The organism is Phaeobacter sp. CAU 1743 (genome assembly GCF_039839315.1).
Classification (GTDB): domain Bacteria; phylum Pseudomonadota; class Alphaproteobacteria; order Rhodobacterales; family Rhodobacteraceae; genus Phycobacter; species Phycobacter gallaeciensis_A.
In genome coordinates this window covers 1-49,233 of sequence record NZ_JBDOQR010000036.1, presented here as the reverse complement: position 1 = coordinate 49,233, position 49,233 = coordinate 1, and the positions used below count along the sequence as shown (strand labels likewise).

The window sequence follows — 49,233 nt, the reverse complement described above, 5'->3', positions numbered from 1 at the left end:
GCGGCAGGCGCTTGAGCTATTTGAGGGCTCCGCGCCTGCCGCGCTTGCCAAACCCGAAACCGACGACTACCAAAATCAAACCCGCAGACTCTCGTCATGAGCGAGGGACCAGCGGGGGGCAGGTCAAACGCGATTTCTGGTTGCATAGACGACCTCCAACGCTTTTGCGACGTCGGCGCGCTCGATATCTTTGTTGGGGAAGACCTTCTTTAAAGATTTCTTCCATAGCGTACCAGCGTAATCGCCGGAGTATAAACGCTTCCAAAAGGAAAAGGTGGTCTGCGAAATCACTTGGCCATGTGACACAACAAAGAGCCTCTGCCTTTCTCTAGCTTTTTCATCATGTGTAGCACCAGCAGGCACACCACCTGGATATGCAAAAGCATCGAGATATGTCTTCTCTTTGTAACTAAGCTTAGAGTACGCGGCCTTTCTGGCATGACGAACCGCTGTTTTTTGTGCTTTCACTTCGAATGGCTTCAGCGGAATCTTGGTACTTCCTGGTAGCAGCCATTGATCGTCACCGAAATCCGTTACCAACTGATGATTTGTACTGTTCCTCAAAGCCAGTTCGAACAACGCAATCATTGACATCAGGGACGAACCAAGTTGCAAAGTATGGTTGTGGAGCACAATCGCCCTATCCTGAGTGTCCGTAAAGCTCTCGAACGTGGCCAATCTCTCTTGGGAAATATAGTCAAGAATTTTCAAATCAAAATCTCCCCTAACAACACCTTGAATATCTGTGCGGCCAATGCTATGTCTAGTCTTGAAAGGCAGGGGAATTGGTCGGCAGCGCTGCTCCGGCAGTGACGGACCCCCCGCCTAATTGAGAGAAGGCTCACCCTTTGGGTGAGCCTTTTTATTTTGTAACCTCGTAACGGGACAGCGCACCTTAGCCACTCGTGGTCAATCCCTGCCCTTTTCGTGGTCAATCCCTGCCCTTTGTGTGAGCTTAACAACGAAAAAGGCCCCCGCTTTCGCGAGGGCCTTCGATCTTTTTCAAAGGTAACAGATCTCAGAGTCCGGTGGACACGTCGATGGTATTGCCTTCTTCCAGGGTCACATAGGCTTTTTTCACGTCCTTGCGGCGGCCGATCTGGCCGCGGAAACGCTTGACCTTACCCTTGGTGATGGTGGTGTTGACCGCTTTGACCTTCACACCAAAGAGGGTTTCAACCGCCTCTTTGATCTGGGGTTTGTTGCTGTCGATCGCCACTTCGAACACCACTGCGCCGTTTTCGGACGCCATGGTGGATTTCTCGGTGATGATCGGCTTGCGGATCACGTCGTAGTGTTCTGCCTTCGCGCTCATTTCAGTCGAGCCTCCAGTGCTTCGACACCCGCCTTGGTGATCACCAGGGTGTCACGCTTCAGGATGTCATAGACGTTTGCACCCATCGTCGGCAGGATATCCAGACCGTCGATGTTACGCGATGCTTTGAGGAACCCTTCGTTCACGGCTGCACCGTCGATGACCAGCGCGCGTTTCCAGCCCAGGTTTTTCACCTGCTTGGCCAGAGCAGCGGTCTTGCCCTCTGCGGTTGCGTCCTCGATCACGACCAGTTCACCGGCTTTCGCCTTGGCGGACAGCGCGTGGCGCAGGCCCAGCTTGCGGAACTTCTTGGTCAGCTCGTGGCCGTGGCTACGCGGGGTCGGACCCTTGTAGATACCACCCTTGCGGAAGATCGGCGCGTTACGGTCACCGTGGCGTGCGCCGCCGGTGCCCTTCTGGCGATAGATCTTCTTGGTCGAGTAGGAGGTTTCCGAGCGGGTCTTGACCTTGTGGGTACCGGCCTGCGCGTTGTTGCGCTGCCAGCGGACCACACGGTGCAGGATGTCCGCACGCGGCTCCAGACCGAACAGGTCTTCGGACAGTTCGATGTCGCCTGCCTTGCCGCCGTCGAGTTTGATCACATCAAGTTTCATGCTTCACCACCTTCCGCGGGAGCTTCCGCCGGTGCTTCGGTTGCTGCTGTCTTCAGAGCCGCCGGGAAGGGCAGACCTTCGGGCGCTTTCTTCTTGACGGCATCCTTGACGGTTACCCAACCGGATTTCGGACCAGGTACGGCACCTTTGATGAACACCAGGCCACGGTCGGCGTCGGTCTTGACGACTTCCAGGTTCTGGGTGGTCACGCGGGCAGCGCCCATGTGGCCGGCCATCTTCTTGCCTTTGAAAACCTTGCCGGGATCCTGACACTGACCGGTCGAACCGTGCGAACGGTGCGAGATCGACACACCGTGCGAGGCACGCAGACCGCCAAAGTTCCAGCGCTTCATGGCGCCTGCGAAACCTTTACCGATCGAGGTGCCGGTCACGTCCACTTTCTGACCTGTCAGGAAGTGTTCGGCCGAGATTTCGGCGCCAACTTCGATCAGGGCATCGGCGGGCACGCGGAATTCAACCAGCTTACGCTTGGGTTCAACCTTTGCAGCGGCAAAGTGGCCACGCATCGCCTTGGAGACGCGCTTCACTTTGGCCGAGCCTGCGCCCAGCTGAACGGCGGTGTAGCCGTCTTTGTCTTCGGTGCGTTGCGACACGACCTGCAGACCATCCAGGTGAAGAACGGTCACAGGAATCTGCTTGCCGTCTTCCATGAACAGCCGGGTCATGCCGACTTTCTTTGCGATAATACCAGAGCGCATATTCATTACCCTCCGATCTTACGACTGCAGCTTGATCTCGACGTCCACGCCAGCGGCGAGGTCGAGCTTCATCAGCGCGTCCACGGTCTGGGGAGTCGGATCAACGATGTCGAGCATGCGCTTGTGGGTGCGGATCTCGAACTGGTCACGGGATTTCTTGTCGACGTGGGGACCACGCAGAACGGTGAATTTCTCGATCTTGTTCGGAAGCGGGATCGGGCCACGAACCTGCGCGCCGGTGCGCTTTGCAGTGTTCACGATTTCCTGGGTGCTGGCGTCCAGCACGCGGTAATCGAAAGCCTTCAGCCGAATGCGAATGTTTTGACTTTGCATTTCGTCAGCCTTTTATAGGCGTTGGAGTTGAGAGGAGGGCCCACGACCACCGCGCACCCTCATCGAACCCAAAAGGCGGGAATCACCCCGCCTTGATATTCTCATTGAGAACTCGCGCGTCTTAAGCCTGCAGCGGCGGTATTGCAAGGGTAAATGAGGCCCGTGCGAATGCTCCCACTCTTTGGGTCCACCTCAGGAGCCGTTACGGCGATCGGGCAAGGTCACCCCCAGAAAACCTGGCCGTCCCGTGTTAAAAACTGACGCAGGGCGGCCAGTGGCCCTAGTGGCGCCCTCCAAGTCCGGTTAATCTTGCGCAAAACCTCACAACGGACAACCCAATAGTGCCGCCTCACAGCCCCGAAACCGAGCAAGTTCTGCTGATTGCGCGCAGTATCGCTGGTGAAACCGGTCATGCGCTCCTGGCGCGCCTGGTTGAGGCCCTGAGCGAGCATCTAGATGCAGCCTTCGTCGCAGTCACCTATGGCGAAGGGGTGCCCCCCACCCACGCGCGGGCGCTCTACGCCCTGCAGGACCACAAGGTTGCTCGCGGGATACGCTACGAATTGCAGGGCACCCCCTGCGCCCGGGTATATGCCGGGGAGGTGGTGATCATCCCCTGCGGGATTGCCGACCTTTATCCCCGCGAAGCGAGGTTTGAAGGCTACATAGGTATTCCACTTCGCGACACCTCTGGCGAGGTCACCGGTCATCTGGCTGTATTTTCCAACCAGGAGATCAAGGAATCCGAGATCGCCACTGCGATATCAACGATTTTTGCCCTGCGCGCCGAAGCCGAATTGCGCCGCCTCTCCGTTGAAAGGGACCGAAAGAAGCTAATCGCGGATCTTGCGCGGATGAACCGGCGGCTGCAGCAGGGCTATTCCGAAGTGCGGCGTGAAAACGCGGAAAAGATCGCACTTATGGGGCTGATTGCCCACGACCTACGCAGCCCGCTGGCCGCCGTGCTGTCCCAGGCCGAACTGGGACTGATCAGAGCCCGCACAGAAACACCGGACACAGCCCGGATTGAAACCGCGTTTCAGAAGGTCATCGACAATGCGGACCGGATCGCGCAGTTGATCGACGCGACGCTGGACCGGGCCAGGGTCGAAGGCGAAGCGCTGCGCCTGGACCGCAAGCCGGTCGACCTGACCGGGTTGCTGCACATTGCAGCCGAAGCCAACCGGGAAGAGGCTGCACGCAAATCGATTTCCCTGTCCGTCGACCCACCGCAGCGGACCATCGCAGAGGTTGATGAAACACTGGTCATCTCTGCCATCGACAATCTGATTAGCAACGCCGTGAAATATACCTATCCCGGAGGCGAGGTCCGGATTTCGGTCGCGCAGGAAGGTGAAAGCGTCACCGTTGCCGTCTCCGATACCGGTCAGGGCCTGACGCCAGACGACCTGACGCGCGCCTTCGGCCGTTTTCAAAGGCTTTCCGCGCAGCCAACGGATGGTGAAAAGTCCACTGGCCTGGGACTCGCGAATGTACGCGAAATTGCCTGTGCGCATGGCGGCAGCGCTCATGCCGAAAGCGAAGGCCCGGGAAAGGGAAGTCGTTTCGTTCTGACGCTGCCCTGCAATCCGGACATTCAGCCCGCGCCCTGAGCCTAAGGCATCCTGTCGTCTCAACCAAGAATACACCGGCCCGCAAAACCGCCCGGACGCCCCGCGTTTGTGCTGCGTCTGGGCCGCGCCCGACCAGGTCTCCGGGCGCGCGCCTGATCCGATCAAATCCGCCGAAGGCCAAACGGTTTCATTGGCGAAGCGGCCCCTGCCCTGCTCAGCTTTGTACACATAGGAAAAGGGCCTCCCGAAGGAGGCCCTTTCCATCCGCAATCAGGAAACCTGATTACTCGATGATCTTCGACACAGTCTTTCTGGTGCGTCTCGGGATCATCGCGTTCAAACAAAAAGGGCGCCACTGGGGCGCCCTTTCCGTTTGATCATTCGCGAGTGCGAATTACTCGATGATCTTCGACACAACGCCAGCGCCGACGGTGCGGCCGCCTTCGCGGATGGCGAAACGCAGACCGTCTTCCATCGCGATCGGGGCGATCAGTTCAACTTCGAACTTCAGGTTGTCGCCCGGCATCACCATCTCGGTGCCTTCCGGCAGGGTCACGGTGCCGGTCACGTCGGTGGTCCGGAAGTAGAACTGCGGACGGTAGTTCGCAAAGAACGGGGTGTGACGGCCACCTTCTTCTTTGGTCAGAATATATGCTTCTGCCTCGAATTTGGTGTGCGGGGTCACGGAGCCCGGCTTACACAGAACCTGACCACGCTCAACGCCGTCACGGTCAACGCCGCGCAGCAGCGCGCCGATGTTGTCGCCGGCTTCGCCGCGGTCCAGCAGCTTGCGGAACATTTCAACACCGGTGCAGGTGGTTTTCTTGGTGTCGTGGATGCCGACGATTTCGATTTCGTCGCCAACGTTGATCACGCCACGCTCAACACGGCCGGTCACAACGGTACCACGACCGGAGATCGAGAACACGTCTTCGATCGGCATCAGGAACGGCAGGTCAACGGCACGCTCGGGGGTCGGGATGTACTCATCCACAGCCGCCATCAGTTCCTTGATTTTGTTTTCGCCGATTTCCGGGTCACGGCCTTCCATCGCCGCCAGAGCGGAACCTGCGATGATCGGGATATCGTCGCCCGGGAAGTCGTAGGAAGACAGCAGTTCGCGGATTTCCATCTCGACGAGCTCGAGCAGTTCTTCGTCGTCGACCTGGTCAACTTTGTTCATGAACACGACCAGCGCCGGAACGCCAACCTGACGCGCCAGCAGGATGTGCTCGCGGGTCTGCGGCATCGGGCCGTCAGCTGCGTTCACAACCAGGATCGCGCCGTCCATCTGCGCCGCACCGGTGATCATGTTTTTCACATAGTCAGCGTGGCCGGGGCAGTCGACGTGGGCGTAGTGGCGGTTCTCGGTCTCGTATTCCACGTGGGCGGTCGAGATGGTGATGCCGCGGGCTTTTTCTTCCGGTGCGCCGTCGATCTGGTCGTAGGCTTTGAAGTCACCGAAGTATTTGGTGATCGCTGCGGTCAGCGTGGTTTTGCCGTGGTCAACGTGGCCAACGGTGCCGATGTTGACGTGCGGTTTATTACGCTCAAACTTTTCCTTAGCCATGGTGGCCTCCTTTTGATTGGAAGAAGGTCCGCGCGGGCCGCGAACCTCCCAATGTCATGACGCTTACGCGTATTTCGCCTGGATCTCGTCCGAGATGTTCTGCGGAACCGGATCGTAGTGACCGAACTGCATGGTGAACTGGGCGCGGCCCGAGCTCATCGAACGCAGGGTGTTGATGTAGCCGAACATGTTCGCCAGCGGCACGTTTGCGTCGATCGCAATCGCGTTGCCGCGGGGCTCCTGGCCGGACACCTGACCACGACGGGAGGTCAGGTCGCCGATGATACCGCCGGTGTATTCTTCCGGGGTGATCACTTCGACCTTCATGATCGGTTCCAGCAGCTTGGCGCCAGCTTTGCGCATGCCTTCACGCATGCACATACGTGCTGCGATTTCAAAGGCCAGAACGCTGGAGTCAACGTCGTGGAACTTACCGTCGATCAGGGCAACCTTGAAGTCGATCACGGGGAAGCCAGCCAACGGGCCGCTATCCATGACCGAGTTGATGCCTTTTTCAACACCGGGGATGTATTCCTTCGGAACAGCACCACCAACGATGCGGGATTCGAACGAGTAGCCTTCGCCGGCTTCTGTCGGCGAGATGATCATCTTCACCTCGGCGAACTGACCCGAACCACCCGACTGTTTCTTGTGGGTGTAGGTGTGCTCGACCTCGTGACCGATGGTCTCGCGGTAGGCAACCTGCGGGGCACCGATGTTGGCTTCAACCTTGAATTCGCGCTTCAGGCGGTCAACCAGGATGTCCAGGTGAAGTTCGCCCATGCCCTTCATGATGGTCTGACCGGATTCCAGATCAGTTTCCACGCGGAAGGACGGGTCTTCGGCGGCCAGACGGGCCAGACCCTGGGACATTTTTTCCTGGTCAGCCTTGGTTTTCGGCTCAACCGCGATCTCGATCACCGGATCGGGGAAGGTCATGGTTTCCAGAACCACCGGATCGTTGACGGCGCAGAGCGTGTCACCAGTGGTGGTGTCTTTCAGACCAGCCAGCGCGATGATGTCGCCCGCGAACGCTTCCGTGATTTCCTCACGGTCGTTCGAGTGCATCATCATCATCCGGCCAACGCGCTCTTTCTTACCCTTGGTGGAGTTCAGAAGGGTATCACCCTTGTTCAGAACACCGGAGTAGATGCGGGTAAAGGTCAGCGAACCGACGAAGGGGTCGTTCATGATTTTGAACGCCAGGCCCGAGAACGCCATATCATCATCCGCGCGGCGCGGGATGTTACGGGTTTCAGTTTCGTCACCGGGTTTGAAGCCCATGTAATCGACAACGTCCAGCGGGCTGGGCAGATAATCGATCACAGCGTTGAGCAGCGGCTGAACGCCTTTGTTCTTGAACGCGGAACCGCCCAGAACCGGAACGAAGTCCAGCGCCAGAGTGCCCTTGCGCAGCAGAGCGCGCAGTGTTGCGACGTCGGGCTCTTCACCTTCCAGGTAGGCTTCCATGGCGTCGTCGTCTTGCTCGACGGCCGCTTCGACCATCTTGCCACGCCATTCGTCGGCCATGTCCTTCAGGCTGTCACGGATCTCGACCTGCACCCAGGAGGCGCCAAGGTCTTCACCCTGCCACAGCCATTCCTTCATGGTGACCAGATCGATCAGGCCTTCCAGCTCGTTCTCGGCGCCGATCGGAATACCAACCGGAACCGCGCGGGCGCCGGTACGGTCTTCGATCATGTTGACGCAGTTGAAGAAGTCAGCGCCGATCTTGTCCATCTTGTTGACGAAGACGATGCGCGGAACCTTGTAGCGGTCAGCCTGACGCCAAACGGTTTCGGTCTGGGGTTCAACGCCGGCGTTGGCGTCCAGAACACAGACAGCACCGTCGAGAACCGCCAGCGAACGCTCAACTTCAATGGTGAAGTCAACGTGGCCGGGGGTGTCGATGATGTTCAGGCGGTGCTTCGGCGTGTCAGCAGTTTCGCCATCTTCGGTGCGTTCCCAGAAAGTGGTGGTCGCAGCCGAGGTGATGGTGATGCCGCGTTCCTGCTCCTGCTCCATCCAGTCCATGGTGGCTGCACCATCGTGCACCTCACCGATGTTGTGGGATTTGCCGGTGTAGTACAGGATACGCTCCGAGCAGGTGGTCTTACCTGCATCGATGTGCGCCATGATACCGAAGTTACGGTAATGGTTGAGTGTATAGTCGCGTGCCATAGGTCTAAGCCCCTTGGGTTACCAGCGGTAATGCGAGAAGGCCTTGTTGGCCTCTGCCATCTTGTGGGTGTCTTCGCGCTTTTTCACCGCGGTACCACGGGACTGGACAGCGTCCAGCAGCTCGCCTGCAAGGCGCTCTTCCATGGTGTTTTCGTTGCGGCTACGGGCGGCTTTGATCAACCAGCGGATTGCGAGTGCTTCGCGGCGCTCCGGGCGAACTTCGACCGGCACCTGGTAGGTTGCACCACCCACGCGGCGCGAACGAACTTCGACGGCGGGTTTCACATTGTCCAGAGCTTCGTGGAAGACTTCCACGGGAGCGCGTTTGATCTTGGCTTCAACGCGATCAAACGCGTTGTAGACGATTTTTTCTGCGACGGATTTCTTACCATCGATCATCAGGTTGTTCATGAATTTGGTCAGAACGCGGTCGCCATATTTGGCGTCGGGCAGAACTTCGCGTTTTTCAGCAGCGTGACGGCGTGACATCTGTGCTTATCCTTCTTCTTACTTAGGACGCTTCGCGCCGTACTTGGAGCGACGCTGCTTACGGTCTTTGACGCCCTGGGTATCCAGAACACCGCGAAGGATGTGGTAACGCACACCGGGAAGGTCTTTTACACGACCGCCGCGGATCAGAACCACAGAGTGTTCCTGAAGGTTGTGGCTTTCACCCGGGATGTAGGAGATGACCTCGAAACCGTTGGTCAGGCGGACCTTCGCAACTTTCCGCATAGCGGAGTTCGGTTTCTTCGGCGTGGTGGTGTAAACGCGCGTGCAAACGCCACGCTTCTGGGGGCACTGCTCCAGATGCATGGATTTGGAGCGTTTAACTTTCGGCTGCCGCGGCTTGCGGATCAGCTGTTGGATCGTTGGCATTCCGGTCTATTCCCCGTTTCGCAACTTTCATGTCATGCACGCGCAAGGGCGTGCGGCTCATATTTCCGGCACTTACGCGTCCGCAAGCGCAAAAACCGCAATCGTTCCCATTCCGAGGTGAACGACGCGGTGGGTCTACAGAGGATCCGGACGATAAAACTGTCCGAACCTTGATCCACTACAATAGTGATATCGGCTTTAGGGGCGGCCCCCGGATGCCGGATAGGCGCGCGTATATGGGGAGTCGCGGGGCTTGTCAACTGTCAGGCGCCCAGTGACGCCCAGGGTCGGCGGATGGCGGCACGGGAACACGCCGCTGGCAATACTTCCCCTGCCACACCCACTGTCTTGTCGCATCGGTACCGGCGATGCATAGTTCAACAGGCCGCAGTAAGATTGGGCCATACGCATACTCAGGACGCCCCATTCATGCAAGTCATCGGTCTTTGTCGTTTTTCTTATCCCGCAATTGGCGGCTTTCAGGTTGAACATGCCAGCCTGGAGGAGCGCATTGCCTACCTTTATGCCGAAGACCGTCTGGAGGAGCGGTTCCAACTGATGGAGACCGTCGCCCTGCCCTGTCTGCGCGAACAGACAGATCAGGATTTCGAGCTGATCATCGTCATTGGCGACAGCCTGCCGAAACAGCACCGGGAGCGGCTTCAGGACATCACCGCCGACATGCCGCAGGTCCGTATTCACAGCGAACCGCCGCGCAAACAGCGCCAGGTGATGAAAGAGATCCTCAACAAAGCCCGCCGGGATCCAGACGCGCCCTGTCTGCAGTTCCGGCATGACGACGACGACGCAGTGTCGGTGGATTTCGTCGAACGTCTCCGGCAGACGGTTGAGGATTGTTCTGGCCTGGTCGAAAAGAGCAAAACGGTCGCCGTTGATTTCAACCGTGGTTATGTGGCCGAGGTTGGGGCGTCCGGGATCGCCGCAACCGAGATACACCGGCCCTACTATGTGGCTTCGCTTGGCATGTATGTGCGCGGCGGCTGTAACCTGACGATCATGAACTTCGCGCATGAGAAAATCCTGCGCTTCATGCCGACGGTCACCATCAGCGATCAGCCGATGTTCGTTCGCACCCACAATGGCTATAACGACTCGCGCCAGAAACGGGTCAAACCGGTGCCCGTCACCCCGCTGACCCCGGATCAGGTGGGTGAGTTTGAAGCGCGATTTGCCATCCGGCAGGATGATCTCAAACGGGTCTTCGCGGCTGACTAGCCCCACGCTTTTGTTTTTAACAGGGATCGCATGTTATGCAGGTTATCGGATTGTGCCGCTTCTCTTATGTAGGGCACGGCGGCTACAAGCAGGAGCACGCCAGCCTAGAGGAACGCCGTGCCTATCTTTATGCGCCCGAACGGCTTGAGGAGCGGTTCCGCCTGTTCGAAACTGTCTGCCTGCCCTCGGTCATCGGTCAGACCGACGCGGATTTCCAGCTGCTGGTCGTGGTCGGTGAGTGCTTTCCCCTCCCCTATCTCGACCGGCTGCTGACCCTCACCGAACCTTTGCCGAATGTGGTCGTTTCCGTGCAGCCGCCGGGCCGTCACCGGCGGGTGATGATCCAGATGCTAAACGACGCGCGCGAAAACCCGGATGCGCCCTGCCTGCAGTTTCGTCTAGACGATGACGATGCGATGGCGGTGTCATTCGTGGAACGGCTGAAACAGGCGGCGCAGGACCTAGAACCGGTCTGGCCGCGCTATCCGATGACCACCATCGATTTCAACCGCGGCTATGTCTATCGCGCCAGTGCCGATGGGCTGGCGATCAAACCGGACCGCTACCCCTACACTGCGCTTTCTATGGGAGTCGTAGTGGCGGGCGGGTCCAACCAGACGATCATGCATCACGGCCATCATACCCTTTGGCGGGTCACACCAACGCTGACCATTCCGGATGGCGACATGTATCTGCGTGGTTACAACAGCTTCAACGATTCCCGCTCCAAGGGGCGCGGCAAGGAGATCAGCGTCACCCCTGTCACACCAGAGGAAGCGCACCATCTGAAACAGACCTTCAACGTCGATAGCACCGCAGTCGCGCGGGCGTTCTCATCCCCCGGTCTGCTGCCGCTCCCGGTAGAAGGTGAATAGGCCCGCCGCCACAACGACGGCCGCGCCGGTCAGAGTAAGCACACCCGGCCAATCACCAAACACTGCCCAGCCGAGGAACAGCGCCCACAACAACCCGCTGTATCGGAAGGGCGAGACCACGGCGACGTCTCCGACCCGCATGGTCATGACCGAAAACAGATAGCCGGCAAAGATGAAGCAGGCCGCCCCCATGAGCAGACCCAGATGCCAGCCCTGCATCGGCTGCCAGTCCTGCTGGGTGCTGTAGATCAGGCCAAAACTCAGCACTGTCAAAGAGGCCATCAACGTCACCGTCATCGACGGAACCGCCGCCGACATCCGCCGGGTAAACAGATCCCGGGCCGTGACGCAGCCAACCGCACCCAGTGCATACAAAGAGGCGCCATCGAACCCCTCTGGCCCCGGCTGCACGATCAGCAGCATACCGCAGAACCCCGCAAGGATCGCCGCCATGCGCCGCCAGCCGATGCTTTCGCCAAAGAACAGCGCCGCCCCCAGCGTCACGGTCAGCGGCAGCATTTGCAGTACGGCAGTCACATTGGCGAGCGGCATCAGCATCAGCGCGCTGAGGAAGAGGTAAGTCGCCCCCGCTTCGGACAGGCAGCGGCCCAGAACCAGCATCCAGTCGCCCCGTGGCAGGTTCATCCGCAAGCTGCCCAGATAGCGCGCCAGCAGGAAAATCAGCAGTGACGCAACCCCGCCGCGGACCACAAGAATCTGCGACAGCGGCAGATCCGCCCCCACGGATTTCACCAGCGTATCATTGAAGGTAAAGGCCGCCATGCTGCCCATCATCAACAGGGCACCGGTCTGATTGGGTTTCATGCGCTATACCGCCTTCAGCTGCGACAGCGTCAGACCGAAATGGCGTTGCAGCGCGCTGTCGAGCTCTTCCTCGGTCATCTGATGAGTGATCCCTTTTTGGGTGGGATCGGATTTATTGTCACCATGGATAGTGCGCAGGAAGGATGGCACCGAAATATCCGAATAAAGGCTATAGTGCCGCGCCAGTTTGCGGTGGTTGAACTTGTAGGGATTCGCGGCGCTTCCAACCGGGGCCACCAGCGCGGTGCCTGCCGACAGGGGCGCCTGTTCGACCGCGTCGAAGACCTCCGGCCCATCCAGCGTCGCCCGCACGTAAAAGCCCCGGTTATAGGCAATGACAAAAGCACCGCCTTCGGGTTGCAGCGGCAGGATCCCAGCCGCCAGACGTTTTGTGCGTGCCACAAAATCAATATCAACCGCGTCATCATCATCCAGACGGAACAGGATGCGGTGACTGCCCTCCCCTGCCGGAATGGAATCATACCCCCGGCGTAACAGCCGGTAATGATTTCGGGTTCCGACCGGACGGCAATGCAGATTGCGATGCGGCGCGAGCAGCGCCTTCAGCCTTTGCATATAGCGATCAGGCATCGACGCCGCAGTCAGCACCACGACGTCAAATTCGGGATCGCTTTGCCGAAGCAGCGAAGGCAGGCACAGCTCTTCGAAAACGCGAAAGCGGAGCTCCATCCGGTCCTCGGAAAACAGATGTGCCGCCGTTTCCTCCAGTGTGCTGAAGCGTTCGGAATAATAGGTAGGCGTAAGAACCGAGAACCGGACCAGTCCAACCATCTTCAACTGCTCTGACATTTCCCCTCCCCCGGTTGCGCGCACAGAAAACACCGGGGCGCAGCACTTGGGAAGAGGCATTCGCCGGTTGGGGGACGTCAGACAAAAGAAAACCCCCGCGCCATCGGCGCGGGGGCATTCATTTTCAAAAAGTCAGTCGACGGATCAGTCGCGGCTTTCCGGTGTTTCCACCAGATTGTCGAAGTCGCCACCGGACACGTCGTCCTCCATCACCGGAGCGGCCAGAGCAGCTGCGGCCTCGGCTTCTTCGCGGCGCGCTTCCAGAACCACATTGTCGCGGGACTGAGCGATATGGCGCATCTGCTGGGTTGCACCACCGGTACCGGCCGGGATCAGGCGACCAACGATGACGTTTTCCTTCAGGCCAACCAGCTTGTCCTTCTTGCCCTGAACCGAAGCCTCGGTCAGCACGCGGGTGGTCTCCTGGAAGGAGGCCGCCGAGATGAACGAACGGGTCTGCAGCGACGCCTTGGTGATACCAAGCAGGATCGGTGCGCCCTGTGCCGGACGTTTGCCGCGCGACAGTGCCTTCTCGTTGGCAGCGTCGAACTCCTGCTTGTCCACGTGTTCGCCTTTTAGCAGCGTGGTTTCGCCGGAGTCGGAGATCTCCCACTTCTGCAGCATCTGGCGAACGATCACCTCGATGTGCTTGTCGTTGATCTTCACGCCCTGCAGACGATAGACGTCCTGAACTTCGTCGATCATGTAGTTCGCCAGAGCCTCGACACCCATAATTGCAAGGATGTCGTGCGGCGCCGGGTTGCCGTCCATGATGTAGTCGCCCTTCTGCACGAAGTCACCTTCCTGCACCGGGATGTGCTTGCCCTTGGGCACCATGTATTCGACGGTTTCCAGGCTCTCATCCGCGGGTTCGATCGAGATGCGGCGCTTGTTCTTGTAGTCGCGGCCAAAGCGCACGTAACCATCGATTTCGGCGATGATTGCGTGGTCTTTCGGACGACGGGCTTCGAACAGTTCGGCCACACGCGGCAGACCACCGGTAATGTCCTTGGTCTTGGCGCCTTCACGCGGGATACGCGCAACAACGTCACCGGCCTCGATCTGTTGACCGTCTTCACAGGACAGGATCGCATCAACGGACATCGGGTAGGTAACCGGGTTGCCCAGATCGTTGCGGACCGGCTCGCCGTCAGCATCCACAAGGATGATTTCCGGCTTCAGGTCGTTGCCTTTCGGTGCCGCACGCCAGTCGACCACGATCTTCTGGGTCATGCCGGTGGCTTCGTCGGTCTCGTCGCGGACGGCAAGGCCCGAAACCAGATCGACGTATTTGGCAGTACCCGGCTTTTCCGCGATGATCGGCAGGGTGTAGGGGTCCCATTCGAACAGCTTGTCGCCACGGGCAACGGATTGACCGTCGGTGACGAACAGCTTGGAGCCATAGCCCAGCTTGTGGCTGGCGCGCTCTTCGCCGTGCTCGTCCTGAATGATCAGCTTCATGTTACGGCCAACCACCAGCGTTTCGCCGTTGGCGTTCTGCAGGATCTGAGCGTTCTCGAAGACGATCTTGCCTTCCTGGCTCGCCTCGAGGAACGACTGCTGACCACCCTGGGCAACACCGCCGATGTGGAAGGTCCGCATCGTCAGCTGTGTACCAGGTTCACCGATCGACTGCGCGGCGATGATGCCGACAGCCTCGCCCGAGTTGACCATGGTACCGCGCGCAAGGTCACGGCCATAGCACATGGCGCAGACGCCCTCTTCGCTTTCGCAGGTCAGAGGCGAACGGATCCGCGTGGAGGCAACACCGGCTTCCTGCACGGCATCCGCCATGCGTTCGTCGATGAGCTGCCCCTGTGCGACGATCACCTCTTCAGTGCCCGGACGTTTGATGTCCTCGGCCGCAACACGGCCCAGCAGACGTTCACCGATGCTGGCAACCACTTCACCGTCGTTGACCGCAGCCTCTGCTGTGATCGCACGCTCGGTGCCGCAGTCGCGCTCCCGCACGATGCAGTCCTGCGCCACGTCCACCAGACGACGGGTCAGGTAACCCGAGTTCGCCGTTTTCAGAGCGGTATCCGACAGACCCTTACGGGCACCGTGGGTGGAGTTGAAGTACTCCAGAACCGTAAGGCCTTCTTTAAAGTTCGAGATGATCGGGGTCTCGATGATGTCGCCGTTCGGCTTGGCCATCAGGCCGCGCATACCGCCCAGCTGCTTCATCTGCGTAACCGAGCCACGCGCACCGGAGTGGGCCATCATGTAAACCGAGTTCGGCTCCATCACGGCACCGTTCTCGTCCCGCTTGTCGGCGGAGATGGTGCTCATCATCGCCTCGGTGACCTTGTCGTTACACTTCGACCAGGCATCAACAACTTTGTTGTACTTTTCGCCCTGAGTGATCAGGCCGTCCATGTACTGCTGTTCGAAGTCCTTCACCTGCTCGCGTGTCTCGTCGACGATGGTCCACTTGCCGTCCGGGATCACCATGTCGTCCTTGCCGAACGAAATGCCTGCCTTGAACGCTTCGCGGAAACCCATGGTCATGATCTGGTCACAGAAGATCACGGACTCTTTCTGACCGCAGTAACGGTAGACGGTGTCGATGACCTGCTGCACCTCTTTCTTCCGCAGAAGACGGTTGACCAGTTCAAACGGCGCCTTGGCGTTCTTCGGCAGCAGCGCGCCCAGACGAACACGGCCCGGGGTGGTCTCAAAACGCTTGAGAACCTCGTTGCCTTCTTCGTCGATCTGAGTGATCCGCGCGGTGATCTTGGTGTGCAGGTGCACTTCGCCGGCGTCCAGAGCGTGCTGAACTTCGTCGATGGTCCCAAAGACCTTGCCTTCGCCCACCATGCCTTCGCGTTCCAGGGTCACATAGTAGAGACCCAAGATCATATCCTGCGAGGGAACGATGATCGGCGCGCCGTTTGCGGGCGACAGAACGTTGTTGGTGGACATCATCAGGACGCGCGCTTCCAGCTGGGCCTCAAGGCTCAGCGGCACGTGCACGGCCATCTGGTCACCGTCGAAGTCCGCGTTGAACGCCGAGCAGACCAGCGGGTGCAGCTGGATAGCCTTACCTTCGATCAGCGTGGGTTCGAAGGCTTGAATACCAAGACGGTGCAGCGTCGGTGCGCGGTTCAGCATCACCGGGTGCTCACGGATAACCTCGTCGAGGATATCCCAGACTTCGGGGCGCTCTTTTTCCACCAGCTTCTTCGCCTGCTTCACGGTGGAGGACAGACCTTTGGCCTCCAGACGTGAATAGATGAAGGGCTTGAACAGTTCGAGCGCCATCTTCTTGGGTAGACCACACTGATGCAGCTTCAGCTCGGGACCTGTCACAATGACCGAACGGCCGGAGAAGTCGACGCGCTTACCCAGAAGGTTCTGACGGAAGCGACCCTGCTTACCTTTCAGCATGTCGGACAGCGACTTCAGCGGGCGCTTGTTGGCGCCTGTGATAACGCGGCCACGGCGGCCGTTGTCAAACAGGGCGTCAACGGATTCCTGCAGCATCCGCTTTTCGTTGCGGACGATGATGTCAGGCGCGCGCAGTTCGATCAGACGCTTCAGACGGTTATTCCGGTTGATCACACGACGGTAAAGGTCGTTGAGGTCGGAGGTCGCGAAACGACCGCCATCCAGCGGAACCAGCGGACGCAGTTCCGGCGGGATGACCGGGATCACGGTCATGATCATCCACTCGGGACGGTTACCCGACTCGAGGAAGGACTCGACCACTTTCAGACGCTTGATGATCTTCTTGGGCTTCAGTTCGCCGGTGGCTTCGGCCAGTTCGGCGCGCAGCTGCTCGGCTTCGGCTTCCAGATCGATCGCGGCCAGCATTTCACGGATCGCTTCGGCACCGATATTGGCGGTGAAGGCGTCCATGCCGTACTGGTCCTGGGCGTCCATGTACTCTTCTTCTGTCATCATCTGGCCGTAGGTGAGGTCGGTCAGACCCGGCTCGATGACAACGTAGTTTTCAAAGTACAGCACGCGTTCCAGATCGCGCAGGGTCATGTCCAGCATCAGGCCGATGCGCGACGGCAGCGACTTCAGGAACCAGATATGCGCAACCGGCGAGGCCAGTTCGATGTGGCCCATGCGCTCGCGGCGGACCTTTTGCAGGGTGACTTCCACACCGCATTTTTCGCAGACAACGCCGCGATATTTCATGCGCTTATATTTGCCGCAAAGGCATTCGTAATCTTTGATCGGGCCAAAGATACGGGCGCAGAACAGACCATCACGCTCGGGCTTGAAGGTCCGGTAGTTGATGGTCTCGGGCTTTTTGATTTCGCCATAAGACCACGACAGGATCCGCTCGGGCGACGCCAGCGATACCTTGATCTCATCGAAAACCTTCGGCGGGGTCAGCGGGTTGAACGGGTTATTGGTGATTTCCTGGTTCATTTTGATACCTCAAATCTTGCGGAAGGGGGGACGGGAGAAGGGCAAGCGCCCTTACTCCTCAACCTCCGCATCCAGGAGTTCCATATTCAGGCCAAGGCCACGGACTTCTTTGACCAGAACGTTGAATGATTCCGGTACGCCCGCCTCGAAGTTGTCTTCGCCCTTGACGATGCTTTCATAGACCTTGGTCCGGCCTGCGACGTCATCCGATTTCACGGTGAGCATCTCCTGCAGGGTGTAGGCGGCGCCGTAAGCTTCCAGAGCCCAGACCTCCATCTCCCCGAAGCGCTGACCACCGAACTGCGCCTTACCACCCAGCGGCTGCTGTGTGACGAGCGAGTATGGACCGGTCGAACGTGCGTGGATCTTGTCGTCGACCAGGTGGTGCAGTTTCAGAAGATACTTGATGCCGACGGTGACCGGGCGGGCAAACTGCTCACCAGTGCGGCCGTCAAACAGGATCGACTGACCGGACTTGTCAAAGCCAGCACGTACCAGCGCGTCGTTGACGTCATCCTCTTTCGCACCGTCGAAGACCGGCGTCGCGATCGGCACACCACGGGCAACATTGTTGGCCGCATCGATCAGGTCGGCTTCGGACATATCCGCAATGCCTTCGTCATAGACGTCCTGACCATATGCGTGATGCATCGCATCGCGCACCGGAGTCAGATCGCCGGAACGACGGTATTCCTGCAGCGCCTCGTCCACCTTGATGCCGAGACCGCGTGCGGCCCAACCCATGTGGGTTTCAAGGATCTGACCGACGTTCATACGCGACGGAACACCCAGCGGGTTCAGACAGAAATCGACCGGGGTGCCATCCGCGAGGAACGGCATGTCCTCCATCGGAACCACTTTCGAAATCACACCTTTGTTGCCGTGACGGCCGGCCATCTTGTCGCCCGGCTGCAGCTTACGCTTCACAGCGATGAAGACCTTGACCATCTTCATCACACCCGGCGGCAGGTCGTCGCCGCGGCGGACCTTCTCGACCTTGTCTTCGAAACGGGCATCCAGAGCGCGTTTTTGCACTTCGTACTGCTCGTTCAGGGCCTCGACAATCTGAGCGTCTTTCTCGTCCTCAAGGGCGAGCATCCACCACTGACCGCGGCTGAGGGAGGCCAACAGATCCTCGGTGATTTCCGAGCCTGCCTTGATGCCTTTCGGGCCTTTGACAGCGGTTTTGCCGACCAGCATGTCCTTTAGACGGGCATAGATGTTGCGATCCAGGATCGCCATCTCGTCGTCGCGGTCACGGGCCAGACGTTCGACTTCCTCACGCTCGATCTGCAGCGCACGTTCGTCTTTTTCGACACCGTGACGGTTGAAGACGCGGACTTCGACCACGGTACCGTAGTCACCCGGCTTCACACGCAGCGAGGTATCGCGGACGTCCGAGGCTTTCTCACCGAAGATGGCGCGCAGAAGCTTTTCTTCCGGCGTCATCGGGCTTTCGCCCTTCGGCGTGATCTTACCGACCAGAATGTCGCCCGGCTCAACATCCGCACCGATGTAAACGATGCCAGCCTCGTCGAGGTTGCGCAGCGCTTCTTCACCGACGTTCGGGATGTCGCGGGTGATCTCTTCCGGACCCAGCTTGGTGTCACGGGCGGCGACTTCGAATTCCTCGATGTGGATCGAGGTGAAGACGTCGTCACGCGCAATACGCTCCGAGATCAGAATGGAGTCTTCGTAGTTGTAGCCGTTCCAGGGCATGAAGGCGACGACGACGTTCTTACCGAGAGCCAGTTCGCCCATATCGGTCGACGGACCATCGGCGATAACTTCGCCCTTGCGCACTTCCTGACCCACTTTCACCAGAGGACGCTGGTTGATGCAGGTGTTCTGGTTGGAACGCTGGAACTTGCGCATACGGTAGATGTCAACGCCCGCATCGCCCAGCTCCAGATCGGAAGTGGCGCGGATCACGATACGCTGGGCATCGATCTGGTCGATGATACCGCCACGTTTCGCCATGATCGCAGCGCCCGAGTCGCGGGCCACGATTTCCTCGATACCGGTACCGACCAGCGGCGCCTCGGCGCGCAGCAGCGGAACCGCCTGACGTTGCATGTTCGAGCCCATCAGAGCGCGGTTGGCGTCGTCGTTTTCAAGGAACGGGATCAGCGAGGCCGCAACCGAGACCAGCTGCTTGGGCGAAACGTCGATCAGGTCAACGTTTTCGCGCGGCGCCAGCGTGTAGTCGCCGGACTGACGGGTCGAAACCAGATCGTTCTGGAATTTGCCTTCATCATCCAGGGTCGCGTTGGCCTGCGCCACGGTGTGACGCATTTCCTCGGTCGCGGACATGTAGTGCACTTCGTCGGTGACCTTTGCGTCCTTGACGACGCGGTAAGGTGTTTCGATGAAGCCATACTTGTTCACGCGGGCAAAGGTCGCCAGCGAGTTGATCAGACCGATGTTCGGGCCTTCCGGCGTTTCAATCGGGCACATCCGGCCATAGTGGGTCGGGTGAACGTCGCGCACCTCAAAGCCTGCGCGCTCGCGGGTCAGACCGCCCGGGCCAAGCGCCGAGAGGCGACGTTTGTGGGTGACTTCCGACAGCGGGTTGGTCTGGTCCATGAACTGCGACAACTGCGAGGAGCCGAAGAATTCGCGGACAGCCGCAGCCGCCGGTTTCGCGTTGATCAGATCCTGCGGCATTACCGTGTCGATCTCGACCGAGGACATACGTTCCTTGATCGCGCGCTCCATGCGCAGCAGGCCGACGCGGTACTGGTTTTCCATCAGTTCGCCAACGGAACGGACACGACGGTTGCCAAGGTGGTCGATGTCGTCGATGTCGCCCTTGCCGTCGCGCAGCTCCACCAGAGCCTTGATGCAGGAGACGATGTCTTCCTTGCGCAGGGTCCGCTGGGTGTCTTCGGCGTCCAGTGCCAGGCGCATGTTCATCTTCACACGGCCAACCGCGGAGAGATCGTAACGCTCGGAGTCAAAGAACAGGGTGTCGAACAGAGCCGAAGCCGCTTCGACGGTGGGCGGCTCGCCCGGACGCATCACGCGATAGATATCCATGAGCGCCGTGTCGCGGCCCATGTTCTTGTCCATCGCCATGGTGTTGCGCATGTAGGGACCGACGTTGACGTTATCGATGTCCAGAACCGGAATCTCGGTGACGCCCGCGTCCAACAGTTCCTTGACGGTGCCGCCGATGATCTCGCCGTCCTTGTCGTATTCCAGCGTCAGCTCGTCACCGGCTTCCACATAGATGGCGCCGTTTTCTTCGTTGATCAGATCCTTGGCAACGAATTTTCCGACGATCTGCTCGAAGGGCACCAGAAGTTCGGTGATCGAACCCTCGTCGATCATCTTCTTCACGGCGCGCGGTGTGACTTTCTTGCCCGCTTCGCAGATGATTTCGCCGGTTGCAGCGTCGACCAGGTCATAGGTCGGACGGGTACCACGGACGCGCTCAGGGAAGAACGGCGTGACCCAGCCGCGGCTTTTGTCCAGCTTGAAGGTGACGGTATCGTAATAGGCATCCATGATGCCTTCCTGGTCCAGCCCCAGAGCGTACAGCAGGGTGGTCACAGGCAGCTTGCGGCGACGGTCGATCCGGGCAAAGACGATGTCTTTGGCGTCGAATTCGAAATCGAGCCAGGAGCCGCGATACGGGATGATGCGGCAGGCGAACAGCAGTTTACCCGACGAGTGCGTCTTGCCCTTGTCGTGGTCAAAGAACACACCCGGCGAACGGTGCATCTGGCTGACGATCACACGTTCGGTGCCGTTGACGACAAAGGTACCGTTCGGGGTCATCAGGGGCATATCGCCCATGAAGACGTCCTGTTCCTTGATGTCCTTGACCGAGCGGGCGCCGGTGTCTTCGTCGACATCGAACACGATCAGACGCAGGGTGACCTTCAGCGGCGCCGAGTAGGTCATGTCGCGTTGCATGCACTCTTCGACGTCATATTTCGGTTTTTCCAGCGCGTATTTCACGAACTCGAGAACGGAGTTTTCATTGAAATCCTTGATCGGGAAGACAGATTGAAAAACACCGTTGATACCTTCGCCGTCCAGCGGTGCTTCGGCGTCACCCGAGCGAAGGAACAGGTCGTAGGAAGATTTTTGAACCTCAATGAGGTTCGGCATATCCAGCACTTCGCGGATCTTGCCATAATATTTGCGAAGACGTTTCTGGCCAAGGAACGTTTGAGCCATGTCAGATGTCACCTTTCGAATTTCTCACCGGACAAGGATGCCGCCGGGCTTCGGCATCTTGCCCATACGAGATAGAGCGTTCGGATCAATTCATGGCCGCCGTCCCGAATGGCTGCCTCCCGATCCTGTGAACCGCGCCTAAGAAAGAGACCCAATCAAAAGGTCCCTTTCTGAGACAGGTTCGGCTGGACCCGGGTTTCCCCGGATCCAGCCAAATTCTAAGGGAGCGCAGAGCAAGATTTCGCAGGGAAACCGCTGCCCTTATGTCCCGCCAAAGGTGGCTTAGGCCACTTCGACTTCGGCGCCAGCTGCTTCCAGCTTGCCTTTGATGTCTTCGGCTTCGGCTTTGTCGATGCCTTCTTTGATCTTGCCGCCGGCTTCAACCAGTTCCTTGGCTTCTTTCAGGCCCAGGCCGGTGATCGCGCGAACTTCTTTGATCACGTTGATTTTCGAAGCGCCGGCGTTCTTCAGAACGACGTCGAATTCGGTTTTCTCTTCTTCAGCTGCGCCACCGGCGTCGCCACCAGCTGCAACCATCACAGCGCCGCCAGCTGCGGGCTCGATGCCATACTCGTCTTTGAGGATGGTTTTCAGTTCTTGTGCTTCAAGCAGGGTCAGACCAACGATCTCTTCTGCCAGTTTCTTCAGATCAGCCATTTTATCAGCTCTTTCCGTTTGTAAGTATGTGTTTCCAGCGTATGAACATTTGCTCCACGCCAGTCATTCAGTGCCAACCGCTTACGCAGCTTCCGCCTTCTCTTCGATGGTCGAAAGGATGCTTGCGATGTTGCTTGCAGGTGCGCCAACTGCGCCAGCGATGTTGGAAGCGGGTGCGCCAAGCATGCCTGCGATGGTAGCAATAAGCTCCTCGCGGGACGGCATTTTCGACACGGCTTCGACACCGGCACGGTCCAGAGCGTTCTCACCCATTGCGCCGCCGAGGATCTCAAACTTCTTGTTATCCTTGGCGAAGTCCTCGGCCACCTTGGCTGCTGCCACGGGGTCCTCGGAATAGGTCAGTACGGTCATCCCTGTCAGCAGGTCAGACATGCTTTCACACGGCTTACCCTCGAGGGCGATTTTGGCGAGCCTGTTTTTGGCAACACGCACGGCACCGCCCGCGTCACGAGCACGTGCGCGAAGGTCCTGCATCTCGGCAACTGTCAGACCGGTGTAGTGGGCTACGACCACCACGCCAGAGCTTTCGAAGATCTGGCCGAGTTCCTCGACCAATTTCTCTTTCTGGGCTCTATCCACAGTTCTCTCCAGGTTTTGGGGGGCTTGCGCTCCCCGGCTCTTTGATGTGCCGAACCAGATGGCCCGGCGTTCAAGTCCGCAATACGGGGTTAGCCAAAGTCGCCCGAGGGTATAGAAACCCTCGATCTATTGGTCTTTCCCGTCTCAGGAGGGAAATTAAGGCCCGATCGAGAGGCCACCCACCATCTTGGACGAAATGAAATAAAGCGCACGACGAATCGCACGCTTTACCTCATGGCCGTAGTTAAAGCGTTGAGACGTGATTTCCAAGCGGAAATTTGACCCACAGAGCAGTTCGCACTCAGGCCGCCGACCGCCCTGGCAGGGTCAGCACGGAGAGATCCAGCATTCGCGCCAGCGGCGCGGCCGTATCCACCTCTGCTTCTAAACATACACCATGGGCCCGCATGCGCGCCAGCACTTCGGGACGGACCCGGTGCAACCGGTTGCAAAGGGCCAAAAGCGCAGCCTCTCGCGCCGCCTCGGCGTGCCCCGCTGCCTCAATCTCCCGGATGCAATCTCCGACGTATTTGGTGAAGCCGCTGGACGCCAGACGCCAGGCCACCTTGCGGCGCCAGCCCTCATACTCCGGGGCCAGGTAATGCAGCAGGTAAAGCCCGCTAGCGACCCCCAATACGACTTCAGGCAAGCGCTGACCCTCGGCGTCATGCGCCCAATGCTGGCGCAGATAGATACCCTGCAGCCCAGCCCGGATAAAGGATTTCCCCTGCGGGTGGCCGACAAGCCCCATCCGGCGCGGCCCAAACAGCGGCACATCCTCTCCATAGACATCACGCCGGACCGCTCGTGGCATCGGGGTGCGGAACACGGTTTTCTCAGACCGCTCAAGGCCGGAACCACTTCGGCGGTTTCAATCCGTAGCGCCTGTATCTCCACCCCCTGCCCGGCCAGCGCTGCGCGGATATCACCAGCCCCGCCGTTCGCGAATAGAAACTCATACGCATCGACGGACAGCACCCACCCAGAGGCGATCTGGCGATAGGCCCAGGTCAGCGCCCGGATCTGTCGCTTGGGAAAGCGGGCGCGCGCGGCAATGCCGATGCTGCGCCAGAACCCGCTGGTGCAGGGAATGCAGGTGATGGCTGGATGTGGGGAAAGTACAGGGATGGCCGGATCATCGGGATTGTCGAACAGCAGGATCAGACTGCGCGCGCCAAGGTCAAGATACCAGCTGGCAAAACGCAAAGTCTCCTCCAGCGGCTCATTGACCACCGCGATCAGATGCCAGGCATTGCTCCCCTCTGCCATCCGCTGCTCCTCTTCGAAACGGCCCACCAAACAAAAAAAGGGCGGCGCCAACGGCACCGCCCTTCGACATTTATCATGCCAGCTTATTCGCTGACAGCTTTTTCCACGTCGACGGTGACGCCCGGGCCCATGGTCGAAGACAGCGCGATCTTCTTCATGTAAGCGCCCTTGGCACCCGACGGCTTTGCCTTGGCAACAGCCGAAACAAAGGCGCGGACGTTTTCGGCCAGCTTGGCTTCGTCGAAGGAGGCTTTGCCGACACCTGCGTGCACAACGCCGCCTTTTTCCGCCTTGAACTGAACTTCACCGCCTTTGGCTGCTTCCACGGCCGCTTTCACGTCCATGGTCACGGTGCCAACCTTGGGGTTCGGCATCAGGTTGCGCGGGCCGAGGATCTTACCCAGACGGCCAACAACAGGCATCATGTCCGGGGTTGCGATGCAGCGATCAAATTCGATGGTGCCGCCCTGGATGGTTTCCATCAGGTCTTCGGCGCCAACGATGTCCGCACCGGCTTCCTTGGCTTCGTCCGCCTTGGCGCCACGTGCAAAAACAGCAACGCGCATGGATTTGCCGGTGCCGTTGGGCAGACCGATCACACCACGAACCATCTGGTCGGCGTGACGGGTGTCGACACCCAGATTCACGGCGATCTCGATGGTTTCGTCGAATTTCGAAGTGGCGTTGGCCTTCACCAGGGCAACAGCTTCTTCGATGGTCAGGTTCTCTTTGCCAGCGAAGGCTTCGCGCGCTGCGCGGGTACGTTTACCGAGCTTTGCCATCTTACTTCACCTCGATGCCCATGGAGCGGGCGGAGCCCAGGATGATCTGCATCGCCGCTTCGATATCGTTGGCGCTCAGATCTTTCATTTTCGCTTCGGCGATTTCCTTCACCTGAGCAGCGGTCACCGTACCAACGGTTTCGCGGCTCGGGGTCTTGGCACCGGATTTCACCTTGGCAGCCTTCTTCAGGTAGTAAGACGCGGGCGGCGTCTTGATGTCCATGGTGAAGGACTTGTCCTGATAGTAGGTGATCACGGTCGGGCACGGCGCGCCGGGCTCCATGTCTGCGGTCTTGGCGTTGAACGCCTTGCAGAACTCCATGATGTTGATGCCGCGCTGACCCAGAGCCGGACCAACCGGCGGGGAGGGGTTCGCTTGACCTGCAGGAACCTGCAGTTTCATTGTACCAGCAAGCTTCTTGGCCATCTGGTTTCTCCTTTTCCAACACCCTCGGGACGCGTCCTTCGGGCCTTACTGTTGTGTGGTCTGGTCCGGGTGCCGCGGCTCCCTCGCCTCCCACGATGTACGCGCACCGCACAAACGGCGCGCAAAAATCACATCAGGCCTGTTTGGTGACCTGTGTGAAATCCAGTTCGACCGGGGTTTCCCGGCCAAAGATCGATACGGTGACCTTGAGCTTCTGATGCTCGTCGTCGACCCCCTCGACGGTGCCGTCGAAATCCTCGAACGGGCCGTCGTTTACCTTAACCCGCTCACCGATCTCAAAGGAGATCAGGGTACGCGGTGCTTCTTCGCCTTCCTGAACGCGGTTCAGGATGCCGTTCACCTCGGCGTCGCGCATGGGCATCGGACGACCCTGCGGACCAAGGAAACCGGTCACGCGGTTGATCGAGTTGATCAGGTGATAGCCCTGATCGGACATTTCCATGTGCACCAGCACATAGCCCGGCATGAAACGGCGCTCGGTCGAGACTTTTTTGCCTCGACGAACCTCGATCACCTCTTCTGTGGGGACCAGAACTTCGTCGATTTCGTCCTCAAGACCATTTTCGGCAACCGAGGCGCGGATCTGCTCTGCGATTTTCTTTTCGAAGTTCGAAAGAACGCTGACCGAATACCACCGTTTCGCCATGAGCCTGATCGTCCTTGTTTTGCCGGGCGCGCTGCGCCGCCTTCACTTAAATTCGCTACCAGCCTCGGGACTGACCCTTTGGCTGTGCCCTAACAAAAATCGGCGCGCAACACGATTCGCCGCACGCCCATGCCAGAGTTACCGGCTCACCTACCGTCCAATGGGATCAAGATCAAGAGGTAGGGAGGTATTTCCATGCAAGGAAACCCCTGCTCCGGAATCACCCTGCGGCTGTCAGCCGAACATGCCCAGGATGCCGGTCAGACCGGTGCGGATCAGCAGGTCGACCAGAGCAAAGAACACAGCCGTCAAAGCCGCCATGACAAAGACCATCACGGTGGTCAGCAGCACTTCGCGGCGGGTCGGCCATACGACTTTGCCGACTTCAGCGCGAACTTGCTGGATGAACTGAACGGGATTTGTGGTGGCCATGTGGCTTGGTCTCTCTGCTAGCAGGTTCACCGGGATTTAGCCGTTGCGAGCTCTGAATTCAAGCCCCGAAGGAATCCCGGAGCGTTCCCGGCAAAGCATTGCTGCAGACAAGTTGTCAAATGCCGAAACCGGTCGGTAGCACGCATCGTCAATCTTGCAGCGTGGCGCCCCGCACCAAAGAAACCCACTGGGGGTAGCATGCGCGCGGTTGCAGACACGACCAAACCCGGCCGAAGGGATCTCAGAGTTGAATGGCCGAGGGGACTGAACACATTCAATCAGCGCCGCGGCGAGGCGAAAAAGCGCAAAAGGGCAGAGGCGGCAAATCCACATTCCACCGCTGTGAACGAGATAAATCCGATGTTAATTCTCTCATTTCATAGTCAGGCCAACGGCCCGGTAAGTCACCAGAAGGTGCAGAGGTCGACCATAGCGTGCAAATGAGACAGGATGCCATGACCATCGCAACTTCCATGAACAAAGCTCAGCGTCTGGAACGCAACGCCAAACTGGACGAGGCGGCGCTCGTCTACAATGAGATTCTGGAGCGATTTCCCAAGAATGCGCGCGCCCGCGAGGCACTGGCCTCCCTGCAACAGCGGATGCTGCGCGAGCAGAACCCACCGGTCGATGCACAAAAGAAACTGGCTGCCAGTTTTGCCGCTGGAAACTACCGCCAATCGGCCTCCAACTGCGTATCTCTCCTTAACACCTACCGCAAATCTCACTTTCTATGGGACATGCTGGGTCAATGTCACCTCAAGGCCGGAAATCTGGATGAGGCCGCGACATGTTTGAACAAGGCGTGTGAACTCAATCCGCTCGCGCCCGGCACCTATTCGGCGATGGGTGAGGTCTGCGCACAAATGGGCCGCACGAGTGATGCGATTGCTCTATACAAAAAGGCCTTGTCGCTCGACCCTGATCGCATTGCCGCCCTGAACAACCTGGCCAATATCCTGACAGAGCAGAAACAGTACGGTGAAGCCGCCCAGTTGCTTGAACGCGCCTTGTCCCTGTCCCCCAACAACCCGAGCCTGACCTTCAACCTCGCCAACACACTGCGCCTTCTTGGCGACCTGGCTAAGGCCAAAACGCTGTTCGCAAAAGCTTCCAAACTGGCTCCCGAGCTGACCGAAGCGCGTTTCAATCTGGGTCAAATGGAACAGGCCTCAGGCAATCAACAGGAAGCGATCTCTAGCTTCGACGCCGTTCTGCAAGCCAAACCAGGAGACGATCGCGCCCGCGCCCAGAAACTGCACATGATGGCGCAGCTCAATGACTGGACCTGGGTCGAAGAATACAGCGAACACCGACGTCAACTGGGATTGCAGGGAATTTACTGCCCTCCCTTCATTATGATGACGCTCGAAGACAACCCGGACCTGTTGCGACTACGAACCCAGGCCTATGCCAACGCGCATTTTGCGGGCCGCTCCGACACAACACCTGCCCGGCCCGCGAAAAGACCGCAAAAACTGCGCATCGGCTATTTCTCATCTGATTTCCACAGCCACGCAACCATGCACCTTATGGGTGGACTGTTCTCACGACATGACAGCAGTCGCTTTCACATCACTGCCTATTCCTATGGCTCCGCTCCTGCAGACAGTGAACAGGAGCGTGTGGCCCGCAGTGTCGCGCAATTCCGGGATGTTGCAGGTATGCCCGACGATCAGCTGGTTTCAGCAGTCCAGGCAGACGAACTGGACATCGCCGTCGACCTCAAAGGCTATACCGGTGACACCCGAACCGAGTTGTTCGCAAACCGACTGGCACCGCTGCATGTGTCCTACCTCGGCTATCCCGGTACCATGGGCAGCACCGCCTTCGACTACCTGATCGGCGATGCAATGACCTGCCCACCCGGCAGCGAGCGTTTCTACGAAGAGCACCTGATCCGCATGCCACACAGCTATCAGGTGAATGATCAGGATCGGGAAATTTCCAGCAAACAGTTCACCCGGCGCGACTGTGGGCTGCCGGATACGGGCACTGTCTTTTGTTGCTTCAACAACAGCTACAAGATTACACCGCGCGAATACGATATCTGGATGCGGCTCCTCGACCAGACGCCTGACAGCGTTCTTTGGCTGCTGGATACCGGCGCTGTCTCGATGGAAAACCTGCGCCGCGAAGCGCATGCGCGCGGCGTTGATCCGGACCGCCTGATCTTTGCCCCCCGCATGCCACACGCAGAACACCTTGCCCGGCATCGCGCCGCCGATCTGTTCCTCGACACATTCACCGTCAACGCCCACACCACTGCCAGTGATGCGCTTTGGGCAGGGTTGCCAGTCCTGACCATGCCCGGCCGCCAATTCGCCGCCCGCGTCGGGGCCAGCCTCGTCAATGCGGTCGGTCTGCCGGACCTCATTGCCAAGGACGAAGCCGACTACGAAGAAAAGGCATTGACCCTGGCCAATGATGCGGACGCTCTTGCCTCACTTCGCGACAAATTGATGCGCAGGCGTCTGACATCGCCGCTCTTTGACACAGACGGCTTTACCCGTGACCTGGAGCAGGGGTTCGACTTGATCTACGACCGCCACTTGCGGGGCCTGCCCCCGGCGCATGTAAACGTCCCCGGCGAACGGCAGGAAGTCGGTCATTCGAACAAGCGGAACGTCAGTACGGCCGCATAGTCCGGTTCGCTTTTGCCTCACAGCGGGAGGCGTGTGGCATCAATTGTAGAGCTGCGGCTCAGGCTCGCAGCCCCTCCCATCCGCCAATCTGGCCACTTGCTCCCATTTGAGCGGCCAGAATGAAACCGGCATGCCTCATAGGCAACTCGAAAGCTATAGGCCATAGCCTTGAAGGCATGGTCCATTTCTGGATGAACACGCCCTTAGCCGAGATCCGGGAATGGCGCCAGGGCTGCTCTCGATCAGCCAGAGCAGCCCTGGCGCCAGACAATAACTGCCACCAGACGCCAACTACCAAATGGTCGCCAGCGGTTTGGCTTCGTCTATGTTGGCGTTTGATTGGAATGGCAGGGGCAGCAGGGTTCGAACCCGCGACCTACGGTTTTGGAGACCGTCGCTCTACCAACTGAGCTATACCCCTACGGTGCGGCAGTTCCTAAGCCACCACCGCGCAGGAGGCAAGAGGGAAATGGCCGGAAATGCGGGGAAAGTCCCTCTCCTCTTCCTCTCCCTTTGCTGTCACGCCCGCATACAGGCCTTGTCATGCCCTGTGGGGTGGCAGCGGGCCATCCGCTGCTTTATGACAGAGCCAAAAGGACCCTGCCGTGAGCCTGAGAAAACGCATCGCAGACAGCCCGCGCTTCAACCGCACCATTGAGGGGCTGTTCGCCGCCTACGTCCGATTCGCTTATCGCAGCTCACGCTGGCAACGCAGCGGCTTCGAGGAGATGGACGCCTGCGTCAAACGCGGCGAGCCGGTCATATTTGTTCTGTGGCATCAGCGGCTGATCATGGCGCCCTACCTGTTCGATACCTCTCTGGGGCGCATCTGCGCCCTGACCTCGGCGGCGCGGGCCGGACGGCTGGCCGGGCAAATCCTGGTGCGGCTTGGTTTCGAGACCATCCCGATGTCCAGCCACAAGCGCCACGTTGCCCTGTCGCGGGAGGTGCTGCGCCGCACCAAGGAAGGCTGTTCCATCGGGATCGCGGCCGACGGGCCGCGCGGCCCTGCCAGGATTTCCTCGGGCGTGCCGATCACCTGGGCCCGCATGACCGGCTGCCGGGTCTTCACCGTGGCCTTTGCGGAAAAGAAGGTCCTGAAGCTGCCCACCTGGGACAAGCAGATGCTGCCGCTACCGTTTTCCCGCGGTGTGCTGATCTGTCAGGAATGGCAGGAAACCGTTCCTAAGAAACCGACAGACGACGAAGCAGAGGCCCTGAGGCAAAGCCTTGAGCAGGCTCTGGACCAAATTACCGACAAGGCAGACCAGGCCGCCGAGCGCGTGCCTGATCCGATCAAATCCGCCTGAGGCCAAACGATTCCATTGCCGAAGCGGCCCCCGTCCTGCTCAGCTCCGTGCACATAGAAAAAGGGCGCCACTGGGGCGCCCTTTCCGTTTGATCATTCGCGAGTGCGAATTACTCGATGATCTTCGACACAACGCCAGCGCCGACGGTGCGGCCGCCTTCACGGATGGCGAAACGCAGACCGTCTTCCATCGCGATCGGGGCGATCAGTTCAACTTCGAACTTCAGGTTGTCGCCCGGCATCACCATCTCGGTGCCTTCCGGCAGGGTTACGGTGCCGGTCACGTCGGTGGTCCGGAAGTAGAACTGCGGACGGTAGTTCGCAAAGAACGGGGTGTGACGGCCACCTTCTTCTTTGGTCAGAATATATGCTTCTGCCTCGAATTTGGTGTGCGGGGTCACGGAGCCCGGCTTACACAGAACCTGACCACGCTCAACGCCGTCACGGTCAACGCCACGCAGCAGCGCGCCGATGTTGTCGCCGGCTTCGCCGCGGTCCAGCAGCTTGCGGAACATCTCAACACCGGTGCAGGTGGTTTTCTTGGTGTCGTGGATGCCGACGATTTCGATTTCGTCGCCAACGTTGATCACGCCACGCTCAACACGGCCGGTCACAACGGTACCACGACCGGAGATCGAGAACACGTCTTCGATCGGCATCAGGAACGGCAGGTCAACGGCACGCTCGGGGGTCGGGATGTACTCATCCACAGCCGCCATCAGTTCCTTGATTTTGTTTTCGCCGATTTCCGGGTCACGGCCTTCCATCGCCGCCAGAGCGGAACCTGCGATGATCGGGATATCGTCGCCCGGGAAGTCGTAGGAAGACAGCAGTTCGCGGATTTCCATCTCGACGAGCTCGAGCAGCTCTTCGTCGTCGACCTGGTCAACCTTGTTCATGAACACGACCAGCGCCGGAACGCCAACCTGACGCGCCAGCAGGATGTGCTCGCGGGTCTGCGGCATCGGGCCGTCAGCTGCGTTCACAACCAGGATCGCGCCGTCCATCTGCGCCGCACCGGTGATCATGTTTTTCACATAGTCAGCGTGGCCGGGGCAGTCGACGTGGGCGTAGTGGCGGTTCTCGGTCTCGTATTCCACGTGGGCGGTCGAGATGGTGATGCCGCGGGCTTTTTCTTCCGGTGCGCCGTCGATCTGGTCGTAGGCTTTGAAGTCACCGAAGTATTTGGTGATCGCTGCGGTCAGCGTGGTTTTGCCGTGGTCAACGTGGCCAACGGTGCCGATGTTGACGTGCGGTTTATTACGCTCAAACTTTTCCTTAGCCATTCTCTTGGCGCCCTTTTGAAATGTGGGGTCCCTATGCGACCCGGTTTCCTCTGCGCGCGCCGATTATTTGGTTTACGCGCAAAAATCAACCCGTTCCTGCTTGACAGTCGTGGATTTGGCAAACTTCGTCCAGATTGATGTGGTTTCGCACCCCGGAGCGGGGCAATGCCCTACTCAGCGGCCTCGGCCCGCAGATCGAACCAGCCGTTTTCCTTGTGCTGTTCGGCCATCCATTCTTCCACCGCATCGGCGATATTCAGCGACAATCCGGCGATCTGTTCTTCCTTGGTCCGGCTGTGGCCCGAGCCGACAATCGCGCTTTCGCCTGTGGTGTCCTCGAAGATCTCCATCTGATGCTTGTCGGCAAGGAACTCTTCTTTTTCCACGTCGTAGACAAAGACATTCACAACCGCAACGCTTTTGGGATTGAACAGCACCGGCACCCCCGGCGGCGCCAGCATGAAGCCCTCAAGGGTCACGGCAACGTCGTACTCCTGCGGCCCGTCATAGCGGCGCAGGCGGGCTTCCAGCGCTGTTTTCATCGGCTCGATCCACTCCGATTGCTCCGCAGCGCGGGACATCGGCCATTTCAGCGCTTTTTCGGTATAAACATGGGCAACCCGCACCCGGAAGGCACCCAGATCCTCGGGAGGTTCGTCCAGCAGCGTTTCAGTGCAGGCCGAAAGCAGCGCAAGAAGGCCCAGAAAGGCAAGAAGTCGGGTCATTCCATTTCCCTTGTATGAAGCTGGTGTATGAGGCCGGTCGCGCACAGATAGGCAGAGCCGCGCGCGCCGGTAAAGACGCGCGTCAGCAACACCGACGGCAGGTGGCAAAGGGGGCACAGATTTTCCGCGCCCCGCACCATCACTTGAATTTATAGTTCCGCGGGAAGCCATAGGGCGGACGCTTGCCGACACCGGCGCGTTTGCCCAGCCATTGGCTCAGGTCCGTTTCATGGCGGGTCTTGCCGCCGCCCATTTCCCAGCTCAGGCCATCGTCCCAGTTGAAGGTGGTCACATCGCTGAGCCCACCGTCCAGTTCCAGCGAGCCCTGCTTGCCGCGCGCCATATTGTACTTTTGCAGGCGCACGCCCTTGCCGCGGGACAGTTCCGGCATTTCCTCGACCGAGAAGACCAGGAATTTGCCGTTTTCCGACACCACGGCCACGTGATCGCCGGTGACAGGCACACAGATTCGCGCCTGTTCGTCGTCCTTGACGTTCAACACCTGCTTGCCGCCGCGCGTCTGGGCCACGATGTCCTTTTCGGAGCAGATGAACCCGTTGCCCGCAGAAGAGGCGACCAGCAGCCGTCCTTCGGGGTTGTGGATCAGGATATCGACGATCTCAACCTCGTTGGGCAGGTCCACCATCAGGCGCACCGGTTCCCCCATGCCACGGCCACCGGGCAGGGTCGCAGCGCTGACCGTATAGAACCGTCCGTTGCTGCCAAAGACCAAAAGCCGGTCGGTGGTTTCCGCATGGAAGATAAAACGTGGCCCGTCGCCGTCCTTGAACTTCAATTCACGGTTCAGGTCGATATGGCCAGTCATGGCCCGGATCCAGCCCATCTGCGAACAGACAACGGTGATCGGTTCGCGGTCGATCATTGCCTCCAGCGGCACTTCCTCAACTTCTCCCGCCTCAGCGAACCGGGTACGTCGCGCGCCGCCTTCGTAGTTCTTGCCGAACTGCTTCTTGGTTTCCCGCAGCTGTTCGGTAATCCGGGTCCATTGCAGCTCTTCCGACCCCAAAAGTTCCACCAGCCCGGCGCGTTCCTCGCGCAGGACATCGCGTTCCCGGGTCAGCTCGATCTCTTCCAGCTTGCGCAAAGAGCGCAGCCGCATGTTGAGAATCGCCTCGGCCTGAACCTCGGACAGCTCTCCGGTGCCTACACCGGGTGTTTTGTAGTCCGCCTCGTCATAGGCACGAGGGTGATCCTTCGACCAATCCTCCCGCATCAGAGCGGCCTTGGGGTCCTCATCATAGCGGATGATGTCGATCACCCGATCGAGGTTGAGGAAGGCGATGATGAAACCGTCCAGAACCTCCAGCCGGTGGTCGATCTTGGCCATCCGGTGGCGCGAGCGGCGCTGCAGCACGTCGCGGCGGTGATCAAGAAAGGCGCGCAGTACCTCTTTCATCGAGCAGACCTTGGGCGTGACCCCGTCGATCAGCACGTTCATGTTAAGCGAGAAGCGCAGCTCCAGATCGGAGTTGCGATAGAGCATGCCCATCAGCACATCGGGGTCGACGTTCTTGGAGCGCGGCTCCAGCACGATGCGAATGTCATCGGCACTCTCGTCCCGCACATCGCCGAGAATCGGCACCTTCTTGGTCTGGATCAGCTCGGCGATTTTTTCGATCAGCTTGGATTTCTGAACCTGATAGGGGATTTCCGTGACCACGATCTGCCACTGACCCCGGCCAAGGTCCTCGACCTCATGGGTAGCGCGCAGCCGGAAGGAGCCACGCCCGGTGCGATAGGCCTTAGCGATGTTTTCCTGTGGCTCGACGATCACGCCGCCAGTCGGGAAGTCCGGCCCCGGCACATATTTCAGCAGAGTATCATCATCGGCGCCCGGCGCCTTGATCAGGTGGATACAGGCGTCGATCAGCTCGGCAATGTTATGCGGCGGAATATTGGTCGCCATACCCACGGCAATGCCGCTGGCGCCATTGGCCAGAATGTTCGGGAAGGTCGCAGGCAAAACCGCCGGTTCGGTCAGGCGGCCATCGTAGTTGTCGCGAAAATCGACGGCATCCTCGTTCAGACCGTCCAGCATCGCCTCGGCGACAAAAGTCATGCGCGCCTCGGTGTAGCGCGAGGCCGCCGGGTTATCGCCATCGATATTGCCGAAGTTGCCCTGACCGTCGACAAGCGGGTAGCGAACGTTGAAATCCTGCGCCAGACGCGCCATCGCATCATAGATCGCCGCGTCGCCGTGGGGGTGGAAATCCCCCATGGTGTCGCCGGAAATCTTCGCTGATTTCAGAAAGCCTCCGGTCGAATTCAACCGCAACCGGTTCATCGCATAAAGAATGCGCCGATGCACCGGCTTCAGCCCGTCACGCGCATCGGGCAGCGCCCGGTGCATGATCGTGCTCAGCGCATAGGTCAGGTAACGCTCGCCAATGGCGCGGCGCAGCGGTTCCAGCACTTCGCCGTTCTGCGGCGCGGAGGGGAGGTCGGGGTCTTCTACCAAGTCACTCATTCCGTGGTAATACTGCCCCCATGTGCCGCGGTAAAGCGGCGCGTTGTCCTCCCCCAGCCCGGATTTTCTCCCATGGCACCACTTGGGGGAGAAGAAATCGGACTCTCCCCTGTGTTTACGATCCTTTTTCACCTAGGCTTAAACCCGCGCAGCCTAATGTTCTGGCGTCAGTGCCACAGGGTCGAACAGCAGGATTCGGCCGCCACCGCCCACGAACGATGCCGCAGGGGCATCTGCCTCGGGCTGTCGTTAAATATTGCTATTCTCCGGGGGACCACGCCATGTCGCGCTTTGTTCTGGCGTCTTTTGCCTTCCTTGGCTGGGGGTTCTATGAGCTCAGCGGCGGGGCGGATTTTACGCCGCCGCAACGGCCTGTGGTGGAAAAGAGCGCGGCCACGGACCCCGCAGACAGCCCGGCCAAACCCGCAACAACCCGCAATGAGATAACCGTCACCGCAAGCTCTCTGGTGACCCGGACCTCTCTTGATCAGCGACACAAGGCCCTGGCGCAGGCACGTGCCGCTGGCCAGCAGGGCCTATCCCCCAATTTATCCCCCAATCAGGGCGCCCAAGAGGCCGCTGCCAAGGATGGCACAGCCGCGTCCAGCGCCACCTCCCCCCGCGAGACCGACAGCTCCCCGGGCACCCCACCGTTCGTTACATCACGGACCTCTGCGGCGCGGGTGATCTCCGCCGGGCTGGACACCGGAGGAATGGAACTTGCCTCGCTTGAAGAGGGCCTTGGCGGCGGGATGCAACTCGGCTTGCAAGGTCTAGGCACAACTCAGACGCCCCTGGCGGCCGCCACCAACCAACCCCCGGCGCCAGGCACGGCTTTGCTTGCCCCCGGGCTGACGGAAGACCCCGCAACGGACAAACGCAGCATCCGGGCCGCGCGGGTCAATATGCGGCAGGGGCCGGGCACCGCCTATCCGATCATCACCCGCCTGCTGGCTGGAGACGAAGTGATCGTGATCGGGGACAGCGGCACCGGCTGGCTGCATCTGCGCACCCCGGACAATGAACATTTTGGCTGGATCGCCGCTTCACTGGTGAGTCAAAAGGCCCCATAACTGCGCTGGCGCGGGTATCCCCCGCGCAGATGCAATGGGGGCAATATGCAAAAAACCATCCTGATTACGGGCTGTTCTTCGGGCATCGGACTGGATGCGGCGCGCGGCATGCGGGATCGTGGCTGGCGGGTCTTTGCCTCCTGCCGCCGGCAGCAAGACTGCGACCGGATGCGCGATGAAGGTTTTGACAGCCCGCTGATCGACTACACCCGGCCAGACACCATCACGGACGGGCTGAAGCAGGTGCTGACCGCAACCGGCGGGGGCCTTGATGTGTTGTTCAACAACGGCGCGCACGGGCTGCCCGGCGCAGTCGAGGATCTGCCGACCGAGGCGCTGCGTGACATCTTCGAAAGCAATTTCTTTGGCTGGCACGAGCTGACACGCCAGGTGCTGCCGGTGATGCGGGCGCAAGGCCATGGGCGCATCGTGCAGAACTCGTCCATTCTGGGTCTGGTGACCTTCCCGTGGCGCGGCGCCTATGTGGCAACCAAATACGCCATCGAAGGGCTGACGGATACGCTCCGGATCGAACTGACGGACACCAACATCCATGTGATCCTGATCGAGCCCGGCCCAGTGACATCGAAGATTCGCGAAAACTCTATCCCGCATTTCGAACGCTACGTGGATTGGCGCGCCTCACCCCTGCGCGCCCGTTATGAGGAGAGCCTGCTGAAACGGCTTTACGAAAGCAAAGGCCCCGACCGGTTCGAACTCCCGGCCTCGGCGGTGACGGCGAAACTGATCCATGCCTGCGAGTCGCCTCGCCCCCGCCCGCGCTATTACGTAACCACGCCGACCCATATCGCGGGCTTCCTGCGCCGGATTTTGCCAACCCGGTCAATTGACCGCATCCTGGCGCGGCTTAGATAGCTGATTCGCGGTCGCCATCCGCCCATGCAGGCGATAGACCGGGGCAACGCAAATGCTAAGGAGCAAGAGCAATGGGTGATCCGCTCTATATTCTGGCCATCCTGGCCATGGCGGCCGTGGTGATCGTTCTGGTGATCGGCCTTGGTGGCTTTGGTAAAGGCGGCGCCTTCAACCACAAGTACGGCAACAAGATGATGCGCCTCCGGCTGCTGTTCCAGTTCATTGCCGTTGTACTGGTGGCCGCCTATGTCTACCTGCGCAATCAGGGAGGATAAGAAATCATGGTTGTTCTGAACAAGATTTACACCCGCACCGGTGACAAGGGCGATACGGCTCTGGGCAATGGTGACCGGGTTGCGAAACATTCGGCCCGGGTCACCGCCTATGGCACCTCGGACGAGTTGAACGCCTTTGTCGGCGTTGCCCGTCTTGAGGCCTCAGGTGAAATGGATGCCGCCCTTGCCCGCATCCAGAACGACCTTTTCGATCTGGGGGCCGACCTTTGCCGCCCGGACATGGATAAGGACGGCGAATCGGAATACCCGCCGCTGCGCATGGTGCCCAGTCAGGTCGACCGGCTCGAGGCCGAGATCGATGTGATGAACAAAGAGCTGGCGCCGCTGCGCAGTTTTGTTTTGCCAGGCGGGTCGAAACTGGCTGCCCATCTGCACGTCTGCCGCACCGTGGCGCGCCGCGCTGAACGCCTGGCCACCGAGCTTGCCACCGAAGAAGACGTGAATCCGGCAGCGGTCAAATATCTCAACCGCCTGTCCGACTGGTTTTTCGTCGCCTCCCGCGCCGCCAATGACAATGGCGATCTGGATGTGCTCTGGGTTCCGGGCGCCAACCGCTGACCCCCGGATCATCGCCTCTGCGAATCGCAGGGGCCCAAGACATGCCCCGGCGACAACGCCGGGGTGGAAATCTGCCGTGGCGGCAGGCAGGGGCGCTTGCGAAACATTCTTGCAAAAATGATGCGCCAAACACGCGGACGCGACGTCCGGGGCCGCTAACATGACGATTTTTCACTGTTGCCCGCACCACTGACCCGGTATCAACGGCGCGAGAGCATGGAGGCCCGCCGTCCCCACGGCAGGCCGTTTGTTAAGGAGAGAACGCAAAATGAAGGTACTCGTGCCTGTCAAACGCGTGATTGACTATAACGTGAAGGTCCGCGTGAAAGCGGACGGAAGCGGTGTCGATCTCGCCAACGTCAAAATGTCGATGAACCCCTTTGACGAAATCGCCGTCGAAGAGGCCATTCGCCTGAAAGAAGCCGGTAAGGCGGATGAGGTCGTTGCGGTCTCGATCGGCGTAAAACAGGCACAGGAAACCCTGCGCACCGCGCTGGCCATGGGCGCAGACCGCGCCATCCTGGTTGTCGCCGCCGATGACGTGCACACCGATATCGAGCCTCTGGCCGTGGCCAAGATCCTCGCCAAGGTCGTCGAGGAAGAGCAGCCCGGTCTGGTGCTCGCAGGCAAACAGGCGATCGACAACGACATGAACGCCACCGGTCAGATGCTGTCCGCACTGCTGGGCTGGTCGCAGGGCACCTTTGCTTCCGAAGTCGACATCGACGGCGACAGCGCCAAGGTTACCCGCGAGGTAGACGGCGGTCTGCAGACCATCTCCGTCAAGATGCCCGCCATCGTCACCGTGGACCTGCGCCTCAACGAGCCGCGCTATGCCTCGCTGCCGAACATCATGAAGGCCAAGAAAAAGCCGCTGGACGAGAAAACCGCTGCCGATTACGGCGTCGACGTCTCCCCGCGTCTCGAGATCGTCTCCACCACCGAACCGCAGGCCCGCTCGGCTGGCATCATGGTCGGTTCGGTTGACGAACTGGTTGCGAAACTCAAAGAAGCGGGGGCTGTGTAATGGCTGTTCTTCTCCTTGCTGAAGTGAATAATGGCGAACTGGCGATGGACGCCACCGCCAAGGCTGTCTCCGCCTCCAAGGCGCTGGGCGATGTGACCGTGCTTTGTGCCGGTGCATCGGCTGCTGCCGCGGGCGACGCTGCTGCCAAGATCGACGGCGTGGCCAAGGTGCTGGTCGCCGAGGACGCCTCGCTGGGTCACCGTCTGGCGGAACCCACTGCCGCACTGATCGTGTCGCTGGCTGGTGATTACAGCCACATCGTGGCGCCTGCGACCACCGATGCCAAGAACGTGCTGCCGCGCGTTGCGGCGCTGCTGGACGTGATGGTGATCTCGGATGTGACCGCTGTTGTCGACGCCGATACCTTCGAGCGTCCGATCTACGCCGGTAACGCGATCCAGACCGTGAAGTCGAAAGACGCCAAGAAGGTCATCTCCTTCCGGACTTCGACCTTTGACGCAGCTGGCGAAGGCGGCTCTGCCGCTGTTGAAACCACCGGCGCATCCGAGAACCCCGGCCTGTCCGAATGGGTCGAAGACAAGGTTGCCGAAAGCGACCGCCCCGAGCTGACCTCGGCTGGCGTTGTTGTCTCCGGTGGTCGCGGTGTCGGCTCCGAAGAGGACTTCAAACTGATCGAAGGTCTGGCGGACAAGCTGGGCGCTGCGGTTGGTGCGTCCCGTGCTGCGGTCGATTCCGGCTATGCGCCGAACGACTGGCAGGTGGGTCAGACCGGTAAGGTCGTCGCCCCCGAGCTTTATGTCGCGGTCGGCATCTCCGGCGCGATCCAGCACCTGGCGGGCATGAAGGATTCGAAGATCATCGTCGCGATCAACAAGGACGAAGAGGCACCGATCTTCCAGGTTGCCGATTATGGCCTCGTGGCAGACCTGTTCCAGGCCGTCCCCGAACTCACCGAAAAACTGGGCTAAAAGCCCTGGCTCCGGCCCGGCACACGCCGGGCCACACAGAGCCACATGTCATCAAAAAAGGCCCGCATCCGATGCGGGCCTTTTGCGTTCTGTATACTTCGAAAACCAGGCAGCAGGTCGGCCACCCTACTGACCGGCAGCTATCACATGCGGGTCAGCCCGCTGCTTTGCGCTGCCCCAGGATACCCTGCAGCTTCTCAGCCGTGGCGCATCCAATCCGGTTGTGTTCCTTCGGCCCCAGCATATGGCGTGCCGTCGGCAGGTCGAGCGGCCCCATGTCCATGCCCATGACGTCATTCGCCAACCCTGCGGTGGCAACGGGGAGCTCTACCACCCCATTGACCAAGGGCCTCAGAGAATCGACCATCGCCTGATCGACCAGGACCGGTTCACGTCCGAACATTCCCACACCACCCAGATTATAGCGCAGCCACAGCAGCACCAACCGTCCGTCCATCGCAGTGATGAGATCACCCATGCGACTGACCCACACAGATTGCAGATGCAGGCAGAGGGTTTCAAACCGCTCCTCAGAGACGTTTTTGAGCTCGGTCAGCAGATGCTTGTTGAAATGAAACTCGGTGAAATCCACTTCCGGATAAAGGGCCTTCAGTTCAGGGCGGGCTTGCAGGAACCGGTCATTCCGGCGCGGATGCACCCGGTAATATTTGTTCGACAGGTTCTGGGCGCCCAGAAGCTGGAAGACGGCGATATCTGATTCCTTAGCCACCTTCATCAGGCTGTCATCGCTCATGAAACTGTCCAGCCCCGCGTTCACACCACCAAGGTTGACGCATGGCACATCCAGCAGGGATTCGGCCACGGCGGGAAACGGCTCAGCCACAAAGCGACCAAACACCTCTGTTCCGCCCAGAAATGCGATATAAGGTTTATTCAAGTCGCGTTCGGGTCCACGTACCTGCAGCCTTGAGCCTGCATAGCAACATGTTCCACCCGAAAGCGTCGAAACGCTTTGGAGTTCGTAACTCATAGTCCCACCAATTTTTCACCCGATACTCACTTTGAGCCTGAAAACTTGCAAATTTCCTAAAGCTCAAATTTGGTTAAAATACCCCTGCGCCAGCCTTGTGCCCCCCCCGAAACGACCGATAAGATCACCCGGCAGGCAGCCAGGGAGCCATCGGCATGGAAGTCAAAAAAATCGGCGTAATCGGAGCGGGACAGATGGGCAACGGCATTGCCCATGTCATGGCCGTTGCGGGTTATGACGTTGTTATCAATGATGTAAATCAGACCGCATTGGATGGCGCCGTGAGTGCGATCCAGAAGAACCTGGCCCGGCAGGCCAGTCGCGGCAAGATCAGCGAAGAGGACATGAATGCCGCCCTTGCGCGCATCACTCCGACGCTGGCTCTGCCCGATATCGGGGCCACCGATCTGGTCATCGAAGCGGCAACAGAGCGTGAAACCATCAAGCAGGCGATCTTTGAAGATCTGCAACCGCATCTGCAGCCGCATACGATTCTCACCTCGAACACCTCGTCTATCTCGATCACCCGTCTGGCGAGTCGCACCGACCGCCCTGAACGTTTCATGGGCTTCCACTTCATGAACCCGGTGCCAGTGATGCAGCTGGTCGAATTGATCCGCGGTATTGCCACCGACGAGGAGACCTTCACGGCATGTCAGACCGTGGTGGAGCGTCTGGGCAAGACCGCCGCCAGCGCCGAAGATTTCCCCGCCTTCATCGTCAATCGGATCCTGATGCCGATGATCAACGAAGCCGTCTACACCCTCTATGAAGGGGTTGGTTCGGTGAAATCCATCGACGAATCGATGAAGCTGGGCGCCAACCATCCGATGGGGCCGCTGGAACTGGCAGACTTCATCGGCCTGGACACCTGTCTTGCCATCATGAACGTGCTGCACGACGGGCTGGCCGACACCAAATACCGCCCCTGCCCGCTGCTGACCAAATATGTCGAGGCTGGCTGGCTGGGCCGCAAGACACAGCGCGGGTTCTATGACTATCGCGGGGAAACGCCAGTTCCGACGCGCTGATCACCGGGCTTTACAGACTGCTGCGGCGACGGCCCTATCCAAGGGCCTGCCCCGCAGCGGTCAAGCCGCTGCAGCGCGTCCTGTAGCGCATCCATCATTGCAGAAAGCGGATTACTTGTCGTCAGTCGGAGTTTCACTGCCCAGCGACAGGGTATGCTCCCGCAGCCATGCCATGAAGCCGCGCGGATCGCTGTGCAACCGCTCCATCTGCGCATCCGTCAGCGGCTCTCCGACCACTGGCGCCTGCGGCTTATTGCAGGAGCGCACGATTTCATGCAGCAGCAGCCCCTGACGCAGGATCGGAGAGATCCGGCAGGCAATCTGATACCAGCGCGAATTCGACCCCGGGAAGAAGATCGGAACCACACGCGCGCCAGAACGGCGGATCAGCTGCGCGGTGAACACGTTCCACTCCTGCTCGATAGCAGGGCCAAACCAGCTGTCCGACGACATCACCACACCCGAGGGGAACAGCGCCACAACGCCGCCTTCCTTTAAATGAGCCATGGTCTTCGCTCGCATTTCCACCATCTTGCGCTGCGCTTCAGGGTCATGGGGGAACGGCACCGGGATCATGAAGGAGGTCGCCGCCTCATCAAGCCCCGTCAGGACCGAGCGCGTCAGAATTCGGTAATCAAGCCGGATGCGACCAATCAGGTCAGCAAAGATCATGCCATCGACCATTCCGTGCGGGTGGTTCGCCACGATCACAACCGGACCTTCGGCGGGAATGTTACGGATCTGCTCTTCGGGCGTAAGCAGATCGATCCCCATCACGTTCAGCGCGCCGCGCCAGAATTTCTGGCCGCGGTACTGGGCATTCTGCTTTTCGAACTTCTTGACCATGCGCAGAATGGTCAGCTTGCCGGTGAACCATTCGATGGCGCGGATGGCAAGCGAGGTCCAGCGGTCGTCAAAGGAATTGGCATAGGTCAGGGTGCGCCGGTCATAGACCTCGCCCGTCTCCGACTCTGCCTTCAGGCCGCCGTCATGGTCATGCGCCGTATCCGCCACTTTGCCCTTCCCGTCTTCCACAGGTGCTTGTGCCCTTCAGTATCCTTCGCCGAATTTGTCGGCGACAAGAGCCTCCAAAGCCTCTGCCAGAGCCTCTGCGTCCGGCCCCGAAGTATCGACGTCAATAGTCGTTCCTTTCGAGGCTGCCAACATCAAAAGCCCCATGATACTGTCGCCGGAAGCTGACAGACCGTCCTTTGAAACCTCAGCCGTGGCATCAAAGCCTTCGACCACTTCGACCAGCTTTGCGGAGGCACGCGCATGCAGGCCTTTTTCATTTATGATCTTCAGCGTTTTAACTGCCATTGAAGTGTCTTACTCCCCTGCGGGGTTAATGTTCTGCGAGTTGATGTATTTGCGACCCGCCTCCATCGCCTGGCGCACGGCATCGGCAACCGGCAGGTGGCGGGATTTTGCCAGCTTGATCAGCATCGGAAGATTGGCGCCGTAAAGGATGCGCCGATCCGTGGGCGCACAGGCCCGTAGGCTGAGATTGGACGGAGAGCCACCAAACAGATCGGTGACGATCACAACGCCATCGCCGGTGTCCACATCGTCGGCGGCAATACAAATTTCGCGCTGTTTGTCGTCACGGTCATCGTCAGGTGCAATGGTAATCGCACGCAGGTTCGGCTGCTCGCCAACCACATGCTCAACGGCGGCCAGATACTCTCTGGCCAGCCCCCCATGCGCGACAATAACAATCCCGATCAACCCGGCCTCTCCGTTCCGCTGTTAGCGCTGCAGCTCGCGATGTCTAATTGACACCTGCTGCCCGTCTTCCGCAAGGGTCTTAGCCAGGGTTTCTGCCAGGGTCACCGAACGATGTTGCCCACCGGTACAGCCAAAGGCGATGGAGAGATGCGATTTCCCTTCGCTGCGAAAGGCGGGCAACAAAAACCGTACCATATCCACCACCCGCGCCATGAACCCGTCATACAGCGGGTCCTGTTTTACATAGTCCTGAACCGCAGCGTCGCGGCCATTCAGCGACCGCAGTGCCTCTTCCCAATAGGGGTTCGCCAGGAACCGGCAATCAAAGACCAGATCGACGCTGCGCGGCACACCGCGTTTGTAGGAAAAACTTTGTACGGACAGGGCCAGCGACCGCCCATCCGGCGCGAACCAATGTTCAATCTCGGCCTTCAGTTGGTGCACATTCATTTCGGAGGTGTCGAGCAGCATATCCGCGCGTTCTCGAATTGGCGCCATCAGGTCCTGCTCCCGCGCCACGCCAACCTCGGGCGTTTCTGCCGGGGCCAGTGGGTGCCTGCGCCGTGTTTCCGAATAACGCCGCAACAGAACATCGGGACGGGCATCCAGATAAAGAACCGTCAGCTCCGCGTCCTGCCGCGCCGCCAGCATTTCAATCATGTCGAGAAGGGCACCCGGAGCGAAATCCCGGTTGCGGCTGTCCAGCCCCAACGCCATTGGCGCGCTCACCCCTGCCGCCTCGATCAGGATCGGCAGCAGCCGCAGCGGCAGGTTGTCAATCGCCTCGAACCCCAGATCCTCCAGCACATTGATCGCCGTGGTGCGCCCGGCGCCGGACGGACCGGTGACCAGAACGATCGGCTGTGCATCGGGATCGACGTCAGGCATCAGGGTTCAGGGCTCCACATTTCAAATACTGCAACAGGGCTGGAGCGAAATGCGTTGCCTCCACGCGGTGTATCACGGGAAGATCCAGCCCCAGAATCGTTTCGGCAGACTGGGCCGGAAGCCGCCCGTCTGCAAGCCGGTCCAAGTCCACAATGGCACAGACAGCCGCCTGAGCGGTGTTTTCCGCGTGCAGGATGCCCAGACCGCGCGCTTCGATCAGGCCTGCGGTTGCCTTGGGCGGCCGCGCCACGACAGATCCACCATTGAGCGTGAGCAAAACCCGGTCGTCCGCGACCAGCTGCGCTCCATAGGCCATCAGTTGCAGGGACAGCGCCGATTTCCCACTGCCGGAAGCCCCCCGGATCAGGAGGCCACGCCCGTCAAGCGCTACACAGGAGGCATGTATACAATGGCTAAGGTCCTGCACCATCACAGGACCATCACAAGAGGATCACACCGGCAGGCCGACCACAAACCGCGCACCCAGCGGTTCAGAGGTGATGTCGGCTTCGGTCGGCCGGATATTCTCGGCCCAGATCACACCGCCATGCGCTTCGACGATCTGCTTTGAAATCGCCAGTCCAAGGCCGGAGTTATTGCCAAAATGCTCTTCCGGGCGCTGTGAGTAGAAGCGTTTAAAAATGTTCGATAGCGCCTGTTCGGGAATGCCCGGGCCGGTGTCCTCGACCACAATCAGCACCCGATTGGCCCGGCGTCGCGCCCAGACACGGATCGCATCGCCGTCCTCGCAAAAGGAAATCGCATTGGTGATCAGGTTGACGAACACCTGCGCCAGACGCGCCTCAAGTCCCTGAAGCATGATCGGTTGCGGCGGCAAGTCGGCGATATAGTCGATCCCCTTGGAGCGGGCATCTTCGCCAAGGAACTGGTTGAGATTGCCCAGCATGGTCAGGAGGTCGAATTCTTCTTCTTCTTCCTTGACCAGTTCGGCATCCAGTCGGGAAGCATTCGAGATATCGCTCACCAGCCGGTCAAGGCGGCGCACGTCGTGTTCGATCACTTCCATAAGCTTCTCCCGTTGGTCTTCGCGCTTTACCATCCGCAAGGTCCCGACTGCAGATTGCAGACTCGCCAAGGGATTCTTGATCTCATGTGCCACATCAGCTGCAAATTGTTCGTTACTATCGATGCGACTGTAGAGCGCTTTTACCATTCCGCGCAGCGCCCGGCTGAGACGACCAATCTCGTCAGGCCGTGCAGACAGGTCCGGGATACGTACCCGGCCGGGGTGACTTTTTCGGGCATCACGGTCGCGCCCGCTTTCGGCAGCCTCTGCCAGATCGGCAAGAGGATTGGCTATGGTCGAGGCAAGAACCAGGCTGAGCCCGACGGAAACCAGCAGCGCCACGACGAACATCTGCAACACGCGCTCGCGCTCGCCACGCACCAGCGCGTCGATTTCTCCGATGGGAGAGGCCAGGGCCACCACCCCGATCGCCTCGCCGCTCTGAAGGATCGGCGCCGCCGCCGAAAAGACCGTACCGCCCTTGGTATCTACGGCAGTATCAACCGTTGCCCCGGCGCCAAGGGCGTGCTCCGCCAACCTGCCCAATTGCGCCTCGAGCGTGAGACCCGAATCGGTGGCCTCCTCCCCGGATTTGAACACACTGCCCGCCGCCGACCACAGCGCCGACAGCCCGTCGGAGATAAGAGTTTTACCCTTTTGATTTTCATTCAGAGCATTCAGCGCATCCGAGCGCGCAACGCCTGTGACGCTGGCGATCAGGGTGCCACTGGCATCGAATACCATAGCTTCGACCCCGCCCCGCAGACTGATGCCGGACAGGGTGCCCTCGGCATCGATGCCGTCACCGGTGGCAAAGCTGACGCCGCCCTCCGCAGGCAGCTTGGCTTCAAACACATTGGCGATCAGGGTCGCTTCGGAAACCAGCGCACCTGCCTTTTGCCGAACCAGGCTCTGGCGCGAGGAGTTGAGGTAGAGAATCCCGGCGACAAGGATAATCAGCGCGATCAGGTTGAAGGTGATGATCTTGCGGGTCAAAGGTGAGCTCTTGAGTGAAAACACCCCGCGGCTGGCCCGGCGCACCTGCATCTCTTCCGTCACGGTTTGCTCTGGAGCGACCCAATCGTCGCCCAGAACCACATCCTCACCGGATGGTGGCAGTGTGCTGCCGGTATCGCGCATATCCCCCTGCCTCCCCAAACCGGATCTGACTCTTACTCTTCGTTGTAGCGGTAACCGATCCCATACAGCGTCTCGATCGCCGCAAAGTCGGAATCCGCGCTGCGCATCTTTTTGCGCAGGCGTTTGATGTGGCTATCGATGGTGCGGTCATCCACATAGACCTGATCGTCATAGGCCACATCCATCAGCTGATCGCGGCTTTTGACGAAACCGGGCCGCTGTGCCAGCGCCTGCAGCAGGAGGAACTCGGTCACGGTGAGCGAGACATCCTTGCCCTTCCAGCTGACCGCATGACGCAGCGGGTCCATACGTAGGTTGCCGCGCTCCATGACCTTGGTCTCTGTAACCGCAGCGCCTTCTACCGCGTCGCCGTTGATCGCTTCCTGGCGCCGCAGCAGGGCACGGATGCGTTCGACCAGCAGGCGTTGCGAAAACGGTTTCTTGACGTAGTCATCCGCCCCCATGCGCAGACCGAGAACCTCGTCGATCTCATCGTCCTTGGAGGTGAGGAAGATCACCGGCATCTGCGATTTCTGCCGCAGACGCTGCAGCAGATCCATGCCGTCCATGCGCGGCATCTTGATGTCCAGCACGGCCATATCCGGAAGCTTCTTGTTAAAAGCATCCAGGGCGGCCTGACCGTCGTTGTAGGTTTCGACCTCGAACCCTTCTGCCTCCAGCGTCATAGCCACCGAAGTCAGGATGTTTCTGTCGTCGTCCACCAAAGCAATCTTTGACATTGAATGCGCCCCTAAATCACTGCTCAGCTTTTCGCTTTTTACATTCCTTAATCGCCCTTCTCAGGCTGCGAATCAATCCCCATTGGCGAATCACGGCACCTTTGGGCCGCAATTAAGGCAAAAATGTCTTAGCACTCACTGAAGAAAGCGCTTCCTTTTGGCGACAAAAAAAATGGTTGCGCTAAACGTTCACTTGATGGCGCTAACTGCGCCAAAGCGTCCTGTTCACCGTGCAAAACGTCATGTTAAGACCCGGCTCACCGGTGTCGCTACCGGTGAATTGCCCCACGGCGCGGCTTTAGATGTATGCGGCTTCAAGCAGCCGCCACAGGAGAAAGAACACATGGCATCAGGACGGGTGAACCCACAATTCCGCCTCGAAGATCAAGGTATCGAGGGTCTGGGCAATGTCCATTACAACCTGATGGAGCCCGCGCTGATCGAAGCGGCGCTGAAACGGGATGAAGGCACACTGGGCAACGGCGGCGCCTTTCTCGTGACCACCGGCAAATTCACCGGTCGCTCCCCCAAGGACAAGCACGTGGTCAAGACCGAAACGGTTGCAGACACTATCTGGTGGGAAAACAACGCCGAGATGAGCCCCGAAGGCTTTGACGCGCTTTATGCCGACATGTTGGAGCACATGAAGGGTCGCGACTATTTCGTGCAAGATCTGGTTGGCGGTGCGGACCCCGCCCACGCGATCAACGTGCGCATGGTGACCGAACTTGCCTGGCACAGCCTGTTCATCCGCCACCTGCTGCGCCGTCCCGACCGCGAGGATCTGGACGAGTTCATGGCCGATTTCACCATCATCAACTGCCCCAGCTTCCAGGCTGACCCGGCCAAGCACAACTGCCGCAGCGAAACCGTGATCGCGCTGAACTTCGACAAGAAGCTGATCCTGATCGGCGGCACCGAATACGCGGGCGAGAACAAGAAATCGGTCTTCACCCTGCTGAACTACCTGCTGCCGGAAAAAGGCATCATGCCGATGCACTGCTCGGCCAACCACGCCAAGGGCAACCCGGTCGACGCCGCCGTGTTCTTTGGCCTGTCCGGCACCGGCAAGACCACCCTGTCCGCCGACCCGGACCGCGTGCTGATCGGTGATGACGAACATGGCTGGGCCGACAACGGCACCTTCAACTTCGAAGGCGGCTGCTATGCCAAGACCATCAACCTGAACCCCGAGGCAGAGCCGGAAATCTACGCCACTACCGAGAAATTCGGCACCGTGATCGAAAACATGGTCTTCGATCCCGAGACCTTTGAGCTCGACTTCGACGATGACAGCCTGACCGCCAACATGCGCTGCGCCTATCCGCTGGAGTATATCTCCAACGCATCCGGCACCGCCCGCGGTGGTCACCCCAAGAACATCATCATGCTGACCTGCGATGCCTTCGGTGTGCTGCCTCCGATTGCACGTCTGACCCCGGCGCAGGCGATGTATCACTTCCTTTCGGGCTTCACCTCCAAGGTGGCCGGCACCGAGCGCGGCGTGACCGAGCCGGAGCCGACCTTCTCCACCTGCTTCGGCGCGCCCTTCATGCCGCGCCGCCCCGAGGTCTACGGCAACCTGCTGCGTGACAAGATCGCCCAGCATGGCGCAACCTGCTGGCTGGTGAACACTGGCTGGACCGGTGGTGCCTATGGCATCGGTTCGCGGATGCCGATCAAGGCGACCCGCGGCCTGCTGACTGCCGCGCTGGACGGCTCGCTGGCAGAGGTCGAGTTCCGCAAGGACAGCAACTTTGGCTTTGACGTGCCGGTCGCCGTGCCCGGCGTTGCCGAAGTTCTGCTGGACCCGCGCCGCACTTGGGACGATCAGGACGCCTACGACAAGCAGGCCGCCAAACTGGTTCAGATGTTCGCAGACAACTTCGAACAGTATCTGCCCTACATCGACGAAGATGTGAAAGCCGCCGCAATCGGCTAAACTCTTTCGTCAGATCAAACGAAAAACCCGGCCATTGGCCGGGTTTTTTTGTATCACTAGAGGTCCGGAGCCTAGGGTCTGTGGACATTCAGGATTCCCAAGCTGGCTGAAATCTGATTCAAGCTTCCAAAATGGAGGTTTGAATGAACGAAGAGCGGTTTGTGTTGACAGATGAGGTCTGGGTCCGCCTTGCGC

44 protein-coding genes, 1 tRNA gene and 1 pseudogene are annotated in these 49,233 nt (G+C 59.6%); 13 read left to right on the top strand and 33 right to left on the bottom strand.

Annotated features, from left to right (window positions below):
- Positions 1–123: 123 nt before the first annotated feature.
- The 5 genes from AAFO90_RS14710 to rpsJ all read right to left on the bottom strand — a co-directional run bounded on the left by AAFO90_RS14710 (position 124) and on the right by rpsJ (position 2,981).
- Positions 124–711: a hypothetical protein gene (locus AAFO90_RS14710; RefSeq protein ID WP_347509847.1), complete on the bottom strand. Its 588-nt coding sequence runs from the start codon at positions 709–711 to the stop codon at positions 124–126.
- Positions 712–1,018: 307 nt separating this feature from the next.
- Positions 1,019–1,315, bottom strand: a complete 297-nt coding sequence (locus AAFO90_RS14705) for a 50S ribosomal protein L23 (RefSeq protein WP_065271474.1) — start codon at positions 1,313–1,315, stop codon at positions 1,019–1,021.
- Entirely contained in the window at positions 1,312–1,929 is a 618-nt protein-coding gene (gene rplD, locus AAFO90_RS14700; protein ID WP_065271475.1) for a 50S ribosomal protein L4, read from the bottom strand. Before rplD ends, AAFO90_RS14705 begins: the two co-directional genes overlap by 4 nt.
- Complete coding sequence (gene rplC / locus AAFO90_RS14695) at positions 1,926–2,648, bottom strand: 50S ribosomal protein L3 (RefSeq protein ID WP_065271476.1); 723 nt, start codon at positions 2,646–2,648, stop codon at positions 1,926–1,928. Before rplC ends, rplD begins: the two co-directional genes overlap by 4 nt.
- Before the next feature lie 18 nt (positions 2,649–2,666).
- Positions 2,667–2,981, bottom strand: coding sequence for a 30S ribosomal protein S10 (gene rpsJ / locus AAFO90_RS14690; protein WP_058289455.1), 315 nt, complete (start codon positions 2,979–2,981; stop codon positions 2,667–2,669).
- Between the two features lie 341 nt (positions 2,982–3,322).
- Between rpsJ and AAFO90_RS14685 the strand changes: the two genes are divergently transcribed.
- A complete protein-coding gene (locus tag AAFO90_RS14685; protein WP_347509846.1) occupies positions 3,323–4,594 on the top strand; it encodes a HAMP domain-containing sensor histidine kinase in 1,272 nt (423 codons plus the stop codon).
- 355 nt (positions 4,595–4,949) lie between these two features.
- Here AAFO90_RS14685 and tuf (AAFO90_RS14680) read toward each other — a convergent pair whose 3' ends face one another.
- From tuf (AAFO90_RS14680) to rpsL, 4 genes are all read right to left on the bottom strand, one after another.
- Complete coding sequence (tuf, locus tag AAFO90_RS14680) at positions 4,950–6,125, bottom strand: elongation factor Tu (RefSeq protein WP_065271478.1); 1,176 nt, start codon at positions 6,123–6,125, stop codon at positions 4,950–4,952.
- 63 nt (positions 6,126–6,188) lie between these two features.
- Positions 6,189–8,306, bottom strand: coding sequence for an elongation factor G (gene fusA / locus AAFO90_RS14675; RefSeq protein WP_274830259.1), 2,118 nt, complete (start codon positions 8,304–8,306; stop codon positions 6,189–6,191).
- An 18-nt stretch (positions 8,307–8,324) separates the two neighbouring features.
- Complete coding sequence (gene rpsG, locus AAFO90_RS14670; RefSeq protein WP_065271480.1) at positions 8,325–8,795, bottom strand: 30S ribosomal protein S7; 471 nt, start codon at positions 8,793–8,795, stop codon at positions 8,325–8,327.
- 18 nt (positions 8,796–8,813) lie between these two features.
- Positions 8,814–9,185 carry a 30S ribosomal protein S12 gene (rpsL, locus tag AAFO90_RS14665; RefSeq protein ID WP_005621086.1) on the bottom strand — a complete coding sequence of 124 codons (372 nt, stop codon included), beginning with the start codon at positions 9,183–9,185 and terminating at the stop codon, positions 8,814–8,816.
- Between the two features lie 429 nt (positions 9,186–9,614).
- On the opposite strand from rpsL, the gene AAFO90_RS14660 reads away from it, so the two are divergent.
- Both AAFO90_RS14660 and AAFO90_RS14655 read left to right on the top strand, forming a co-directional pair.
- Positions 9,615–10,421 (top strand): putative rhamnosyl transferase, encoded by an 807-nt coding sequence (locus tag AAFO90_RS14660; RefSeq protein ID WP_347509845.1) that lies wholly within the window; start codon positions 9,615–9,617, stop codon positions 10,419–10,421.
- Positions 10,422–10,456: 35 nt separating this feature from the next.
- On the top strand, positions 10,457–11,296 hold the full coding sequence (locus AAFO90_RS14655) for a putative rhamnosyl transferase (protein ID WP_347509844.1): 840 nt from the start codon (positions 10,457–10,459) through the stop codon (positions 11,294–11,296).
- Here AAFO90_RS14655 and AAFO90_RS14650 read toward each other — a convergent pair.
- The 12 genes and pseudogenes from AAFO90_RS14650 to secE form a co-directional block, all read right to left on the bottom strand.
- Complete coding sequence (locus AAFO90_RS14650) at positions 11,255–12,121, bottom strand: DMT family transporter (protein ID WP_274830262.1); 867 nt, start codon at positions 12,119–12,121, stop codon at positions 11,255–11,257. The two genes, AAFO90_RS14655 and AAFO90_RS14650, sit on opposite strands and share 42 nt — an antisense overlap.
- 3 nt (positions 12,122–12,124) lie before the next feature.
- On the bottom strand, positions 12,125–12,931 hold the full coding sequence (locus AAFO90_RS14645) for a glycosyltransferase (RefSeq protein ID WP_347509843.1): 807 nt from the start codon (positions 12,929–12,931) through the stop codon (positions 12,125–12,127).
- A gap of 144 nt (positions 12,932–13,075) precedes the next feature.
- Entirely contained in the window at positions 13,076–17,317 is a 4,242-nt protein-coding gene (gene rpoC, locus AAFO90_RS14640) for a DNA-directed RNA polymerase subunit beta' (protein WP_065271485.1), read from the bottom strand.
- 51 nt (positions 17,318–17,368) lie between these two features.
- Entirely contained in the window at positions 17,369–21,505 is a 4,137-nt protein-coding gene (gene rpoB / locus AAFO90_RS14635) for a DNA-directed RNA polymerase subunit beta (protein ID WP_065271486.1), read from the bottom strand.
- A gap of 282 nt (positions 21,506–21,787) precedes the next feature.
- Positions 21,788–22,162 (bottom strand): 50S ribosomal protein L7/L12, encoded by a 375-nt coding sequence (gene rplL / locus AAFO90_RS14630; protein ID WP_065271487.1) that lies wholly within the window; start codon positions 22,160–22,162, stop codon positions 21,788–21,790.
- 81 nt (positions 22,163–22,243) lie between these two features.
- Positions 22,244–22,762 carry a 50S ribosomal protein L10 gene (rplJ, locus tag AAFO90_RS14625; RefSeq protein ID WP_065271488.1) on the bottom strand — a complete coding sequence of 173 codons (519 nt, stop codon included), beginning with the start codon at positions 22,760–22,762 and terminating at the stop codon, positions 22,244–22,246.
- Between the two features lie 301 nt (positions 22,763–23,063).
- On the bottom strand, positions 23,064–23,591 hold the full coding sequence (locus AAFO90_RS14620) for a hypothetical protein (protein WP_347509848.1): 528 nt from the start codon (positions 23,589–23,591) through the stop codon (positions 23,064–23,066).
- Between the two features lie 143 nt (positions 23,592–23,734).
- Positions 23,735–24,031, bottom strand: a pseudogene (locus AAFO90_RS14615) (glycosyltransferase family 2 protein); the annotation flags it as partial.
- A gap of 83 nt (positions 24,032–24,114) precedes the next feature.
- A complete protein-coding gene (gene rplA / locus AAFO90_RS14610) occupies positions 24,115–24,813 on the bottom strand; it encodes a 50S ribosomal protein L1 (RefSeq protein ID WP_065271490.1) in 699 nt (232 codons plus the stop codon).
- 1 nt (position 24,814) lies between these two features.
- Complete coding sequence (gene rplK, locus AAFO90_RS14605) at positions 24,815–25,240, bottom strand: 50S ribosomal protein L11 (protein WP_065271491.1); 426 nt, start codon at positions 25,238–25,240, stop codon at positions 24,815–24,817.
- 133 nt (positions 25,241–25,373) lie between these two features.
- Complete coding sequence (nusG, locus tag AAFO90_RS14600) at positions 25,374–25,907, bottom strand: transcription termination/antitermination protein NusG (RefSeq protein ID WP_065271492.1); 534 nt, start codon at positions 25,905–25,907, stop codon at positions 25,374–25,376.
- A gap of 234 nt (positions 25,908–26,141) precedes the next feature.
- Positions 26,142–26,339 (bottom strand): preprotein translocase subunit SecE, encoded by a 198-nt coding sequence (gene secE / locus AAFO90_RS14595; protein ID WP_065271493.1) that lies wholly within the window; start codon positions 26,337–26,339, stop codon positions 26,142–26,144.
- Positions 26,340–26,794: 455 nt separating this feature from the next.
- Here secE and AAFO90_RS14590 point away from each other — a divergent pair, with 455 nt between their 5' ends.
- Positions 26,795–28,984, top strand: a complete 2,190-nt coding sequence (locus AAFO90_RS14590) for a tetratricopeptide repeat protein (RefSeq protein WP_347509842.1) — start codon at positions 26,795–26,797, stop codon at positions 28,982–28,984.
- 345 nt (positions 28,985–29,329) lie between these two features.
- Here the strand turns inward: AAFO90_RS14590 and AAFO90_RS14585 are convergent.
- Positions 29,330–29,405: transfer RNA gene (locus tag AAFO90_RS14585), tRNA-Trp, on the bottom strand.
- A gap of 184 nt (positions 29,406–29,589) precedes the next feature.
- On the opposite strand from AAFO90_RS14585, the gene AAFO90_RS14580 reads away from it, so the two are divergent.
- A complete protein-coding gene (locus tag AAFO90_RS14580) occupies positions 29,590–30,294 on the top strand; it encodes a DUF374 domain-containing protein (RefSeq protein WP_347509841.1) in 705 nt (234 codons plus the stop codon).
- Between the two features lie 109 nt (positions 30,295–30,403).
- On the opposite strand, the gene tuf (AAFO90_RS14575) is transcribed toward AAFO90_RS14580, so the two are convergent.
- From tuf (AAFO90_RS14575) to AAFO90_RS14565, 3 genes are all read right to left on the bottom strand, one after another.
- A complete protein-coding gene (gene tuf, locus AAFO90_RS14575) occupies positions 30,404–31,579 on the bottom strand; it encodes an elongation factor Tu (RefSeq protein ID WP_065271478.1) in 1,176 nt (391 codons plus the stop codon).
- 170 nt (positions 31,580–31,749) lie between these two features.
- The gene (locus AAFO90_RS14570) at positions 31,750–32,304 is read right to left on the bottom strand and encodes a hypothetical protein (RefSeq protein ID WP_274869327.1); all 555 of its coding nucleotides are present in this window, start codon (positions 32,302–32,304) and stop codon (positions 31,750–31,752) included.
- Between the two features lie 139 nt (positions 32,305–32,443).
- A complete protein-coding gene (locus tag AAFO90_RS14565) occupies positions 32,444–34,792 on the bottom strand; it encodes a DNA topoisomerase IV subunit A (RefSeq protein ID WP_347509840.1) in 2,349 nt (782 codons plus the stop codon).
- Positions 34,793–35,073: 281 nt separating this feature from the next.
- On the opposite strand from AAFO90_RS14565, the gene AAFO90_RS14560 reads away from it, so the two are divergent.
- The 6 genes from AAFO90_RS14560 to AAFO90_RS14535 all read left to right on the top strand — a co-directional run bounded on the left by AAFO90_RS14560 (position 35,074) and on the right by AAFO90_RS14535 (position 39,551).
- Entirely contained in the window at positions 35,074–35,865 is a 792-nt protein-coding gene (locus tag AAFO90_RS14560) for an SH3 domain-containing protein (protein WP_347509839.1), read from the top strand.
- Between the two features lie 45 nt (positions 35,866–35,910).
- Positions 35,911–36,741, top strand: coding sequence for an SDR family NAD(P)-dependent oxidoreductase (locus AAFO90_RS14555; protein WP_347509838.1), 831 nt, complete (start codon positions 35,911–35,913; stop codon positions 36,739–36,741).
- A gap of 71 nt (positions 36,742–36,812) precedes the next feature.
- Positions 36,813–37,016 carry a twin transmembrane helix small protein gene (locus tag AAFO90_RS14550; protein ID WP_065271503.1) on the top strand — a complete coding sequence of 68 codons (204 nt, stop codon included), beginning with the start codon at positions 36,813–36,815 and terminating at the stop codon, positions 37,014–37,016.
- A 6-nt stretch (positions 37,017–37,022) separates the two neighbouring features.
- Positions 37,023–37,595, top strand: coding sequence for a cob(I)yrinic acid a,c-diamide adenosyltransferase (locus tag AAFO90_RS14545; RefSeq protein ID WP_274834407.1), 573 nt, complete (start codon positions 37,023–37,025; stop codon positions 37,593–37,595).
- 268 nt (positions 37,596–37,863) lie between these two features.
- The gene (locus AAFO90_RS14540; RefSeq protein ID WP_065271505.1) at positions 37,864–38,622 is read left to right on the top strand and encodes an electron transfer flavoprotein subunit beta/FixA family protein; all 759 of its coding nucleotides are present in this window, start codon (positions 37,864–37,866) and stop codon (positions 38,620–38,622) included.
- Positions 38,622–39,551, top strand: coding sequence for an FAD-binding protein (locus tag AAFO90_RS14535; protein WP_347509837.1), 930 nt, complete (start codon positions 38,622–38,624; stop codon positions 39,549–39,551). Before AAFO90_RS14540 ends, AAFO90_RS14535 begins: the two co-directional genes overlap by 1 nt.
- A gap of 154 nt (positions 39,552–39,705) precedes the next feature.
- Here AAFO90_RS14535 and AAFO90_RS14530 read toward each other — a convergent pair whose 3' ends face one another.
- Positions 39,706–40,542 carry a DUF6473 family protein gene (locus tag AAFO90_RS14530; protein ID WP_347509836.1) on the bottom strand — a complete coding sequence of 279 codons (837 nt, stop codon included), beginning with the start codon at positions 40,540–40,542 and terminating at the stop codon, positions 39,706–39,708.
- A gap of 155 nt (positions 40,543–40,697) precedes the next feature.
- Between AAFO90_RS14530 and AAFO90_RS14525 the strand changes: the two genes are divergently transcribed.
- Complete coding sequence (locus AAFO90_RS14525) at positions 40,698–41,573, top strand: 3-hydroxybutyryl-CoA dehydrogenase (protein ID WP_347509835.1); 876 nt, start codon at positions 40,698–40,700, stop codon at positions 41,571–41,573.
- 111 nt (positions 41,574–41,684) lie between these two features.
- On the opposite strand, the gene AAFO90_RS14520 is transcribed toward AAFO90_RS14525, so the two are convergent.
- The 7 genes from AAFO90_RS14520 to AAFO90_RS14490 are packed head-to-tail and all read right to left on the bottom strand — an operon-like array spanning position 41,685 to position 47,096.
- A complete protein-coding gene (locus tag AAFO90_RS14520) occupies positions 41,685–42,587 on the bottom strand; it encodes a lysophospholipid acyltransferase family protein (RefSeq protein ID WP_347509834.1) in 903 nt (300 codons plus the stop codon).
- 36 nt (positions 42,588–42,623) lie between these two features.
- Complete coding sequence (locus tag AAFO90_RS14515; RefSeq protein WP_065271509.1) at positions 42,624–42,893, bottom strand: HPr family phosphocarrier protein; 270 nt, start codon at positions 42,891–42,893, stop codon at positions 42,624–42,626.
- A gap of 9 nt (positions 42,894–42,902) precedes the next feature.
- Positions 42,903–43,301, bottom strand: coding sequence for a PTS sugar transporter subunit IIA (locus AAFO90_RS14510; RefSeq protein WP_065271510.1), 399 nt, complete (start codon positions 43,299–43,301; stop codon positions 42,903–42,905).
- A 21-nt stretch (positions 43,302–43,322) separates the two neighbouring features.
- Positions 43,323–44,189, bottom strand: coding sequence for an RNase adapter RapZ (rapZ, locus tag AAFO90_RS14505; RefSeq protein ID WP_065271511.1), 867 nt, complete (start codon positions 44,187–44,189; stop codon positions 43,323–43,325).
- Positions 44,182–44,619, bottom strand: coding sequence for an HPr kinase/phosphatase C-terminal domain-containing protein (locus AAFO90_RS14500; RefSeq protein ID WP_347509833.1), 438 nt, complete (start codon positions 44,617–44,619; stop codon positions 44,182–44,184). Before AAFO90_RS14500 ends, rapZ begins: the two co-directional genes overlap by 8 nt.
- Positions 44,620–44,640: 21 nt before the next feature.
- Positions 44,641–46,356, bottom strand: a complete 1,716-nt coding sequence (locus AAFO90_RS14495; protein ID WP_347509832.1) for a sensor histidine kinase — start codon at positions 46,354–46,356, stop codon at positions 44,641–44,643.
- A gap of 32 nt (positions 46,357–46,388) precedes the next feature.
- Positions 46,389–47,096, bottom strand: a complete 708-nt coding sequence (locus AAFO90_RS14490) for a response regulator transcription factor (protein ID WP_065271513.1) — start codon at positions 47,094–47,096, stop codon at positions 46,389–46,391.
- Positions 47,097–47,439: 343 nt separating this feature from the next.
- Here AAFO90_RS14490 and AAFO90_RS14485 point away from each other — a divergent pair, with 343 nt between their 5' ends.
- On the top strand, positions 47,440–49,038 hold the full coding sequence (locus AAFO90_RS14485) for a phosphoenolpyruvate carboxykinase (RefSeq protein WP_347509831.1): 1,599 nt from the start codon (positions 47,440–47,442) through the stop codon (positions 49,036–49,038).
- Positions 49,039–49,233: the final 195 nt, after the last annotated feature.

Coding starts and splice junctions, on each gene's coding strand:
- AAFO90_RS14705 (WP_065271474.1), bottom strand. CDS start 1,315: ATGAGCGCGAAGGCAGAACACTACGACGTGATCCGCAAGCCGATCATC.
- rplD (WP_065271475.1), bottom strand. CDS start 1,929: ATGAAACTTGATGTGATCAAACTCGACGGCGGCAAGGCAGGCGACATC.
- rplC (WP_065271476.1), bottom strand. CDS start 2,648: ATGCGCTCTGGTATTATCGCAAAGAAAGTCGGCATGACCCGGCTGTTC.
- rpsJ (WP_058289455.1), bottom strand. CDS start 2,981: ATGCAAAGTCAAAACATTCGCATTCGGCTGAAGGCTTTCGATTACCGC.
- tuf (WP_065271478.1), bottom strand. CDS start 6,125: ATGGCTAAGGAAAAGTTTGAGCGTAATAAACCGCACGTCAACATCGGC.
- fusA (WP_274830259.1), bottom strand. CDS start 8,306: ATGGCACGCGACTATACACTCAACCATTACCGTAACTTCGGTATCATG.
- rpsG (WP_065271480.1), bottom strand. CDS start 8,795: ATGTCACGCCGTCACGCTGCTGAAAAACGCGAAGTTCTGCCCGACGCC.
- rpsL (WP_005621086.1), bottom strand. CDS start 9,185: ATGCCAACGATCCAACAGCTGATCCGCAAGCCGCGGCAGCCGAAAGTT.
- AAFO90_RS14660 (WP_347509845.1), top strand. CDS start 9,615: ATGCAAGTCATCGGTCTTTGTCGTTTTTCTTATCCCGCAATTGGCGGC.
- AAFO90_RS14655 (WP_347509844.1), top strand. CDS start 10,457: ATGCAGGTTATCGGATTGTGCCGCTTCTCTTATGTAGGGCACGGCGGC.
- AAFO90_RS14650 (WP_274830262.1), bottom strand. CDS start 12,121: ATGAAACCCAATCAGACCGGTGCCCTGTTGATGATGGGCAGCATGGCG.
- AAFO90_RS14645 (WP_347509843.1), bottom strand. CDS start 12,931: ATGTCAGAGCAGTTGAAGATGGTTGGACTGGTCCGGTTCTCGGTTCTT.
- rpoC (WP_065271485.1), bottom strand. CDS start 17,317: ATGAACCAGGAAATCACCAATAACCCGTTCAACCCGCTGACCCCGCCG.
- rpoB (WP_065271486.1), bottom strand. CDS start 21,505: ATGGCTCAAACGTTCCTTGGCCAGAAACGTCTTCGCAAATATTATGGC.
- rplL (WP_065271487.1), bottom strand. CDS start 22,162: ATGGCTGATCTGAAGAAACTGGCAGAAGAGATCGTTGGTCTGACCCTG.
- rplA (WP_065271490.1), bottom strand. CDS start 24,813: ATGGCAAAGCTCGGTAAACGTACCCGCGCAGCGCGCGAAGCCTTCGCT.
- rplK (WP_065271491.1), bottom strand. CDS start 25,240: ATGGCCAAGAAGCTTGCTGGTACAATGAAACTGCAGGTTCCTGCAGGT.
- nusG (WP_065271492.1), bottom strand. CDS start 25,907: ATGGCGAAACGGTGGTATTCGGTCAGCGTTCTTTCGAACTTCGAAAAG.
- secE (WP_065271493.1), bottom strand. CDS start 26,339: ATGGCCACCACAAATCCCGTTCAGTTCATCCAGCAAGTTCGCGCTGAA.
- AAFO90_RS14590 (WP_347509842.1), top strand. CDS start 26,795: ATGACCATCGCAACTTCCATGAACAAAGCTCAGCGTCTGGAACGCAAC.
- tuf (WP_065271478.1), bottom strand. CDS start 31,579: ATGGCTAAGGAAAAGTTTGAGCGTAATAAACCGCACGTCAACATCGGC.
- AAFO90_RS14570 (WP_274869327.1), bottom strand. CDS start 32,304: ATGACCCGACTTCTTGCCTTTCTGGGCCTTCTTGCGCTGCTTTCGGCC.
- AAFO90_RS14565 (WP_347509840.1), bottom strand. CDS start 34,792: ATGAGTGACTTGGTAGAAGACCCCGACCTCCCCTCCGCGCCGCAGAAC.
- AAFO90_RS14560 (WP_347509839.1), top strand. CDS start 35,074: ATGTCGCGCTTTGTTCTGGCGTCTTTTGCCTTCCTTGGCTGGGGGTTC.
- AAFO90_RS14555 (WP_347509838.1), top strand. CDS start 35,911: ATGCAAAAAACCATCCTGATTACGGGCTGTTCTTCGGGCATCGGACTG.
- AAFO90_RS14550 (WP_065271503.1), top strand. CDS start 36,813: ATGGGTGATCCGCTCTATATTCTGGCCATCCTGGCCATGGCGGCCGTG.
- AAFO90_RS14545 (WP_274834407.1), top strand. CDS start 37,023: ATGGTTGTTCTGAACAAGATTTACACCCGCACCGGTGACAAGGGCGAT.
- AAFO90_RS14540 (WP_065271505.1), top strand. CDS start 37,864: ATGAAGGTACTCGTGCCTGTCAAACGCGTGATTGACTATAACGTGAAG.
- AAFO90_RS14535 (WP_347509837.1), top strand. CDS start 38,622: ATGGCTGTTCTTCTCCTTGCTGAAGTGAATAATGGCGAACTGGCGATG.
- AAFO90_RS14530 (WP_347509836.1), bottom strand. CDS start 40,542: ATGAGTTACGAACTCCAAAGCGTTTCGACGCTTTCGGGTGGAACATGT.
- AAFO90_RS14525 (WP_347509835.1), top strand. CDS start 40,698: ATGGAAGTCAAAAAAATCGGCGTAATCGGAGCGGGACAGATGGGCAAC.
- AAFO90_RS14515 (WP_065271509.1), bottom strand. CDS start 42,893: ATGGCAGTTAAAACGCTGAAGATCATAAATGAAAAAGGCCTGCATGCG.
- rapZ (WP_065271511.1), bottom strand. CDS start 44,189: ATGCCTGACGTCGATCCCGATGCACAGCCGATCGTTCTGGTCACCGGT.
- AAFO90_RS14500 (WP_347509833.1), bottom strand. CDS start 44,619: ATGGTGCAGGACCTTAGCCATTGTATACATGCCTCCTGTGTAGCGCTT.
- AAFO90_RS14495 (WP_347509832.1), bottom strand. CDS start 46,356: ATGCGCGATACCGGCAGCACACTGCCACCATCCGGTGAGGATGTGGTT.
- AAFO90_RS14490 (WP_065271513.1), bottom strand. CDS start 47,096: ATGTCAAAGATTGCTTTGGTGGACGACGACAGAAACATCCTGACTTCG.
- AAFO90_RS14485 (WP_347509831.1), top strand. CDS start 47,440: ATGGCATCAGGACGGGTGAACCCACAATTCCGCCTCGAAGATCAAGGT.